General features: G+C 42.6%; 49 protein-coding genes and 4 pseudogenes (1 of these 53 running past the window's edge). 19 read left to right on the top strand and 34 right to left on the bottom strand.

From position 1 onward, the window contains the following. Together N5J47_RS13345 and N5J47_RS13340 are read right to left on the bottom strand one after the other, a co-directional pair. Positions 1-1,609, bottom strand: the 5' portion of a protein-coding gene (locus N5J47_RS13345; protein ID WP_279960742.1) for a multidrug efflux RND transporter permease subunit. It extends 1,478 nt beyond the left edge of the window; only the first 1,609 of its 3,087 coding nucleotides appear in the window; the start codon lies at positions 1,607-1,609; the stop codon falls past the left edge of the window. A gap of 4 nt (positions 1,610-1,613) precedes the next feature. Next, positions 1,614-2,825: an efflux RND transporter periplasmic adaptor subunit gene (locus N5J47_RS13340; RefSeq protein WP_279960701.1), complete on the bottom strand. Its 1,212-nt coding sequence runs from the start codon at positions 2,823-2,825 to the stop codon at positions 1,614-1,616. Positions 2,826-3,055: 230 nt separating this feature from the next. Between N5J47_RS13340 and N5J47_RS13335 the strand changes: the two genes are divergently transcribed. The 3 genes from N5J47_RS13335 to N5J47_RS13325 all read left to right on the top strand — a co-directional run bounded on the left by N5J47_RS13335 (position 3,056) and on the right by N5J47_RS13325 (position 7,143). Next, positions 3,056-3,571: a sigma-70 family RNA polymerase sigma factor gene (locus tag N5J47_RS13335; protein WP_279960702.1), complete on the top strand. Its 516-nt coding sequence runs from the start codon at positions 3,056-3,058 to the stop codon at positions 3,569-3,571. 20 nt (positions 3,572-3,591) lie between these two features. Next, entirely contained in the window at positions 3,592-4,548 is a 957-nt protein-coding gene (locus N5J47_RS13330; protein ID WP_279960703.1) for a FecR family protein, read from the top strand. Between the two features lie 66 nt (positions 4,549-4,614). After that, entirely contained in the window at positions 4,615-7,143 is a 2,529-nt protein-coding gene (locus tag N5J47_RS13325) for a TonB-dependent siderophore receptor (protein WP_279960704.1), read from the top strand. Between the two features lie 91 nt (positions 7,144-7,234). Here the strand turns inward: N5J47_RS13325 and N5J47_RS13320 are convergent, their stop codons facing one another. Continuing rightward, positions 7,235-8,245 carry an AraC family transcriptional regulator gene (locus tag N5J47_RS13320; RefSeq protein ID WP_279960705.1) on the bottom strand — a complete coding sequence of 337 codons (1,011 nt, stop codon included), beginning with the start codon at positions 8,243-8,245 and terminating at the stop codon, positions 7,235-7,237. A 256-nt stretch (positions 8,246-8,501) separates the two neighbouring features. Here N5J47_RS13320 and N5J47_RS13315 point away from each other — a divergent pair, with 256 nt between their 5' ends. The 3 genes from N5J47_RS13315 (at position 8,502) to N5J47_RS13305 (ending at position 10,640) form a co-directional block, all read left to right on the top strand. Next, positions 8,502-8,702, top strand: a complete 201-nt coding sequence (locus N5J47_RS13315; RefSeq protein ID WP_279960706.1) for a type II toxin-antitoxin system Phd/YefM family antitoxin — start codon at positions 8,502-8,504, stop codon at positions 8,700-8,702. A 129-nt stretch (positions 8,703-8,831) separates the two neighbouring features. Then, positions 8,832-9,719 carry an aromatic amino acid DMT transporter YddG gene (yddG, locus tag N5J47_RS13310; RefSeq protein WP_279960707.1) on the top strand — a complete coding sequence of 296 codons (888 nt, stop codon included), beginning with the start codon at positions 8,832-8,834 and terminating at the stop codon, positions 9,717-9,719. 3 nt (positions 9,720-9,722) lie between these two features. Continuing rightward, a complete protein-coding gene (locus N5J47_RS13305; RefSeq protein ID WP_279960708.1) occupies positions 9,723-10,640 on the top strand; it encodes a DMT family transporter in 918 nt (305 codons plus the stop codon). A gap of 61 nt (positions 10,641-10,701) precedes the next feature. On the opposite strand, the gene N5J47_RS13300 is transcribed toward N5J47_RS13305, so the two are convergent. The 7 genes and pseudogenes from N5J47_RS13300 to N5J47_RS13270 form a co-directional block, all read right to left on the bottom strand. Further along, positions 10,702-11,880: a hypothetical protein gene (locus tag N5J47_RS13300; protein WP_279960709.1), complete on the bottom strand. Its 1,179-nt coding sequence runs from the start codon at positions 11,878-11,880 to the stop codon at positions 10,702-10,704. A 198-nt stretch (positions 11,881-12,078) separates the two neighbouring features. Beyond that, complete coding sequence (locus tag N5J47_RS13295; RefSeq protein ID WP_279960710.1) at positions 12,079-12,432, bottom strand: ethanolamine utilization protein EutQ; 354 nt, start codon at positions 12,430-12,432, stop codon at positions 12,079-12,081. 12 nt (positions 12,433-12,444) lie between these two features. Then, positions 12,445-13,764 carry an FAD-dependent oxidoreductase gene (locus N5J47_RS13290; protein WP_279960711.1) on the bottom strand — a complete coding sequence of 440 codons (1,320 nt, stop codon included), beginning with the start codon at positions 13,762-13,764 and terminating at the stop codon, positions 12,445-12,447. An 11-nt stretch (positions 13,765-13,775) separates the two neighbouring features. Continuing rightward, positions 13,776-14,978: an FAD-dependent oxidoreductase gene (locus N5J47_RS13285; protein ID WP_279960743.1), complete on the bottom strand. Its 1,203-nt coding sequence runs from the start codon at positions 14,976-14,978 to the stop codon at positions 13,776-13,778. Beyond that, positions 14,967-15,128 (bottom strand): annotated as a pseudogene (locus N5J47_RS13280) (rubredoxin); the annotation flags it as partial. The gene N5J47_RS13285 and the pseudogene N5J47_RS13280, both read right to left, overlap by 12 nt. A gap of 25 nt (positions 15,129-15,153) precedes the next feature. Then, a complete protein-coding gene (locus tag N5J47_RS13275; protein ID WP_279960712.1) occupies positions 15,154-16,584 on the bottom strand; it encodes an aldehyde dehydrogenase family protein in 1,431 nt (476 codons plus the stop codon). A 1-nt stretch (position 16,585) separates the two neighbouring features. Next, positions 16,586-17,776, bottom strand: a complete 1,191-nt coding sequence (locus N5J47_RS13270) for an aromatic ring-hydroxylating dioxygenase subunit alpha (protein ID WP_279960713.1) — start codon at positions 17,774-17,776, stop codon at positions 16,586-16,588. Positions 17,777-18,107: 331 nt separating this feature from the next. Between N5J47_RS13270 and N5J47_RS13265 the strand changes: the two genes are divergently transcribed. Next, entirely contained in the window at positions 18,108-19,775 is a 1,668-nt protein-coding gene (locus N5J47_RS13265; protein ID WP_279960714.1) for a BCCT family transporter, read from the top strand. A 76-nt stretch (positions 19,776-19,851) separates the two neighbouring features. Here the strand turns inward: N5J47_RS13265 and N5J47_RS13260 are convergent, their stop codons facing one another. The 5 genes from N5J47_RS13260 to N5J47_RS13240 form a co-directional block, all read right to left on the bottom strand. Further along, positions 19,852-20,772 carry a LysR substrate-binding domain-containing protein gene (locus tag N5J47_RS13260; RefSeq protein ID WP_279960715.1) on the bottom strand — a complete coding sequence of 307 codons (921 nt, stop codon included), beginning with the start codon at positions 20,770-20,772 and terminating at the stop codon, positions 19,852-19,854. Between the two features lie 609 nt (positions 20,773-21,381). Further along, a complete protein-coding gene (locus tag N5J47_RS13255) occupies positions 21,382-22,236 on the bottom strand; it encodes a metal-dependent hydrolase (protein WP_279960716.1) in 855 nt (284 codons plus the stop codon). Between the two features lie 75 nt (positions 22,237-22,311). Continuing rightward, the gene (locus N5J47_RS13250; protein WP_279960717.1) at positions 22,312-23,493 is read right to left on the bottom strand and encodes a lipid-transfer protein; all 1,182 of its coding nucleotides are present in this window, start codon (positions 23,491-23,493) and stop codon (positions 22,312-22,314) included. A gap of 13 nt (positions 23,494-23,506) precedes the next feature. Further along, positions 23,507-26,524: a peroxisomal multifunctional enzyme type 2 gene (locus N5J47_RS13245; RefSeq protein WP_279960718.1), complete on the bottom strand. Its 3,018-nt coding sequence runs from the start codon at positions 26,522-26,524 to the stop codon at positions 23,507-23,509. Between the two features lie 39 nt (positions 26,525-26,563). Next, positions 26,564-27,742, bottom strand: coding sequence for an acyl-CoA dehydrogenase family protein (locus tag N5J47_RS13240; protein ID WP_279960744.1), 1,179 nt, complete (start codon positions 27,740-27,742; stop codon positions 26,564-26,566). Positions 27,743-27,925: 183 nt separating this feature from the next. Between N5J47_RS13240 and N5J47_RS13235 the strand changes: the two genes are divergently transcribed. From N5J47_RS13235 to N5J47_RS13225, 3 genes are all read left to right on the top strand, one after another. Next, positions 27,926-28,588 carry a TetR/AcrR family transcriptional regulator gene (locus N5J47_RS13235; RefSeq protein ID WP_267979164.1) on the top strand — a complete coding sequence of 221 codons (663 nt, stop codon included), beginning with the start codon at positions 27,926-27,928 and terminating at the stop codon, positions 28,586-28,588. Positions 28,589-28,703: 115 nt separating this feature from the next. Further along, complete coding sequence (locus tag N5J47_RS13230; protein WP_279960719.1) at positions 28,704-29,276, top strand: TetR/AcrR family transcriptional regulator; 573 nt, start codon at positions 28,704-28,706, stop codon at positions 29,274-29,276. A gap of 172 nt (positions 29,277-29,448) precedes the next feature. Continuing rightward, positions 29,449-30,468 (top strand): MBL fold metallo-hydrolase, encoded by a 1,020-nt coding sequence (locus N5J47_RS13225; RefSeq protein WP_279960745.1) that lies wholly within the window; start codon positions 29,449-29,451, stop codon positions 30,466-30,468. Positions 30,469-30,607: 139 nt separating this feature from the next. Here the strand turns inward: N5J47_RS13225 and N5J47_RS13220 are convergent, their stop codons facing one another. From N5J47_RS13220 to N5J47_RS13205, 4 genes are all read right to left on the bottom strand, one after another. Next, positions 30,608-31,408 (bottom strand): sulfite exporter TauE/SafE family protein, encoded by an 801-nt coding sequence (locus N5J47_RS13220; protein WP_279960720.1) that lies wholly within the window; start codon positions 31,406-31,408, stop codon positions 30,608-30,610. Between the two features lie 41 nt (positions 31,409-31,449). Continuing rightward, positions 31,450-31,956: a flavin reductase family protein gene (locus N5J47_RS13215; RefSeq protein WP_279960721.1), complete on the bottom strand. Its 507-nt coding sequence runs from the start codon at positions 31,954-31,956 to the stop codon at positions 31,450-31,452. Positions 31,957-32,040: 84 nt separating this feature from the next. Beyond that, positions 32,041-33,075 (bottom strand): methionine synthase, encoded by a 1,035-nt coding sequence (locus tag N5J47_RS13210; protein WP_279960722.1) that lies wholly within the window; start codon positions 33,073-33,075, stop codon positions 32,041-32,043. Positions 33,076-33,105: 30 nt separating this feature from the next. After that, positions 33,106-34,098, bottom strand: a complete 993-nt coding sequence (locus N5J47_RS13205) for a DUF1852 domain-containing protein (RefSeq protein ID WP_279960723.1) — start codon at positions 34,096-34,098, stop codon at positions 33,106-33,108. Positions 34,099-34,314: 216 nt separating this feature from the next. On the opposite strand from N5J47_RS13205, the pseudogene N5J47_RS13200 reads away from it, so the two are divergent. From N5J47_RS13200 to N5J47_RS13190, 3 genes and pseudogenes are all read left to right on the top strand, one after another. Next, positions 34,315-34,413 (top strand): annotated as a pseudogene (locus N5J47_RS13200) (hypothetical protein); the annotation flags it as partial. 110 nt (positions 34,414-34,523) lie between these two features. Continuing rightward, positions 34,524-34,955: an SRPBCC family protein gene (locus N5J47_RS13195; protein WP_279960724.1), complete on the top strand. Its 432-nt coding sequence runs from the start codon at positions 34,524-34,526 to the stop codon at positions 34,953-34,955. A 333-nt stretch (positions 34,956-35,288) separates the two neighbouring features. Next, positions 35,289-35,987: a DUF1826 domain-containing protein gene (locus tag N5J47_RS13190; RefSeq protein ID WP_279960725.1), complete on the top strand. Its 699-nt coding sequence runs from the start codon at positions 35,289-35,291 to the stop codon at positions 35,985-35,987. A gap of 233 nt (positions 35,988-36,220) precedes the next feature. Here N5J47_RS13190 and N5J47_RS13185 read toward each other — a convergent pair whose 3' ends face one another. Then, positions 36,221-36,805, bottom strand: a complete 585-nt coding sequence (locus tag N5J47_RS13185) for a TetR/AcrR family transcriptional regulator (protein ID WP_279960727.1) — start codon at positions 36,803-36,805, stop codon at positions 36,221-36,223. A gap of 416 nt (positions 36,806-37,221) precedes the next feature. Between N5J47_RS13185 and N5J47_RS13180 the strand changes: the two genes are divergently transcribed. The 4 genes and pseudogenes from N5J47_RS13180 to N5J47_RS13165 all read left to right on the top strand — a co-directional run bounded on the left by N5J47_RS13180 (position 37,222) and on the right by N5J47_RS13165 (position 40,774). After that, complete coding sequence (locus N5J47_RS13180) at positions 37,222-38,082, top strand: iron-containing redox enzyme family protein (RefSeq protein WP_279960728.1); 861 nt, start codon at positions 37,222-37,224, stop codon at positions 38,080-38,082. Between the two features lie 177 nt (positions 38,083-38,259). Continuing rightward, positions 38,260-39,006 carry an IS5 family transposase gene (locus N5J47_RS13175; protein WP_279960729.1) on the top strand — a complete coding sequence of 249 codons (747 nt, stop codon included), beginning with the start codon at positions 38,260-38,262 and terminating at the stop codon, positions 39,004-39,006. A gap of 36 nt (positions 39,007-39,042) precedes the next feature. Beyond that, positions 39,043-39,467: pseudogene (locus N5J47_RS13170) on the top strand (hypothetical protein). A 182-nt stretch (positions 39,468-39,649) separates the two neighbouring features. Next, a complete protein-coding gene (locus tag N5J47_RS13165; RefSeq protein ID WP_279960730.1) occupies positions 39,650-40,774 on the top strand; it encodes a linear amide C-N hydrolase in 1,125 nt (374 codons plus the stop codon). 68 nt (positions 40,775-40,842) lie between these two features. On the opposite strand, the gene N5J47_RS13160 is transcribed toward N5J47_RS13165, so the two are convergent. The 13 genes from N5J47_RS13160 to N5J47_RS13100 all read right to left on the bottom strand — a co-directional run bounded on the left by N5J47_RS13160 (position 40,843) and on the right by N5J47_RS13100 (position 55,027). Beyond that, positions 40,843-43,266, bottom strand: coding sequence for a glucose/quinate/shikimate family membrane-bound PQQ-dependent dehydrogenase (locus tag N5J47_RS13160; RefSeq protein ID WP_279960731.1), 2,424 nt, complete (start codon positions 43,264-43,266; stop codon positions 40,843-40,845). Between the two features lie 15 nt (positions 43,267-43,281). After that, positions 43,282-44,610 carry a carbohydrate porin gene (locus N5J47_RS13155; RefSeq protein ID WP_279960732.1) on the bottom strand — a complete coding sequence of 443 codons (1,329 nt, stop codon included), beginning with the start codon at positions 44,608-44,610 and terminating at the stop codon, positions 43,282-43,284. An 18-nt stretch (positions 44,611-44,628) separates the two neighbouring features. After that, positions 44,629-46,089, bottom strand: a complete 1,461-nt coding sequence (locus tag N5J47_RS13150) for a right-handed parallel beta-helix repeat-containing protein (protein ID WP_279960733.1) — start codon at positions 46,087-46,089, stop codon at positions 44,629-44,631. 17 nt (positions 46,090-46,106) lie between these two features. Beyond that, positions 46,107-46,952: a type I 3-dehydroquinate dehydratase gene (gene aroD, locus N5J47_RS13145; RefSeq protein ID WP_279960734.1), complete on the bottom strand. Its 846-nt coding sequence runs from the start codon at positions 46,950-46,952 to the stop codon at positions 46,107-46,109. Positions 46,953-47,082: 130 nt separating this feature from the next. Continuing rightward, positions 47,083-47,712, bottom strand: a complete 630-nt coding sequence (pcaG, locus tag N5J47_RS13140) for a protocatechuate 3,4-dioxygenase subunit alpha (RefSeq protein WP_279960735.1) — start codon at positions 47,710-47,712, stop codon at positions 47,083-47,085. 14 nt (positions 47,713-47,726) lie between these two features. Continuing rightward, a complete protein-coding gene (gene pcaH, locus N5J47_RS13135) occupies positions 47,727-48,452 on the bottom strand; it encodes a protocatechuate 3,4-dioxygenase subunit beta (RefSeq protein ID WP_279960736.1) in 726 nt (241 codons plus the stop codon). 10 nt (positions 48,453-48,462) lie between these two features. Further along, positions 48,463-48,876, bottom strand: a complete 414-nt coding sequence (gene pcaC, locus N5J47_RS13130) for a 4-carboxymuconolactone decarboxylase (RefSeq protein WP_279960737.1) — start codon at positions 48,874-48,876, stop codon at positions 48,463-48,465. A 15-nt stretch (positions 48,877-48,891) separates the two neighbouring features. Next, entirely contained in the window at positions 48,892-50,265 is a 1,374-nt protein-coding gene (locus N5J47_RS13125; protein WP_279960738.1) for an MFS transporter, read from the bottom strand. Positions 50,266-50,306: 41 nt separating this feature from the next. Next, positions 50,307-51,092, bottom strand: a complete 786-nt coding sequence (pcaD, locus tag N5J47_RS13120; protein ID WP_279960746.1) for a 3-oxoadipate enol-lactonase — start codon at positions 51,090-51,092, stop codon at positions 50,307-50,309. After that, positions 51,092-52,447, bottom strand: a complete 1,356-nt coding sequence (locus N5J47_RS13115; protein WP_279960739.1) for a 3-carboxy-cis,cis-muconate cycloisomerase — start codon at positions 52,445-52,447, stop codon at positions 51,092-51,094. Before N5J47_RS13115 ends, pcaD begins: the two co-directional genes overlap by 1 nt. Before the next feature lie 8 nt (positions 52,448-52,455). Next, positions 52,456-53,670, bottom strand: coding sequence for a 3-oxoadipyl-CoA thiolase (gene pcaF, locus N5J47_RS13110; RefSeq protein ID WP_279960747.1), 1,215 nt, complete (start codon positions 53,668-53,670; stop codon positions 52,456-52,458). A 17-nt stretch (positions 53,671-53,687) separates the two neighbouring features. Continuing rightward, positions 53,688-54,341 carry a 3-oxoacid CoA-transferase subunit B gene (locus tag N5J47_RS13105; protein WP_267979222.1) on the bottom strand — a complete coding sequence of 218 codons (654 nt, stop codon included), beginning with the start codon at positions 54,339-54,341 and terminating at the stop codon, positions 53,688-53,690. A gap of 2 nt (positions 54,342-54,343) precedes the next feature. Then, positions 54,344-55,027, bottom strand: a complete 684-nt coding sequence (locus tag N5J47_RS13100) for a 3-oxoacid CoA-transferase subunit A (RefSeq protein WP_279960740.1) — start codon at positions 55,025-55,027, stop codon at positions 54,344-54,346. Positions 55,028-55,275: 248 nt separating this feature from the next. Here N5J47_RS13100 and pcaU point away from each other — a divergent pair, with 248 nt between their 5' ends. Further along, entirely contained in the window at positions 55,276-56,100 is an 825-nt protein-coding gene (gene pcaU / locus N5J47_RS13095) for an IclR family transcriptional regulator PcaU (RefSeq protein ID WP_279960748.1), read from the top strand. A gap of 196 nt (positions 56,101-56,296) precedes the next feature. Here the strand turns inward: pcaU and N5J47_RS13090 are convergent, their stop codons facing one another. Then, a complete protein-coding gene (locus N5J47_RS13090; protein WP_279960741.1) occupies positions 56,297-57,364 on the bottom strand; it encodes an amidohydrolase family protein in 1,068 nt (355 codons plus the stop codon). Positions 57,365-57,381: 17 nt separating this feature from the next. On the opposite strand from N5J47_RS13090, the pseudogene N5J47_RS13085 reads away from it, so the two are divergent. Then, positions 57,382-57,671: pseudogene (locus N5J47_RS13085) on the top strand (IS1595 family transposase); the annotation flags it as partial.

The following is a 57,671-nucleotide window of genomic DNA, read 5'->3' as shown; positions in this document are numbered from 1 at the left end:
CCAAAACCACCGTTGCAAACATCACCATTAGGGTCAAGGTTTGATGTCGCAGCACCCATTGTAGTAATTTGGCATAGTGCCCAATCACACAATCAAGATTCCATCGACTCGTTTTCTCTGTATGCTTTGCCGAGTCTTTGAGTAGATAGGCACACATCATTGGAGTTAGTGTCAGCGATACTAGCAGTGAAATTGCAATCGCAGCAGCCAATGTCACCGCAAATTCATGGAATAAACGTCCAACCACATCCCCCATAAACAGCAAAGGAATCAAAACTGCGATCAGGGAAACCGTGAGTGAAATCAGGGTAAAACCAATTTCCTTGGAGCCTTTTAAAGCCGCCTGTAACATACTTTCCCCAGACTCCCGATGCCGTGCAATGTTCTCTAGCATCACAATGGCATCATCCACCACAAAACCCGTGGCAATGGTCAGCGCCATTAAAGTCAAATTATTGACCGAGAAACCAAGGAAATACATCAATACAAAGGTACCAATAATCGACAGTGGCACAGCAACACTTGGAATCAGGGTTGCGGCAAAATTGCGCAAGAATAAGAATGTAACCAGCACTACCAAACAAACGGCGAAAACCAATTCTTTTTGTACATCTTTAATTGAGCTACGAATGCTTTCAGTGCGATCAGTCAACACACGGATATGCACGTTATCTGGGAGATTTTGTTGCAGCTCGGGTAGTATTTTTTTGATTTGATCAGCCACTTCGATCACATTGGCATTCGGCTGGCGCTGTATATTGACTAAAATCGCAGATTGGCTATCTGCCCATGCCGCCATATAACGATCTTCACTGCCCTCAATGACTTGCGCAACATCTTTTAAACGAATCGGTGCGCCATTATTCCAACGTAAAATTAAATTCTCATAGTCTGCAACGGAACGCATCTGATCATTGGCATCGAGCATGGTAGAACGGTACGGCCCATCAAAACTGCCTTTGGGTTGATTAGCATTGGCTGCCGAAATCGCAGCGCGGACATCTTCTGTACTCAACTTAAACGCGGCCAATGCACTCGGATTCATCTGTACCCGAATCGCTGGACGCTGCCCGCCAGCCAAACTGACCATGCCCACACCCGAAAGTTGGGATAGCTTTTGTGCCACTCGGGTATCAACCATGTCGTAGACTGTGGTTAATGGCAAGGTATCTGAACTAATCGCCAATGTAATGACCGGCACATCGGCAGGATTGACCTTGCGATAAATCGGCGGTGTCGGTAAATCATTTGGCAATTTGCTGCTGGCGGTACTTAAAGCCGACTGCACTTCTTGCTCAACGATCCCCAGTTCAGCACTCAGTTCAAATTGTAGGGTAATCACAGATGCACCGACTGAACTACTGGATGACATTTGTTTTAAGCCAGCAATCTTGCCCATTTCCCGTTCTAAAGGTGAAGTGATGGTGCGCTGGACAGTGTCTGGGTTTGCCCCAGGTTGAAAGGTATAAATCTGAATAATAGGATAATCGACCTGCGGCAAGGCAGACACAGGTAATAAACGCCAGACCAGTAAGCCACTGAAAAACAGTGCCAACATCAATAATGTGGTTGCTACGGGTCGCAGGATAAAGAATCTTGAGATATTCATTTGATTATCCAGCCACAGTTTTTGCTTGCGCTGGATGTGCATGATCATCCTGAACCACCTGAACTTTCTGCCCCTCTGAAAGGCGGTCAATGCCTTCTAAAACGACACGCTCATTGCCTTGTAAACCTTCAATAATTTCCGTTTTCCCTTGTGAAACCATACCCAGTTTAAGCATCCGAACCTCGGCTTTATTTTCTTTATTGATAATATAGACATAGGTTCCTTTTGCCCCATGCTGAATAGCATCACTTGGCAAATGCACAGCATTATGCAGTGTCTTGGCATTTAAACGAACATTGACGAATTGATTAGGAAATAAAGCATCATCAGTATTGGCAAAGGCAGCTTTAACTTTAAGCGTCCCTGTATTGAGATCAATTTGATTATCCAGTGCTTGTACCGAACCTGTAGCCAGTTGTTTTTGTTCGGTACGATCCCAAACACTCACACGGATACTTTGTTTATTTTTAGACGCTTCACGAACAATATCCAGATAGTTTTCAGCCACTGCGAACTGGACATAGATAGGATGAACCTGAGTAATACTCAACAGACCTGTTACTTCATTGGCCTGTATCAAATTGCCAGCATCTTTCAGGCGAAACCCGACCCGACCATCAATCGGCGCATAAATTTTGGTATAGGATAGTTGCAGTTTGGCTGCATCGACCTGTGCCTGATTGGCCTGTATTTGTCCCTTAAGCTGATTCACCAATGCTTGTTGTTGATCAACCTGTTGCTTGGCAATCGAGTCCTGTTTATATAGCAATTGATAACGTACCAATTCGCTCTGTGCATTGTGTAACTGAGCCAAGTTTTGTTGCTGTGTACCTTGAGCCTGAGCCAATGCGACCTGAAATGGCGTAGGGTCAATCTGTGCCAGTAACTGCCCTTTCTGAATGTATTGCCCCTCTTGAAAATAGATTTTTTGCAATACACCTGAAACCTGACTTTGTACATTGACCAAATTAGCAGGAACGACTGTACCAATCGCTTTAATCTCAAGTTGCAAGTCGCCTCGCTGCACCCCCACCACACGCACAGGAACGGGTTTGCTCCATTGGCTAAACGAGTCCTGTTTTTCAGCCTGAGATTTTTTCCAGAAATTCCAGCCCCCCAATATTAGGAACATTAAAAGGATAAGTCCTATCAGCCATTTGATTTTATTCTGCTGAGAATGTGGTTGTGTTGTTAAATCAAGAGGTTGCTTACTCATTACATTCTCTACTTGGTCAAACTAAAAAGCATTCATCAGGTGGAAGATCAGGGAAACAAAAAGTCCCTCTATTGGATTAGTCGAATAACACGCCAAACCAGATCATTTCTTTATGTAAAAGTTTGTATACAATTCTATTGATATTAAGAACAATTATCATTATTATTTAAAAACATTTTTAAATTCTCCTTTAATTGCACATCTTCCAGCCAATTTGTGGACTCCCTGCTATGAACCTGAATGTAGAAAAACAGTTATGGTTTAGTGAAATTTATCGGTCTCAACAAACCACCTTGCTGTTATGGTTTAAACATAAGCTCCAGCATCACCATCAATCAGAAGACCTGAGTCAGGAAGTTTTTTATCGTGCCTTAAAAAGTGAATATTGCTTTGAAAAAATTAAGGAACCTCAGGCATGGCTGATGGGAATCGCCAAGCATGTGATTATTGACCATTGGCGACGCCAGCATGTGGAATATCTTTATCTGGATGCCCTGGCACAACTGCCCGAAGAATACTCTCCATCGGCTGAACATGAGGTGTGTATCAGGGAAACCTTGTATCAGGTTCACTTAATGCTGGAAAAACTTCCGACTCGTACAGCCCAGGTATTTTTAATGTCGCAACTGGATGGCATGACCTATCGAGCCATTAGCGAAAAAATGAATATTTCCGAAGCAACTGTAAAAAGAGATATGAAACAGGCTTTTCTGGCCTGCATAAGCCTTTATAATCATGTAAGTTAAACGCATCAATTATTGCCGCTATGTCTCATTTCTCTAAAATTCCACCTCATGTCTTGGACGCAGCCGCAGACTGGCTGGTGCTATTACATTCTGGGGAAATGACAGAAATCCAGCAGCAACAATTTGAACAATGGAAAGCAGAAAAAAAACAACATGCTTTAGCGATTCAACAGATTGAAAAATTCACGCAAGGCTTAACAGGACTTGCAAATGACTTTCCCTCTGAATCTTTAGTTCAGTCAAATCAAAAATTTAACCAGACGACAAAACGGAATATGCTGTTCAGCCTTTCAGGACTATTTGTACTGGGTTTAGCGATGTATTTGATGCCTTGGGCAAAATGGCAATCTGACTATCATACTGAAATTGGTGAAATTAAAACCATTCCCTTAAAAGATGGTTCACAGTTAATTTTGGCAAGTGATAGTTATATTCAGGTGAATTTTTCCCAGCAGATTCGGCAGATTAAACTGATTGAAGGTGAAATTTATATTCAGACTGCGAAAGACCCTCAACATCGTCCATTTATGGTTGAAACCCAGAATGGCTCTGTCGAAGCACTGGGTACCCAGTTTACAGTTCGTCAGGAACATCGCGAACAAACAAAAGTGAAAGTATATCAACATGCCGTTGCCATCCAGCCGCAGGCCTCTTCCCAACGTCAGATTCTGCAACAGGGTCAGCGCGCTTTTTTCGATAGCAGTCATATTTCAAAACCAATTGCCCTTGAAAATGACAAACCCTATTGGACACAGCAGCTTTTGGTGGTAGAACAATGGCCATTGCAAAAAGTTCTTGATGAACTTTATCGTTATAAGAAAGGTACTTACTTCATTGATCCTGAGCTAAAAGATATCCATATTTCTGGGGTATTTTCACTGCAAAACACCCAGCAAAGCCTGGAAACACTGGCATATACCCATCAGCTTGAGCTGAGCTACTATAGCCCTTATCTATTAAAAATAAAAAAAAGATAAAAACTTGATCCTTTTTATGGGCTGATCCGACTTATAGAGAAATATACTCCCAGTCGAGAAAACCACATGAAAGATAATCAGGCAAAAAGTAGATTGGCTTTGGCAATACGTGCAGTATTATGGGGTATGCCCGTTATTGTCACCAGTATCAGCACCAGTTCTGTGTATGCCGCAAATGTTTATAGTATTTCCATTGCCCAAACCACACTGGATCAGGCACTCAAGAAGTTGGCCATTCAGACAGGTACGACGATTAGTTACGATAGTGCTCTCCTATCAAAAGTACAAAGTAGAGCGATCACGGGTAATTATTCCGTCGAAGAAGCATTAAACCAATTACTCAAAGCACATCCATTTGAGGCTGTTAAGGTGACCAATGCGGGATATAGCATTCAGGCAAAACCAGCTACGGCAGTTGCCGAACCTAAAGTGGTTCAACTGGCGCCTATTCATACAAAAGCAAATGGAACAGAAGCGAATTCCACCAATAACAAAACAGGTGCTGTGCAATTAGCAACCATTCATTTAAGTGCGAATAAAGCCAATAACCTAACCACAGAGGGTTCTGGATCATATACAGCGAAAGCATCAACAGCTTCAACTGGCTTAGCCTTAACCCTTAAGGAAACACCACAGTTGGTGAGTATTATTACCAACCAACAAATGAAAGACCAGAACTTAACCCAATTAACCGATGTCGTAAGTCAAGCGGCTGGGCTGTCAATTAAACAAGGGGGAAATATCGGTAGTGACAACTCCCCTATTTACGCGCGAGGTCAGCAGGTCGATAACTATCTACTGGATGGTGTCAAACTAATGAGTTCATATTCAAGTATTTTCCAAAGCCAAGATATGGCCTTATTTGACCGTGTTGAGGTTGTTCGTGGCGCCAATGGTTTAATGACAGGTTCGGGTACAGCAAGTGCCAGTATCAATATGGTTCGTAAAAAACCCCTACAAGATTTTAAGGCCTCAGTCAGTGCTGATCTGGGTTCCTGGAATTATTATCGTACCGACATTGATATTTCCAGTCCATTAAATGCATCAGGTACTGTCCGCGGACGTACTCTATTTGCCTATCAAAATTCAGATTCCTATATTGATCGCTACAATGAAGAGCGCAAAATTGCTTATGCTGTGGTAGAAGCAGACCTTAGTGAAAAAACCAAAGGGAGTCTGGGTGTCAGTTATCAACAGATGGACCTGTCTGGTGTTGCACGAGGTGGTTTACCAAGCTTTTATACTGATGGTTCCTTGATTGATTGGTCACGTTCAGATTCAGCGGCTGCGAGCTGGACAGGCTCAGACCGTACAACAACTGCTTTCTTTGCAGATCTTGAGCATCAACTCAATGATCGCTGGAAGTTAAAAGGCATTGTGTCACGAACCATTACAGATTCCGATGAGGTTGTTGGCTATACCTTTTCAAGCAAAGGGATTGATAAAGCCACAGGCAGCGGTGCAATGCTTTATGCAACCCGCTGGGATTATCGCCCAACTCAGGATTTATTTAACTTAACCTTGAACGGTTCATTTGATTTATTGAATCAAACCCATGATGTGGTTTTGGGCACCACTTATACTCAAAGTAAAAACAAACGCCCAACCTATTCTGGATGGAACAACGGTATGTCATGGGATGGCAATCTGGATAATATTTTTACATGGAATGGCGATACTCCAAGCAGACCTGCAACTCAAATCGATGGTTGGTATAGTGGTGATGATCGTAGCAAATCTATTTTTGGTGCTATTCGTTTAAAGGCAACGGATGATCTGGCTGTTATTCTGGGAACTCGTGTTGAAGATTGGCAAAGAATCACAGGTGACCATTCAAATGCTGACAACAGCACAAGCTATCTTAAGCGGGAAGAAAATGGTGAGGTCATTCCTTATATTGGGGTAACTTATGATTTCACTGAACATTGGACAGGCTATGCCAGCTATACCAATATTTTTTCACCACAAGATAGAAAAACCGTTACAGGAAGTTATATAGAACCATTGGTAGGCAAAAGTACAGAATTGGGAATTAAGGGTGAATTCTTTGATAATCAATTAAATATCGGTGCCGCAATTTATCAGACTAAAGAAGACAACAAAGCCGTGGCAATTACTGGAGTATTAGCTCCAGATGGTTCTCAAGCATATCGGGCTGAGTCTGGAACAGAAAGTCGTGGTTTTGAAATTGAGGCAACAGGTAAAATTACGGATGTATGGCAAATTTCAACCAGCTTTACACGTAATCTGTCTACAGATAATCAGGATAAAAGGTTAAACACCAACGTACCAGACAACACAGCTAAACTGTTTACCACCTATACCTTACCTTATCTCGATGAAGCGATCACTGTAGGTGGTGGTGTTCGTTGGCAAAGTGAAATTTATGAAAAAAATACCGTGTCTAATACAGGTCGATTTACTCAGGACAGCTATGCTTTGGTCGATTTAATGGCACGTTATAAAATCAATGATCAGTTGATATTGAATTTCAATCTTAATAACCTATTCAATGAAAAATATCATTTAGCTACCACCAATAGTTATTATGGTGCACCAACCAACTTTAGAGTGGGTTTAAAATATGATTGGTAATTATGGTTGATGAATGAGAGGATTTACGTCATTGTCTAATCCTAAGGTAAGGGGTATATCTCCCCTTGCTTTTCTCATTGTTTGTTTAAAATTAACTCGTAAGTTTTTCCCGTTCCTGTTGCGGTGTTTTACCTGACCATTCCTTATAGGCTCGGGTAAAGGCGCTATGTTCTGAATACCCTAGTAACAATGCAATTTCCACAATCTGTAACCTGTGGTCTTTCAAGTAAGATTTTGCCAGTTCATAACGCACAAAATTCAATTCCTTACGGAAGCTGGTGCCCGCTTCTGTCAAACGTCGCTGCAAAGTACGGCGGGAATAATGCAAGCGTTCCACAAGTTGATCAATATCAGGTTCACCCTGATGCAGCAAATGGGCAATATGTTTGCGCACCTGCTCAATCATCTCATCCACATAAGGCAAGCTTGCAATCAACTGGTCAGCATGTTTATCCAATATGGCCACCAGTGTTGCATCAGGTGTTTTTAATGGAAGACTTAGCATTTCCAGACCAAAACGAATCAGTGGAACGGGTTGCTCAAAAAGCACGGGACAACCAAAATAATCTTCATAAGGTTTGATATCTTCTGGCTGTTCATGGATAAAATGCACCGCTCGTAAGCTATCTTTACCCCGAATCAGACTACGGCCAAACTGGACCATCACAGTACGCCCCGTTTCATCAACCAAACCACCCGCCTGATACTCTTCAATATCCCAAGTGAGTTCCACATAGTCATCAAGAATCTTGATATTGGCTGGCACCACATCAAAGACCAGCCGCTGATAACGTTCAAAACGCTGCATTGCTGTGAAAAAATTATCACATGCTGAAAGTACTGCTCCCAAAACCCCAAGATGACGGGCCGTAATGGTTTGGCCCACATGCAGACCAATCAGGGGATCATTTAAATAGCTTCTGGCTGTTTCCAAAAGACTTTGCCAATGCTCAACCGCTACTCCACCAAGGCCATTCGGATTTGGGATGGGCCAAACTTCACCCAGTACGCTTTCGGGGTCATGCCCCTGTTTTTCCAGATATTCAAACAGAAGCTGTACGTAGGTTTCTGGAATTATTCTCTGATGTAGAGGCTTGACCAATCCATTTGTCTCTTTTGATTTTCTAATGGCGGAAAGTATCAAATAGAAAATTTAAAACTGTCAAGTGAATAAAAGGTATCAACTAAAAGTTTAGTGCCTTTAAATTAATAAAGTTTCTACTGCCAGATTAAGATTATATCTATTGATTCCATTCATGACAAAAAATCATTAGAGATTGAGAATAAATCGATTGAGCCACCTTGCACTCTTTCTTATCTTTTAGCCCTATCTATAAAATAATGAATGGAATTTAAAAATGATCAGTTGGAATTATTCTAATGCCAGAGCTCAGCTTTCCATGCTGATGGATCAAGCATCAGCAGGTCATCCTGTGGAAATCACACGTAAAGGTAAAGAACCTGCAGTGATTATCAGTAAAGCATCTTATGAAGCCTACAAAAAAGCTGAATATGATGCCTCATATTTAAAAAAATATTTACATCCAGACAATTATTAAATTTTTTAATATAGCCATCAATTTTTGCATGATAAAAAATCATGAACCCATGCTAATTCATCGTATGAACCTCTCTTCTAAATAAGTCTATTAAAAATTAATATCATGTTATTAGACAGGGAAGTCACCATGAATAGTAATATTTCCACATTGATTGGTATTTTAGCTTTAGTTCTTTGGGCAACTTTGGTTGGATTATTACGTCTTTCAAAAGAGAATTTTGGACCAATCTATACTGTTACTTATGTTTATACGTTGAGTGCCATTATTTTATTTTCACTTTATGGCCTCCCTGACTTTAAAAAAGTCTCCAGAAAATTTCTGATTATTTCCAGCCTGCTTTTTGTAATTTTCGAATTATGTTTTGCTTTTTCCATTACATTTGCAAGTTCCTCAGAAAAATCGATTGAAATGTATATCCTATTCAATACTTGGCCAACATTATCAATCATAATGCTTGCTTTTTTAAAAGAGGAAAAAGTTAATTTTTTTAGTATTATTGGAATTTTGATTAGTTTCTTCGGGGTTATACTTATTAACTATCACCCAGAAATTAATTTCATTGATAGCCTTGTCAAAGATCCATTAAGTTATTCTCTTATTTTTCTATCCGCCATACTTTGGGCTGGATATTCCATCTATGTGAAAAAACAGAGTAATGGGGTCAATGCTGTTTCCCTGTACTTTATTCTTACAGCGATTGCCTTGTGGATACTCACCTTTATAACCCAAGGTTTTGTATTACCCAATATCAGTAGCTTCAGTGCTTATCTTATTATTGCAATTAATGCATTTTTCTTTTCAATGGGTTATTTGGCCTGGAATGTGGGCATTATTAAGGGTAATTTATCTATTCTAATTATGCTGGCCTATTTCACACCCATTCTTTCCTCTATATTTTCAGCTCTAATGCTCAGCTCACATCTTTCCATAAACTTTTGGTATGGCACAGTTACTGTCACGCTGGGTTCATTATTATGCTGGCTATCCATCCGCAAGAAATCTATAAAAGAGTAGATAATGAAAAAAACAGGGTTATCTCTTCAACTCGGTGCATTGTTTGCCCTCATCTCTGCACTACTCTTCAGCAGTAAAGCCATTTTTATTAAACAAGCCTATGCGATCACTCCCAATCTGGAGGCCATTACCTTAATGGCCATTCGGATGCTGAGCGCCTTACCATTTTTCTTATTGATCTGCTGGTTCTTTCGTAAAAAAACTCCAAAAGTAGGTTTAAGAACATGGTTATATTTAATCTTTGTCGGTATGCTCGGTTATTATATCTCCAGTTGGTTTGATTTTTTTGGCCTAATGTTTATTAGTGCCACTTTAGAACGAATTATTTTATTTCTTTATCCTACTTTAACCGTGGTTTTATCCAGCTTTATATTTAAACAAAAACTACATCCGAAAGTCATTTTTGCCTTGATACTCAGCTATGGTGGAACCTTATTGGTGATGTTGCAGGAACAACAAGCCATGCCAGAACAGGGGAATTTTTGGTTGGGGGCAAGTCTGGTCTTTGCCAGTGCCATCACCTTTGCCTGTTATCTATTACTCACTCCACCCTTAATCCAGAAGTTTGGTTCATGGAATTTGACTGGATTATCCCTCTCTGCCGCATGTATCTGTACTTTAATTCATTTTTTTATGACCACACCTCAACCATTCATCCTATTGAGTGAGTTACCCCTCAGTATTTATGGTTATGGCATTATACTTGGCTTATTTGTGACTGTACTACCAACCATCTTACTGGTTCTGAGTATCGAATACTTGGGATCATCACAGTCAGCCATGATTTCTGCAATCAGTCCAATCCTGACTATTTTATTAGCTGTACTATTTTTAAATGAACATTTAAATATGATTCAATGGCTAGGCTGCATATTTAATATTATTGGGGTGATGATAATCACTTTATCTAAGAAAGTTTAATGGATTAAATAAAATCAAAAAAATATGGGCGCTAGGAGCGCCCATATTTTTCAACCTATCTTTAAAAACTATACATAAACATGAGATTCACCAACTTTTTCCATTTACCGTCATCGCCTGCTGCAAATGAATCAGTATTTCCACCAATGAATACATCATTTTTACTCATGACATATTCTGTATAAAGGGAAATATTTTTATGGTTCCAGGCTGCACCAATGATATTGCGTTGTGAATCTTGAAAGCCATTTTTATCCTTATTGAATCCACTCAGGACGATATAAGGCGTAACATTCAGATTATCCTTTACATTCTTAAATGTATAATTCATGTCAACTGAATAAAAAGTTCCCTTATTTGCAATATTGTATTCGGCGTCAAATGAACCAAAAGTTGAATAACTGGAAATTGGATCCTTGTTATCTATTTCAATCTGTCCACCCGTAAGCGTTAGGCTGACACTCTGGTAATGAATGGTATTAAATAAAGACCATGCCTTACGATTACCCTCTTCACCATTACGCTTGTTATCAAGCTGCGAATACCAATAGCTTCCACCAACCGCCATTTTTAAGTCATCATGATTTAAAAAGTTGAGGTTCTGGCTCACACGTGCCACCACCATATTCTTTTCTTTGAGGCTGGCCATGGTTGGATTGTCTGTTTTGACTGTATTGGCCGAGTAACGGGCAGTATCATTATCCGCTCTTCCTGTATAGTTGCCTCCATCTCTCACAAAATAAGCCAAATCAACCTTGGTCGCTGATGGCAACTCTGCATGATAATTCAAGCCTAGATTGAGCACATCCTGAAGCCCCATTGTATAGTTGAGACCCGCATAAAAGCTGCTGTCCCAATAACGACCTGGACCAAAAGGAACGGGCTGTAAACCAAGGGTAACGTTATCCGTCTCATTTAGGCGATAGCCAGCGTATGCGGAAACCAAGGTTGAGAAATCACATAGATCATTCCACTGATAACAACGCCATTGCGCATTGGCAAATACGTTTGGTGACTCATATCCAAAGTTGATAATTGCAGCATCAAACTGAACACTGTTATCTGGGTCAACATCATGACCATAGTCTTTGTAGTTGTATTTGGCACGTAGCGTACCTGAAACCGTAAAGGCACCCGTATCAGCTTTTGGATCACCTATTGTAATGCCAGCAAAGGTCGGCAATGCCATCCCAAATACAAATAAGCCCATTCCAAAATTACGATAAATTATTGTATTCATTTACAAATCCTTGTTTAGATGTGTGTACCAAGAAACTTGATCCTGTTTCCTATTTCACTTTTTTGACAATAAAAACCCCTTTCAGGTAAACCATTCCCTAAAATTGAGCTTTAAAAGTTTTTAAATTCAGATGGAATCTATAAGAACAACCTCTTTTCAAATCACTTTAAAAAGAATGTCAAAAATAGATTTAAAGCTTTAGGCTAAGCCATGTAGCTCTTTCCAGTTGCCTGGATGTACCACATAGCCAAAGGTCGCATGACCGCCATAAACCAGATCAGTACCCTCTGGTATCCAGAGCATTTGTCCAGGGTGAACCTCATATTTCTGACCATTGGCAGTCAGTTCAAAGCAGCCTTCAATTACAAAAATCACTTCGTCATAGAGTAGTTTCCAGGAGACTTCCGCTCCCTCCCAGCGAGCAAAACCAATGCCTATATTAGGAGATACATCTGTGCCCAATGCACGTGCCACATAGGCTGTGCCTGTTGGCGTCTCCCCACGCAGATTAAAATCAAGCTCTTTACTATCGACTAAACGAACTTCTTTCATGCTGATATCCTTTTATAGCTCACTCTTGCTTTGCCACTTCGCTAGGGCAATACGGAATTTCACTCCCATGCCCAAAAATGGTTCTGGTGGATTTAAACTTGGCATTCCTGTGACATAGCGAATATCGTTCAAGGCTTGGGAATCGGCCCCAACCACTAGATCGGCAAGTAATGTGCCTGAGATTGTTCCCCATGCTGCACCAACACCATTGTCACAGGCACTGGCATAAACCCCCTCATCCAGCTCACCAAAGAAATTGGTAAAGTTACGTGAAATGGCATAAACGCCACCCCATGTATGGGTAAACGGTACATCTGCCAAATCATGATATCGGTTTAGGAATGCTTTACGATGTTCGTTATAAATTTGTTGTCGGGCATAATCACTGACGTTCGCACCATACTTCGGTACATGCTTATAGGTATTGCGGATCAGGATACGGCGGTCTGCCGTCATGCGTAAGGTTGTACCTGCGTGATGGGCAGGAGTCAGCCCCCAATCCAGTTCACCGTTATAGACTTTCATTTCCTGATCAGTCAGTGGACGTGTCCAGCTGGCGAAAGTCATCACAGGCAATAAACGATTTTTCAGATAACCAAACTCTTTGGTGAAGATACTGGTTCCCAGCAATAGTTTAGGGCTAATGATTGAACCATTGTCGCCTTGTAATAGCCATTGCCCATTTTGCTTTTGTAAGTTGCGAATTGGAGACTGCTCCAGCAATTCGACATTTTCTGGCAGATTTTCACCCATGCCACGAACCAAGGCGGCTGGTTGCATCAAATATGAATTTGGTGTAAAAATCGCTCGACTATAGTAGTCTGTCCCTATTACCTTTTTCAGTTCAGCCTTTTCCACCCAACGATATTCTTCACCCAAGTCTTTCATCAAGTGTTCAAAATGGGCGAGATGCGTTTCTCCAAGCTCTCCAACAGCTCCCTGATATTTGCCTGCCGCCGACCACTGGCAGTCTATGTGAAACTTATCCACCAAACCCTGTAGCTGAGCAATCGCTGAACGATTCAGGCTCAATAACTTTTGCTTTAATGCTGGGTCGGGATGTTCTAAAGAAAATTTATGGGGTAAATCAATCACAAAACCCGAATTACGGCCAGATGCCCCCTCGGCAACACACTGTGCATCAACCAAAATAATACGGGCATTGGGTTTTAGTTCAGAGAGCCTGCGGGCTGCCGCCAAGCCCGCAAAACCCGCACCAATAATGGCATAGTCCGCTTGTTGTGTACCTGTAAGCTTTTGAACAGGCTTAGTCCTTATTGGTAAAACATCATACCAACCACAACTTTTATCATCATTTGGTAAAGCGATCATTTCGTTCGTCCTTAAACTGTAGCTGGATGGGTATTGAGTTTGGCAAGCCATTGGCTACGGTGTTGCTGCAATTGGCGGCCAAGTAACGCAAAGCCTGTCAACTTGCCCGTTGCATCATAAAAACCTGCTGCCCATTCATCATTCTGTTGTTCAATACGCCACTCCCCCTCACTCATCGCAGGGAGAAGCGATAGCGGTAAAACTGGGGTTTTGACAATGACAGGGCTGTCCTGTAATTGCGTGGTTTGGTTCTTGCCAAGCAAATTATCAGTCAGGGCTGGAATCGCCTGGTTAATTGGCGCGATATAGGGTGTCCACTGCCCATTCACCTCGGCACAGTCACCCAGCGCAAAAATAGATGCATCACTGGTACAGTGATCCAAGCCTGTCAAAATACCCCGTGCGGTATCCAGACCCGCTGTCTGGGCTAAAGCAATATTTGGACGTAAGCCCACAGCACTGACAATAAGGTCGGTTTCAAACTGTTGTCCACCCTGCAATGTCACCTGATAACGATTATTGACCGCCAGAATTGAATGGATACTATTTTGCAGTTTCCACTCCACCCCCAGCTGGCTCAGTGCCTGTTGCAAGGCATTGCCTAAAGGTTGTGGAATCAAACGCTGCATTGCCCACTGACCCAATCCAACCACGGAAACCTGAATACCATGAACGGCCAGATCATTGGCAAATTCACATCCAATCAGGCCATCACCCAAAACGGTGACATGCTGTTTACCTGTCAGTTGCTGACGGAAATGACGATAATCAGCCAAATCATTGACACTCAGAACGGCTGAGGTATCGCCCTGAATTGGCACCACAATTGGGGTTGCACCCGTTGCCAATACCAGACGACCATATGGATATTCACCAATTGAGGTCTGGATTTTTTTATTGGCACGGTCAATCTGGGTAACTTTGGTATGGGGATAGACACGTACATTGAGATGTTTTTCCCAGCTCAAAGCTGTTTCACGAACCAGACTGTCCCCATCCTTACCCAAAGCCAAGGCATTGGATAAGGCAGGCTTGCTATAAATCGCCCCATCATCTGCGGTAAATACGGTAATAGACACATCCTGAGATTGCTTGCGTAATGCCAAAGCCAGTTGATAACCTGCATGTCCACTGCCAATGATCACGATAGGCTCAACCACACTGATCACCTGTGGTTCTTCTATCTCAATATCAGTATCAGTAATATCCAGCATTTCAAAATCAGCTTTGCCGACCTGACAATCAGGACACAGCCAGTCTTCTGGGACATCTTCCCATTTTGTGCCTGGAGCAATCCCATCTTCTGGCCAGCCTTTTGCTTCGTCATAGATCCAGCCACAGACAATACATAACCACTTTCTCATCGTGTCTATTCCCTTATATCCCAATTTATGCGTTATGTTTCAGACGAATCCCAATATTGCGGGTCTGCACATAACTGTAGATGGCTTCCTGCCCTTTCTCACGACCAAAACCCGATAGGCCAACACCCCCAAATGGGGTTTCAATCCCACCTGCAAACCATTCATTGATAAATACCTGACCTGCAATCAAACGGTTTGCAACACGTAATGTCTGGTTAAGATTTTCACCAAAAACGCCTGCCACCAAACCAAAGTCCGTGCCATTGGCTATCGCAACGGCTTCATCTTCATCATCAAATGGCATGATCACCATGACAGGCCCAAACACTTCCTGCTGTGCAATTGATAGATTTGGTGTTGCCTCAACAATTGTTGGTAAAACAAAATAGCCTGCCAACTCAGGAGCTGTACCACCTGTTAAAATATTGGCTCCCTCTAGGCGTGCTTTCTCGATCATTGCCAGTATTTGCTGCTGCTGATCTTTAGACACCACTGGAGTCAGCTCAGCATTGTCTTCACCAATCCCAATACTCAGGCTTTCCGCCAGTGCCACCACAGCATTTTTCACCTCGTCATAACGGCTGCGATGTACCAACAAACGCGACATGGCTGAACAGACCTGTCCAGAGTTATAGAAAATACCCACTTTGACACTGCGTAATAACTGCTCTAAATCAACATCAGCAAAGGCGATTGCGGCTGATTTTCCACCCAGTTCCATCACGGATGGCGTAGCACGTTCTGCTGCATCTTTTAAAATACGCTGGCCTGTGGGGACTGAACCTGTAAATACAATTTGATTGGTATACTGATGTTTAACCAGATGGGTACCGACTTCTGAACCTTTACCGCACAACAGGTTAATCGCACCTTGTGGAAAGCCAGCTTTTTCAAGTGCCCTAAACAACAGCACCATACCCAACGGTGAGACTTCTGGCGATTTCACCACAACGGCGTTTCCTGCCGCCAAAGCGGGCGCAAGTGAACGGGCACAAATTGAAACGGGGAAATTCCACGGTACGATCTGAACCGAAACACCCATTGGAATATAGGAGGTAAAATCAACGTAATCCTTACCCAAAGGAACAGAAATACCTTCGACCTTATCTGCCATACCTGCGTAATATTCAAAATAACGTGCCGCCTCATCAAACTCTTCACGGGCAGTATCCAGATTTTTGCCATTCTCACGACAAAGGATTAAAGCGCCCTCTTCGGTAAATTCACGGATTGCGGCGGCAGCTTTAAGCATCCAGGCAGTGCGTTGTGCAGGACGGACATCGGTTAATGCACCACTATTGGTACAACGGCATGCGGCTGCCATAGCGGCATCGGCATCGTCAATACCTGCCTGGGCAACTGTTGCAAACACTTCTGCTGTCGCAGGGTTGATGACTTGCAATTGGCGGGAACTATCCAGCCATTGGCCACCAACATAATTGAGGTAATGCTGCATATTATGCCTCCAATGCCTTTTTAGCTTGGGTTGCCAACCACTGTTGGAAGAAATGTGTGGGCAAGTCCATTTCAGGTGAGAACACACCACCACCAAAACCAGGAGAATGACGGCCTTTTTGCATGGTCTCAACTGCAAAAACATCTTCAGCAAATACCACTTTCCATGATTCCAGCGTTGCTGCACGGCATGCATCATATTTAGGGTCTAGTGATTCATCGCCAACATAGTACAAACGCAGTTTTTCAATGGTTTTTTCGGGTGCAATCGGGTCAATCATCATGGCAAAGGCATGATCTGCCTGAATACCTAACAGTACATTTGGAAATACCGCCACATATTCAGCATGGCGTAACTGGTCTTCTGGCCAGCTTGGGAATTTTGGCAAATGCGTTCCTGCGGTTGCAGACAGGTTGTATTTATAACTGCCCTGTCCTGCAAAACGATCTTCGAACATGATGTTGTAGTGGTCTTCAAGTTTTGAATAGCTGTTTAATGCAGGATGTACCCACGGCAAGTGATAGGCCTCACAATAGTTTTCGACCGTGAGTTTCCAGTTACTTTTTACTGGAAGTTCAAAATGTGAACCAATTTTACTGCTATGAATCAGGTCTAAACCATTTTCTCCGAGGAAAGGTTTCCAGCGCTGCACCAATGGCGCAATATGTTCTTCAAATGATGCTGCATCACCTGAAATATTGACAAAAACCATGTCCATCCAGATTGCCGAACGGAGTGCCTTTAGGCCATGTTTTTCACATTTAAAGCGTTCATCTTTATGCTGACCAATTCCGCCAACATGCGGTGTGCCTTTCAGGTTACCATTTAGGTCATAACTCCAAGAGTGATATGGACAACGAATCACCCCCTCAATGGCTCCCTCATCATGCACAAGCTGCATGCCACGATGGCTACAGACATTGTGGAAAACCTGAACCAAACCATCACGGTTGCGCATCATCACCAATGGCATGCCCATGAAATCCACAGGTTTCACATAATTATTTTTAGGTAAATCAGAAGCAAAACCGACACATACCCAGGTTTTGCTTAAGATATTGTCACGCTCAAAATTAAAGTATGCATCGCTGGTATACGCCATATTTGGCATACCATTGGATTCAGTAATAGGGTTTAATACATTGTCGATTTGCTGAACCGTAATCAGTTGCTGGCTAACTTGACTATTCATCTGATAATCTCCATTTATTTTGAATAACGCAGAACTCCCTGCGTTGCTATTAACTATGCGTTGGCATCATGTGCTGCTTGATAAAGATTGTGTTAAACACGATTCAAAGTGACAAACGACTTTTTGGCTAGGTATCTATGAGTTTTTATCATGTAGCCTGAAAATGCTTTATTGGATGAGTTAAATGCCTAAAAACAATATGTGCATGATTAAAACTCACTGGTGAATGAGAATAAATCAGTTGAGGGATCTTCGTACTCATTACTACTCTGTATTATCGCATCCAACAGCTAAAGGTTTTAGCTGTTTGTAACGCATCCAAGGAGGAGTTATGCGTACAACAACAAAAGTTCTATCTGGACTAAATCCAACGGTTACGATTGTTTCAAAGGTATTACTTTTTCTATTCATTGCATTTTGTATTTTTTATGAAAAACAGGCAGGTGAATATTTTGGAATGATTTCCAATGCCTTATTAACCAATGCAAAATGGTATTTACTTTTTTTAGCAACATTTCTAGTCGGTTTCCTTATTTATTTATGTATGAGTCGTTTTGGGCATATTCGTTTAGGCAAGGATAATGAAAAGCCTGAATATAGTAATATCGCCTGGATCTGTATGTTATTTTCATGTGGTATGGGGATTGGACTAATGTTCTGGTCAGTGGCTGAACCGATTAGCCATTATGCCAACAACCCATTTACCAAGGACTTCTCTGATGAGTCCGCCCGAATGGCAATGCAACTGACCTTTTTCCACTGGGGTTTGCATCCTTGGGCACTATTCTCATTGTCTGCCGTGGCTTTAGGTTATTTTGCCTATCGTAAAGATTTACCTTTGGCTTGCCGTTCAGTTTTACATCCTTTCATTGGTGATAAAATTTATGGAACAATTGGTAATATTGTTGATATCACGACAATTGTCTTAACTGCTTTTGGAGTCTCCCAAGCCATTAGTATGGGTATTTTGGAACTCAATGTGGGTTTGAACCATAGTTTTGGCATTAATATTGACGTTAAAATCCAATTGGTCCTTGTGCTTATTTTAGGTGTTTTTGCAACTTTATCTTTACTCTCCGCAATTAGTAAGGGTTTTAAAATGATCGCTGAAGGAAATATGGTTCTCTCTTATTTTCTGGTGATTGCCGTCATTTTAATTGGCTCAACCCGTTATATTTTTAATGCTTTCTTTGAGGGTTTAGGCGACTATCTACAAAATATTGTGGGTATGAGTTTATGGAGTGATGCTCAGAAAGACACAGCATGGCAAAGTTGGTGGACAGCATATTATTGGCCTTGGTGGATGACATGGGCACCTTTTGTTGGATTATTCATTGCGCGCATTTCAAGGGGGCGTACCATTCGTGAGGTTATTCTCGGCTCACTTGCCGCCCCAACCTTACTGACCTTTATCTGGATTGCCGCATTTGGTGGCGCTGCCCTTAAAATTGAAAAAGCCAACCATCAGCAACCTGCTACTCAAGAGGTGGTTGTTAAAAAAACTCAATCCTCCACTCCATCAGCAGGGAAAACCACACATGAAGTTACCATTGCTGAAGCAACGAAAGAAGACCCTGCCCGTGCCGTATTTGTGTTCTTTGACCATCTTTCATCGAACCACACCACAACACTTTTTTTAAGTGCCTTACTATGCCTGTTACTGTCGATCCACATTATTACCATCGCCAACTCAGGGGCACTGGTATTGTGTTTTCTGGATACCAATGGTTCAACCAATCCGTCTGTAGGCATACGTTTGACTTGGGCTGTCATTATCCCACTCATTAGCGGTGGCTTATTATTGGCAGGTGGACTGTCTGCCATTAAAACCGCATGCGTGATTGCAGGCTTCCCCATCTCAATTTTGTTGATGGTGATGTGCGCCTCACTTATTAAAAGTTTACGCCAAGATCCTCAAGCATGGGTAATGATGCCTGAACATTTACGCCCTGATGAGTTCAAGAGCGTAAAGGAATCAGTGGATAGCACCAAGAATTGAATAAAAAATAACTGTTAACCAAAAACAGGAATCTTAAAGATTCCTGTTTTTTATTTCCATTGATGAATGTTTTAAATTATCCCAAACCTTTTTGCCCCACCTGTCCTGGCAACTGATCCATTAACCAGCTACGGAATTGTTTTACGCTTGAAGGAATCACCCCTCTGTCAGATGGTTCCAACATACAAAAGTTTGCCTGAGTACGTAATATCGTTTCTACAGGACGGACTAAGGCTCCACTCTGTAAATAATCATCAACCAAAGAGCTCCATGCCAAAGCCACGCCCTGACCGTTAATGGCGGCCTGTATTAACAAAGGGTAATTATTAATATTGACCCTGTTCTTCGGTTTAAACATTGGATAATCCACCAGTGCAAACCACTCTGCCCAGTTAATCCAATCCTTTTGAGACTCATCCAGAGACAGCAAACTTTTTCCAAAAATATTATCAATCGTTTTTTCCTGAAATTGGGCAAGATAAGCTGGACTGCATACTGGAAAAACTTCTTCAGGAAATAAAGGAGTGACTTTCATACCGACAGGAGGAACCTTGCAGTAAAATAAGGCCAAGTCACAGTCCATTTTTTGCAAATCAAGAATATTCTCTGTCGTTAATATTCTTAAATCAATTCCTTCATTTTGCTGAAAGGTAGCCACCTTAGGTAACAGCCAAAGTGCAGCCATGGCATTGGTTGTCACAACAGTAACCTGATGTTCACCTTGCCATTTCTTTATTTCAGCAGTCGCTTGAGCCACGTCCAGCAAGGCACTATAGATCGTGTGATAATACTGCAAGCCAGCAGGCGTTAAAGAAATGTTGCGATTTGCCCTAACAAACAGCTCTTTGCCCAAATATTCTTCCAACTGTCGAATCTGGCGACTAATCGCGCCTTGGGTAACATTGAGTTCATTTGCAGCCTGGGTAAAGCTGAGGTGGCGTGCGGCTGCCTCAAATACAATCAGGCTATTCATGGGTGGCAGTGGTTTGATTCTCATGGACACTCCTAATTTGTCCCATACTTCCATATCTAAGAATTACTCAAAATCTCATAAAAAATAATGATGAAATAAGATCATATATTGAGTTTCACTATGCTCCTCAGCAGTGTTCATGTTATCCAAGTAAACTGGTTGGTATTCCTAGTCTGAATAAAATGTCATAAACAGGAAATAATAAAAAGTGAGAAAAAGTATATCACCCATGAGTTTTTTTCATGTGAATTTTATAGAAACCTCCACTTCGACCTGTCCTTAAAATTTATCGGGCAGTTGCTGTACCCAAAAAATCCAGTAATAGTCTTATTTTAGGCACCAATAATTTACTATGGCTAATATGGTCTTTTGAACAAAAGTGGCACTGCGGGATAAATATTAAATGTTGCATGAACCTGAAAACTGGTAATCGGTGCTATCTTGGTTGCCATGTTGTTATTTTAGGCTGAACGAATTCTGTTTTAGTGAGGCCTTTGCTGTATCGTTATTGCAGCTTTCCTGAGTGTGGAGATGTCCACGTTCATATAAGTGGATTGCCCAATAATTTGATAGCCCAAGCATTCATAAAAATGTTTAGGCATTATCCTCATTTAATGACTTGTTGAAAATTCATTATTTATATAGGTTATTGATCTGTTCAAGACACCTGCGATTGTCATGATCCCAAGGATGAAAATTAGGGCGAAAATAATCAATATAATTTATGAGCTGAATCCGTAACGCACCAATATCACCAAAGGTATAGCGGTAAAATTTACGCCAGCCTTTTAAATCAGTGAGTTTTCTTTCATCCTTGAGCATGATCAAAAAAGTGGGAATCACCAATCCCCAAAATAACACTGTTGCAATCACCAAGCCTAGACTACGCTCACCATACGCCACTAAACCCCGTCCTTTCACTGTATCCCAGACATCAAATGCAACTGCCTTGTGTTCGGTTTCCTCCAGGGCATGCCAACGCCAGATTGCCTCAAAATCAGGATCAGCCCCTTCAAAAAGACGTGGTTCTGTTAATAAACTATCCGCCAGTAAGGCAGTAAAATGCTCAAGGGCTATCGTGCCACTCAGCCACATATGGGGTGGCAGGTATTTTTTTAGCAGCACAAAAATATCACTGACCAGTTGTTCAAACTTGGGCGCAATCGGACTACAGGCAAACAATGCCGCATTGTAGGCTTCATGTTCGCGTCCATGCATCGCCTCCTGACCAATAAATGCGGTCACGGCCTTTTTTAGGTCAGGGTCGGTAATCATGTCGCGATGGGCCCGTACTGCATCAATAAAGAAACGTTCGCCAACGGGCAGTACAATCGAAAAGGTATTGAGCAAGGCCGTGAAGATATCTCCAGCATCCGTATGCCAATTCATGATTTTATCGGCTGGCAAGTTAAATTGAATGTCCCGCCGTGTCGGCAACAACACGGGATAGGCGTTTTTTTTCAACCATTTTTTATACAATATTCCCATGACAATATCCTTATCTACAATGCGCAGCGTTTTATATCCCTTTCGATCCGAGATATAAAACGCCCTTACAACCTGTTAATCCCGACGATACATCGTCACCACACATGCTCCGCCCAAGCCCAGATTGTGCTGCAAGGCAATTCGGGCATTCTCAACCTGACGTTTTTCGGCTGTACCGCGTAGTTGCCACACCAGTTCGGTACACTGTGCCAAGCCTGTTGCACCAAGCGGATGTCCCTTGGACAGCAAACCACCTGATGGGTTGGTGACATATTTGCCACCATAGGTATTGTCACCATCCCAGATAAACTGTTCTGCCGTACCCTCGGCACATAGGCCCAAGCCCTCATAAGTCAGCAATTCATTGGCAGTGAAACAGTCATGCAACTCAATCACATCGACATCTTCTGCCCCAATCCCTGCCATTTCATAGACCTGCTGAGCAGCTTTTTTGGTCATGTCATAACCGACCATTTTAATCATGCTCTTTTCATCAAAACTGCTGGCATAATCGGTAGTCATGGCTTGGGCAGCAATATATACAGGATTACTAATCCCATGTTTTCTGGCAAATTCATCTGAACAGAGAATCACAGCCCCTGCGCCACAGGTCGGTGGACAGCACTGGAAACGGGTCAATGGATCAAACACCTCATCGGAGGCCATGATTTGTTCCAGTGACAATACCTGACCAAACAAGGCATACGGATTGTTGCTGGCATGTTTACGGGCTTTTTCAGCGATTTTGCCAAAGGTTTCCTTTTTGGTGCCGTGCAACCAGCGATATTCACGCCCAGCACCACCAAACATTTGTGCGGCTGGCGGGGCAGAATTAAAGCCCTGCACATCGAGCATTACCTGAGCATGTTGCCCCATCGGAGTTTCACGGTCATTGAATTTTGCACCCAATGCCCCTTTTTCCATTTTTTCAAAGCCAATGGCAATCACGCACTCTGCCAAACCACCCTCAATCGCCTGACGTGCCAAGAACAAAGCACTTGAACCAGTTGAACAGTTGTTATTGACATTAACCACAGGAATCCCTGTCAACCCCAATTCATACACGGCACGTTGCCCACAGGTTGAGTCACCATAGACATAGCCCGCAAAAGCCTGCTCAATTTCGTTATAGCTGATGCCTGCATCCTTTAGGGCAAGCTGTCCCGCTTCACGCGCCATTTCATAATATTCTGGACTTGAACCTGGCTTGGCGAATTTGGTCATCCCGACCCCGATTACGTTTACACGACGTTTCATGTTGTTATCCTTATTAAATTAAGCCAATCAGGTTTTGTAGTTGCTGGGTCAACTTAATGTCACCATCGATACGTAACTCACCATGCTGATACAGGTCACGGCTATCTCGTTTACCTTGTACAATCTCAAGTAAATGGCTATCACTTAGGCTAAAGGTTACATCGGCTTGGTCAGCTTCACCTTGCATGACAGTTGCCTGTTTAAAATCGACCATCCATTGTGCTGCGGGTTCAGTGATATTAAATTGAATGCATCCTGTCTTGACTGGAATCTGTTCAATTTGCTTTTGTAATGCTGCAAAAATCAGTACAGCATTTGCATCCATCGGTTTTTTAGGTTCTGGGCTATTCGCTGTTATTGCCTGAGAAACTGTGCCTGAAGCAATACGCTTATCCCGTGCTGCCTCAACACGCTGCTGTCCCATGTCCTGTAGCACGGTCAATTTATTTGATGCCATGACATTGCCCGCAATCTTGAGCTGACCGCCAAAGAACAGTTTTTGCACATCAGCCAGTGAGCCACCAAACACGGTTGGAATATGTTGCTCATCCATATCCAAAGTCACGTCAGGTTTATCAATATCGCCTGCCCCTGCACCACCTTTGCCATTTTTCAGGTCAATAAACCAGTTTGAATCTGGGTTATGGATACGAAACTGGAAAGTGGTTTTGGTTTTTTCTGCCAAATCACCTTTTTCATTGAGATAGTCATTCACAGCGTTAAAGACATCAGCCAATGTAATTTCAGTATTTTGGGCAGTTTCAGCTTGTTCATTCGATGTTGTAGTAGCACCTGCACTGGCAAGACGTTGCTGTTTCACTTCCTGATAACGTGCTGCATTGATGTCCTGTAGCACAGTCAGTTTATTGGAAGCCATGACATTACCGCCAATTTTTAACTGACCACCAAAAAACAGTTTTTGCACATCAGCCAATGAACTGGTGACCACGGTTTCCAGATGCTCCTCGTTCATTTCCAGTGTCACGTCAGCTTTTTCAGTTTCACCTTTTTGGCATCCACCCTTTCCATTTTTCAGGTCCAGCGTCCACACGGATTCAGGATTTTTCAGCTTAAACAGAAATACTGTTTTGGTTTTATCCACCAGTTCAGGATGTTGCGCCACATAATCTGCAACCACTTTAAACACATCACTGGCAATTAAACGGTCTGGTTCAGTGCTTTGGCTAACCACTTCGGTCTGTTGATTCACCACTTTTGGCTTCGCTGCCGCTTTTGGAATCTCGGAATACAGTTCAACCACAGCATTCTTAATCACAACCTCATTGCGTTCTTTGACACTGGTTTCAAAGATAATGCAGTTATCCGACTCTTTCCACATTTTGGTGATCAGCGTATCGCCAGGAAATACACTCTTGGCAAAACGTACCTTGATGCTCTTGAAATAACGCTCATCATTATTACAAAACGCCTTGATCACATGACGGCCACAATAGCCGAAAGTACACATGCCATGCAGGATTGGTTTTTCAAAACCAAAAGCCTTGGCAAAGTCAGGATCGGCATGCAACGGATTCCAGTCCCCTGATAGGCGATACAACAAAGTCTGGTTGGCATCAGTTTTTTCTTCAATAATCGCATCTGGTTCACGGTCTGGTGGCGTATTCACCTCACCTGATGGACCACGGTCACCGCCCCAGCCACCTGCACCTCGTACAAAGGATGTCATTTCGTTATAGGCAATTTCCTCACCTGACTCATCCTGAGTGGAAATCGCAAAGGTCACCACGGCATTTGGTGCTTTATCAAATGCTTCCTTAAACCTAAATACATGGCGCAACTTGGCATGTGGAGGTAATGGACGCTTGATCTCCATATACTGCTCACCATGCAGCAGGCGATCAAAACCAAAGTTCATGCCAGGTAAACTAAAGGTTCCTGTTTTGGCAGCAGACAGCATGGCATTCAGTTGCGGCATCGCACCATAGGTTGGAATGGCCGCAAACTCACCCAGTTCATACACATATTTCAACTCGGACTTGTCCAGTGGATCACGTGCTGCACCAATTCCCAGTGCATACAGGGACAGGTCCCGTTCATCGTAAGATGACTCCAGCACCAGTTCTGCCTTAGCTGCTTCATCCAGATCAATAAATTCATTACCGCCCAAACTTGGATGGTTGATCCCATCTAAAATTGGGGTAAAGGATTCGGTGGTGCTGTCTGGATGGGTTGATTCATTAAAGTCAGTGATTTTATTCCAGCGTGCCGCCACGTCATCCACATTAAATTCACGATTATTGGGAAATGAATGACCAACCGTACGCTCCCAGCGTAATTTGGCGATAAAGCCTGCACCGACTTCAAACAATCCTTTAGTTTCTTTACAGTTTTCATGGCATAACCATGCCACCAGAGGACTGACCGCCTCTGGTTTCAGCAATGCCAGTAACTCAGGAGGCATCACCGTTTCAGTCAAACGTGATGCTGCCAAAGGCGCAATGGTATTGACGAAAATATTTTTACTGCGACCCTCTTCTGCCAGACAATTGGCTAGACCTAAAATTCCCAGTTTAGCGGCACAATAATTGGCCTGACCAAAATTGCCGTAGATACCTGCCGCAGACGTGGTCATGATAATTCGACCATAACCCTTTTCACGCATAATGGGCCAAGCAGCATGGGAAACACTTTTACTGCCGTTGAGATGTACCCGCATGACTAAATCCCAGTCCTGCTCAGTCATTTTGGCAAAACTGACATCACGCAGAATCCCCGCATTATTGATGACAATATCCACTGTACCAAAATGGTCGAGAGCGGTTTGTACGATTGCCTCACCATTTTCCACTGAATCGTAATTGGCAACCGCTTCACCGCCCATCGCACGGATTTCCTCCACCACCTTATCCGCAGCCGATGAGGAATGACCAGCACCATGAGCGCTACCGCCCAAATCATTAACCACCACCTTACAGCCTCGTGCTGCCAGTGTCAGCGCATGTTGTCGCCCTAAACCACCACCCGCACCTGTGACAATTGCCACTCGTCCATCAAAACGTAATTCCGACATTGTTATTTTTCTTCCTATCTTTTTAAATTAATTCATGTTTTAAATGGTGCGTGAAATCAGCTCTTTCATGATTTCATTGGTGCCACCATAAATTCGGTTCGGACGAATATCCAGATAGGCACGGGCAATTGGATATTCCAGCATATAGCCGTAACCGCCATGCAACTGCACGCACTCATCCACAACCTTGCTGGCTAAATCGGATACCCAGTATTTGGCGGCACAGGCAGCTTCTACCGATAGTTCATTTTTTAAAATCTGTTCCATACAGCGATCTACAAATACACGGGCAATCTGTGTTTCTGAACGGAGTTCCGCCAATTTAAAACGGGTGTTCTGGAAAGTCGCAACAGGTTTACCAAAGGCTTTACGAGATTTCACATATTCAACAGTCGTTGCCAACGCACTCTCTGCACTTGCCGCACAGATAATGCCAATCATCATGCGTTCCCAAGCTAACTCTTTCATCAGCATAAAGAATCCCATGCCCTCCGCACCTAGCAGATTGGACTTTGGTACACGCACATCATTAAAGAACAGTTCACAGGTATCCTGACCGTGCATACCCACCTTTTTAAGTGGCTTACCTTTACTAAATCCCTCACGGTTTGCCTCAATAATCATGAGAGAGACATTTTGTGCGCCACTTTCGCTGGTTCCCGTTTTAACCGCAACCACAGCCATATCACACAGATAGCCATTGGTAATAAAGATTTTGGAACCATTGACAATATAATCATCACCATCTTCAATTGCAGTCGTACGAATGGCCTGTAAATCTGATCCAGTTCCTGGTTCAGTCATGGCAATTGCTGTAACCACTTCACCAGTTGCCATCTTCGGCAGCCAAGCCTGTTTTTGTTCTTCATTGCCAAAATTATTGATGTAGTTCGCCACAATATCAGAATGTAGTGCAAAACCTGATGCAGAATCACCCACCCGTGCCTGTTCCTCAATCAAGATCATCGAATAAAGACGGTCAACGCCTGAACCACCATATTGTTCTGGCATGGTGCAGCACAATAAGCCAAGTTCACCCGCCCGATTCCAGAGTTGTCGATCAATATGTTGCTGCTCTGCCCATTTTTCATGGAATGGCGCAATTTCGGTTTCAAAGAAACGGCGGGCCGTAGTGCGGAAAGCCTCATGCTCCGCACTAAATAAGGTACGGGGAATCATTGGGCTAAGCGGTTCAGGTACATGCACGGCATTCAACATGGTATTCATTTTTGTTCAGTTCCATAGATCATTTAAAAGAATAATGGTACGCCTTTCTTTTTATTTACAATACGGACGTACGGTATGTTTTTATCATGCTATATTAAAGTCGTCAAGCCAATATTGTCAGGCCATTTATTCATTTGTTATAGTCGAAAAAACCAATTGAAAATGTGTAACCCAGTGAAATCAGCCGCTCCCAGACTTACCCAGCATGAACGTAGTGAAGCCATGCGAGAACGCTTAATTGAGGCAACGCTAGAATGTTTGGTCAATGATGGCTATGCGGGCACCACAATTAGTAAAATCATTAGTACCGCTCAAGTTTCAAGAGGCGCACCTATTCACCATTTTCCCTCCAAAGCGGCATTGATGGAGGCAACTGCGGAACAGTTGATCAAAAAAATCTATATTTCTTTGGGTAAAATCATCAAAAAAATGGAGAACTCGGAAGACCGCCTTGAAAGTCTGATTATGGCGGGAGCAAGTTTGTTAAAAACTCCTGAAGCTTCTGCATTACTGGAATTATTGGTTGCCAGCAGACATGAACCTGAACTTGCTGCAAAACTACAGAATTTATGGATTATTTCCTACAAAACCACCAGAGATGCGGCAGAACATTACCTGGCCTCAAAATCTGACATAGATAATGTCGGAGACCTGATTATTTTAACGCAATGGGTTTTACGCGGCATGGTTGAAGATATGCACATTACCGCCCATACAGCCAAAACAACTGAGTTCTTTAACCGCTATATTAAGTTATGGAGTTCATTGTTATCCCATCATCTTTATACCAAATCTGATGTGACCACACCTCCGCCAAAACCTAAATACTGGGATTGAATAGGAAATATAAATATTATATTACCCCCTCAACCCAAATATCCTTACAAAATACTCTTGATCTTTATCTAATTTTAGCTATGATTGAGCAATCACTCATTTATGTTTTTATATTATGGCTCGCCCTCGCAGTAATGATAAACGTGATGCTATCTTAAATGCGGCTGTCGAAGTACTCGCTGAGATGGGCGAACGCGCTCCCACATCAAAGATCGCCAAGCTTGCAGGTGTTGCAGAGGGAACCTTATTTACCTATTTTAACAGTAAGGAAGAACTGCTGAATCAGCTCTATCTTTCTTTAAAAGCTGAGCTACGCCATGTCATGATGTTGGGTTACCCTACAGATACCAATCTTAAAGCACAAATGCACCATGTCTGGCAAAGCTATTTGAACTGGGGAATCAGTGCTCCCCAGAAACGTAAGGTTATGGCACAACTGTCAACATCTGAACAAATTACTGAACAAAGCAAACAAATTGGGATGCAATCGTTTTGTGACTTAACCCAATCAATCCAGAATCAAGTTGATAAGGGATGTTTACGTGACTATCCCCCGCTTTTTATCGGTTCAATATTCGGCGCAATGGCTGAAGTAAGTATAAATTTTATGGTACAAGACCCGATGTCTGCTGAAAGCTATCGTGAGTCAGGTTTTGAAGCATTTTGGCATGCCGTAGCAATAATGTAGTTATCTTTTTAAATAAAGACATATGTCTTTATTTTTAAAACCCAATTAATGAGTGATTAATTACTCATTTAATTAATACCTGATTTATCTCATCCTGTTTACTCTTTTGCCTACTGTGATGAGTTTTATAAATCAACTACCCCAATCCCGTTAAAGGTAAAATATGATGAATATGATCTATAAAAACATAGAGGGTATTAATAAACCTCCACTATCCTCTCAAAAACGTAATGGACGCTTCTGGAATCTAAGCCCCAACCTACATAAAACAACTTTGTGGAAAACCCTGCAACTTATGTGGCGCTTTGCATTTAATAAACCTGCTGGCACTGTACCCCATAAGCCCATTCCTGTAAAAACCCTCACACAGCAGCAATTACTTGCCGCACCTAATCGCTCCCTGTTTCGGCTTGGACATTCAACTGTGTTATTAAAGTTAGGTGGTGAATTTTGGCTGACAGATCCTGTATTTTCCAAACGTGCCTCCCCCTTTCAGTGGATCGGGCCGAAACGCTTTCACCTACCACCAATCAGCATTGCCGAGCTACCACCCATCAAAGGGGTAATCTTGTCGCATAACCATTATGATCATCTTGACCATGATGCAATCATGCAACTGATGGATAAGGTGGAACACTTCATCACCCCGCTTGGTGTTGGGGATACCTTGATCAAATGGGGCGTACCTGCGGACAAAGTCCAGCAACTGGACTGGTGGCAAGACACCCATATTCACGGTCTACATTTGGTGGCGACACCCGCACACCATTTCTCAGGTCGTGGCATATCTGATAGCAATGCCACCTTGTGGGCATCATGGGTCATTATTGATAATGACCTGCGTATATTCTTTAGTGGAGACACAGGCTACTTTAATGGCTTTAAAGAAATTGGGGAACACTATGGTCCTTTTGATATGACGTTGATCGAAACAGGGGCTTACGGTCAGGATTGGCCTGATGTCCACATGCACCCTGAACAAACTCTACAAGCCCATCTGGACTTAAAAGGCAAAAATCTTTTGCCTATACATAATGGAACTTTTGATCTGGCACTGCATGTCTGGGATGATCCATTTGAACGCATTGTGGCATTGGCTGAGCATCAAGATGTGGTCGTGTGTACACCACAAATGGGCGAAATGCTGAATCTTGAAGCCCCACAGGCAAACACACGCTGGTGGCGGGAATAAATACGACGGTGAGTTTATTCATCGAATGTATCAAAAGTTATGAGAATATTTAGCCATAGCAAAGCACCCTTTAAATTAGGTTTAAAGGGTGCAGATTACTGAGTGGACTTTTCATCAGCGGGAATCAAATAAATCTATCTCAATGTAATCCCTTAAAAATGAAGAAACACCCCACGATACATAACATGACTGCAAAACATTTTTTCAACACGGCTGGTGATAAGGCATGTGCCGCTTTTGCACCCAGTTTTGCGGTAAAAAAACTCATGACACTAATGCCTAGAAAGGCATAAATATGGACATAGCCAATACTATTCGGAACATGAATATGCTCTTTCATTCCAAAAAACATGAATCCCAAAGCGCCAGCGATGGCAATCGGTAAACCACATGCGGCTGATGTTCCAACAGCTTTCTGCATAACCACACCATAATGGTTGAGATAAGGTACAGTTAAACTTCCTCCTCCAATACCAAAAATTGCAGAAGCCACACCAATTCCTGTCCCAGCAATAACTTGTTTAGGAGTGGATGGAAGCTGTTTCGTCTGATCGATGACCTTTTTTGCACCCATAAACATGGTATAGGCAACCCAGATCACAAAAATGCCAATAATCAATTGTAAATGTGCGCCAGATAATAATCCTACAATCCCCGCCCCAAAAAAAGATCCAATCGCCATGCTAGGTGTCAGATTTTTAAACACTGACCAGATGACCGCACCATTTTTATTGTGTGCCATCAATGAACTGATCGAGGTGACGATAATGGTCGCCAACGAGGTTCCCAAAGCCATATGCATGATCACTTCAGGGTCATAACCCATTTGGGTAAACACGATATATAGAATCGGAACAATGATGGTTCCACCACCCACACCAAACAGCCCAGCGGCAAATCCAGCCAATGCGCCGATTGCAAAAAAAATGATTAATTCCACGATAGAGATACTTGCTTAAAAATTTGAGGTTAAATACAGCGTTAGATTGAACGAGTTTTGCCTGACACATGATGCCCGACATGATAATAAGCACGATTAAAATGAACCAAGCCTTGTTCTTGCTGACTTTGTTGAATTGCAACAATACGGCAGATAAAAATACTATGTGTGCCCACTTCCTGAATTTGCTCAATCTCACAATCAAAGCTAACTAAAGCATCTGTTAAAATCGGTGAACCTGTTTCCAGTTCTGTCCAAATGGCTTGTTTAAAGCGCTCTTCTGGACTGATTTTAGAGGAAAATGCATTAGAAAGATGTTGCTGATGTTCAGCCAACACATTGACACTTAGGATTTTATTTTCGATAAAATGAATATGCGAACTCGCAGCTCTATTCATACAGACCAATAAAGTCGCAGGACTATCCGACACACCACACACCGCAGATGCAGTAAAACCATAACGACCTGATGCCCCTGCTGTGGTCACGACATTGACCGCACTGCTTAACAACGACATTGCATTTCTAAAGTCTATTGCTTCAATCATCATTTTATTCCCAATAAAAATAACCTGTTTAATCCTAAACACCCATTAAACAGGTCACTTTTACATTATGCTTTCAATGCTAAATTATTTGCCCAAGATTTCTTTACGGACGATTTCCGCACCTGCGCTTAACGCATGTAACTTGCCTCTAGCAACATCACGAGATAATGGAGTCATACCACAGTTAGTGGATGGATAAAGCTTATCTGCATCAACAAATTGCAATGCCTTACGCAATGTATCCGCCACTTGCTCTGGCGTTTCAATGCTGTTGGTTGCTACATCAATTGCACCCACCATGACTTTTTTGCCACGAATCAGTTCAATCAAATCCATTGGTACACGTGAGTTATGACATTCCAGTGAGACAATGTCGATTTTAGACTGTTGCAGTTTTGGAAATGCCTCTTCATATTGACGCCATTCTGAACCCAGCGTCTTTTTCCAGTCGGTATTGGCTTTGATGCCATAGCCGTAGCAAATGTGCACAGCCGTTTCGCATTTCAGCCCTTCAATGGCTCGTTCCAAAGTGGCTACGCCCCAGTCATTCACCTCATCAAAAAACACATTAAAAGCAGGCTCATCAAACTGGATAATATCCACACCTGCCGCTTCCAACTCTTTGGCTTCTTCATTCAGAATTTTGGCAAATTCCCAAGCCAGTTTTTCACGGCTTTTATAATGTGCATCGTACAGCGTATCAATCATGGTCATTGGGCCAGGAAGTGCCCATTTAATCGGTTGTGTGGTGTGCTGACGTAAAAACTTGGCATCTTCCACAAAAACTGGCTTTTGACGAGAAACAGCCTCAAATACAGTCGGGACACTGGCATCATAACGATTACGAATTCTGACCGTTTCACGTTTTTCAAAATCAACGCCATGCAGATGTTCAATAAATGTGGTGACAAAGTGTTGGCGAGTCTGCTCACCATCACTGACAATATCAATGCCTGCATGTAGTTGTTCCTGCAAGGATACCAGCAACGCATCACGTTTGCCTTGAATCAGGTCATCACCCTCTAATTTCCAGGGTGACCAAAGTTTCTCAGGTTCTGCAATCCAAGATGGTTTCGGCAAGCTACCCGCAGTTGAAGTCGGTAATAATATTTTCGTCATGATCAATCATCTTTTCTATAATTGGTGAATTTAAGCGGCTTCGGTTTTATCGGTGTAGCTCGCAGCCCATTGCTCAAGGATATTTTGGTATGGCTTGATAAAATGTTGTTCAGTCCATTTACCTTGTTCAATCGCCAATCGGCTACGTTCTTCACGATCATAGACAATTTGAGTCAGTGAAAAATCCTGATAATTCAAACTTGGTTGATAGCTTTGTGCTGCCACCGAATTGGCATTGTAAATTTCAGGGCGATAAATCTTCTGGAAAGTTTCCATGGTGCTAATGGTGCCAATCAACTCAAGGTCAGTGTAATCACGCAGCAAGTCTCCACGAAAATAAAATGCCAATGGTGCAACACTATTTGGCGGCATGAAATAGCGAACTTTTAAGCCCATTTTTGCGAAATATTCATCAGTTAAGGAATAATCGTCCTGCTGATATTCCACACCAAGTACAGGATGTTGATTGGCAGTGCGATGATAAGTCTTGGTGGTTGAAACACTGAGACAGATCACAGGTGATTTAGCAAAATTGGCTTTATAAACGTCTGAATTTAAAAAAGACTTAAAGATTTTGCCATGCAACTCACCATAGTTTTCTGGCAAACTAAATTTAGCTTGATCTTTGTTATGGGCTGGCAGTAAGACACTAAAGTCATAATCGCGTACATAAGAGGAAAAATTGTTGCCAACAATGCCTTCAATACGTTTATTGGTTTTATGATCGACAATATTGGTTTTTAAGATTTCAATCGTAGGAAACGTCTCGCCTTTGCCTTCCACATCAATATCAACCGAGATGATATCAAGCTCAACGGAATAACGGTCTGCTTTAGGATTATCCCAATGTGCCAAGGCATTGAAACGATTGTCAATCATTTTCAGCGTATTGCGCAAGTTCTCCTCACGACGCTCGCCTCTGGCTAAATTCGCAAAGTTGGTTGTGATACGTGTATTGTCTGAGGGACGATAGTTTTCATCGAAACGAATACGCTTAATCGTAAATGTAAACGCTTTGCTCATTGTGATTCACCACTCTAAATTCTACGATAAAACTTGAATGATGGGATTTATACCGAAAGCATCACATGAATAAAAACGAGTTAATTTCACAAAAAAGTGAATAAAATTCATGATGACGTATTCTGTGGTGTTCAGCATTGGAAAATGAAAAGACTTCATCTTAGGCTGAGAAAATATCAGCTTATTCATCTTTTGGACTGATCCAAATTACTAAGATATTCACTCAGCGACACCAATCGATGGCGCATGAACAATGGTCGTGACCGCATTACGATTGATGTGAAGTTTTATAGCAATGCAATGGATGATGAATAAATCTAATTGAGAAAAACTCCGACAGACTACAATTCCCTAAAAAATTAAAGGATGCTAACATCATTAATCTGACAATCATCCATGTCAATTTTATTCAGAGGGAATGCTCAATGTTAAAAACACAACAAGTCAAAATCATACAAGAATTTAATGCACCTGTAGAAAAGGTCTTTGCCATCTTGAGTGAACACGAAAACCTAAGCAAAATCTTTGCGCCAGCTAAAGTTACCCGTATAGCGAATGGCGAGGATGCACGTAATGGTGTCGGCTCTGCCCGTAAAATGTCAATTCCACTGTCACCATCATTTGTTGAGACCAATCTGGTCTATCAAGAAAATGAACTGATTGAGTACGCCATTACCAAGGGTATTACACCGATAAAAGACCACCGAGGTGTGATGAAGTTTACTGATCTGGGAAATAACCGTACCCGTTTAGACTACACCATTACGTTCAAGGGTAGACTTCCTTTTATTGGGCCAATCGTTAAAGCAGCCCTGCAAAATGGTGTAAGTCGTGGGTTAAAAAAACTCAAGATTTAAATGATTTTAATTAAACAGGGGTTAATAAGCTTAGTCCCTGTTTCTTTTAAAGAATATTTTTTAATTCAATGCCTAGGCTGACTATTGCAACATTTACTGAATAGCTAAACCCCTTTCCTATCACACCTTAAAACTGGTACTGCATTGCTGTGCGGACTAATAATCCAAAGCCTCCTGAAAGCCCTATTGCCTTGTTCTTTGATTGATTTACTTGGCTAAAGCAATCAGATCTTATAATTTGAACTGTCATAATTAAAACCATTTTAGATCGAAACACAATATTTCTATAAAGCCAGGTATATAATGAGGTGCGATCTATAGTTTAGCCCTGATATGAAGAATAAATTTTCTAATAGCAATCAAATTGGCGTGGTTTCTACTTTTTCTGAACTTATAAACAGAAATTTTCAAGGAGATATGAATGCCATTTGCTGGTATAGAAATTTGGTTGGCGACTTTACAGAGATTGTGGCCAAACTTGAGTTAAAAGAAAGCATCACAGAAGTCTCCGTTAAAGATCTTTTAGCACTGCAACTTTCAGAAAAAGGCGATTTGGCAAGAAAAATTATCTTGGAGGATATACAGCTATTAGCTGATTTTGGAGCATCCCCATCTCTTAACTTAATTAAAAATTATGAACGCGACGAAGAGCTCGATTTCATTTCAACAGATGTCTATTCCTACCATGTTGATCGCTCACCTATCGAAACGGATACTTTTCTATGTACCTATCATGGCTCTGCAAGTGAAATCCTGCCCAATGATCAGGTTGAACAGAAAATTTTGATTCCAGAAATCAGGGAAAAACTCAAAAAATTACATGATGGTTCAGAGGCTGAATTTGAAAATTTTCTGGAAGACTATTTTTTTGATCTACATTATCAGCCTAAACCCAATGCAAAACCTGTGAATTTAGGCTCAGGGCATCTTTGGCGTTTAGCAGTAGATCATCCAACACAAAAAGTCTTGCCCTGTGTTCATAAAGCTCCTACTGAAAAGGAGGATGAACTAAGGCTATTATTAATTTGCTAAATATTTGTTCGATATATAGAAGTTAAACTGCTTGACTCAATGATTACAATTTTATTACCTATCCTATAAACTAAAATGGCAATATGAGCGGTCAGTATTTAATAGTTTAAACTACGAAATAACAATCAAGTTTCATATACATTACCCCTATTGAATTTTAAAATAGATACCATTATTTACATATAGTATCCTACCACCATCATTACCCCCTAGAATAAAACCGATATCCTATTCTAACTCGCTTCAGGTAAAATATTATTAGATTGATCCATTATTACCAGTCTTTCTATATAACTCCATGACTGTTCTATTTGTAGATAGTCCTGACTCATTTTAGCGTAAACCGTCATTCCATCTAAAATATTAATAAACATTGAAGCTAAAACATGGGGTTCAGCCACCTTAACCTTAGTAAATAAATCTTCTGAAAGCTGGCTCAGCCATTGGCGATATTCCTCTATAGGACGGGCCACAGAGGGATATTGCTTTAAGATTTCAACCGTTGCTTTTTGGAACATGCAGCCATTAAAGTCATCCGACTTAAACCAGTCTAGATACCATAAATAAATGGCCTTGATTCTACCTAAGTAGTCATCCTCTCTTTTTTTGTCTAAAGTCGCTAGGATCTCAGCTTGGATATTCTCATTTCTTCTTTCTAAACAAACCTCTATCAGTTTTTCCTTGGACGGAAAATATTTATAGAAAGTCATTTTTGCCACACCAGACTCAAGAATGATTCGATCCACCCCAACGGAACCATAACTATGAAGATTGAATAGATTTAAAGCCGTTTTAATAATATCTTCTTTTTTTGACATCTTTATTTTCCTTTAAAATTTCTAATATATTTTTATGGCAGAGCTGGAACGAGTCTGGCAGCCATATTTTTTATGTTTCCATATTCACTCCATGCTAATTCAACTCATGCAACAAAACAACTACTATAAAATATCTTGATACTTAAGTAGAAAACACAACTATTAAAATTAATTTAACAAAAATTTAAATTAAATTAATTATTAAATTAAACTACACATAAATATTAACCACATTTAAATTAAAATTAAATTTATTTAGTACTATTAAAAAATTGATTTAAGCAAAAAAAGATTTTATATTCTATCAATCCAAAAAAATTAGCTTCTGGTTATAGCAAGTAGCAAGATGCAAATAAAAGCCAATCTAGAAGCAATCAGGATATAGCAATAATATAAATTAAAAGGATATATATATCATGGCAATAAAATTCGAAAACTTTAATGACCCAAGAAAAAATGCTTTAGACGGAATGAAAAGAAGTATTTCGACTGAAGTCTGGGAAAAAAACATCGCCTTTTTAAATAAGCTAAGAGCTGATATTTCCAGTCATCCCGTGTCTAAGCATCCTGCAATTCAAATGCTCAATGATGGCGTGATTGATAAGGAATCATTACAGAAGATTCATTTGGAATATCGCCATGCCATTGTGCAGGTGTTTACTGATGCCCTACTCATGGCACAATTCCAGACCAGACAGCTTGAACCCCGTCTTGAATCTGGTTCCAAAATGTTTCCCCGTTTCCTGTTGACGTTAAACATTCTGGATGAGTTTGGTTTCCGCCCTGGTTTGGATCAGGATGGTTATTATTCAGGCAACCCTGAATACGCTCACTATCCTTTGTTTGAAGATGTGTTAAATGACTTTGGAATTAGTGAAACTGAGCGTAATACCTACCAGCCATCCTTAATTGCAGAGAAAGTACGAACATATCTAGAAAATTCATTTAATGACTACAAGGCTGTTGCAGCACTTCTAGCCGTGGCAGAGGAAGAGGTTATTTTGTTTAGTCCAGCTTTACGTCAGGCAACACATGCTGTTGGCTTTGATGTGGATAGTGGCTATTACTATGTTCATGGGGTTTCTCATGATGAAACTGCTGAAGCAGCAGATGATGATCATGAAGACGACTTGTGGTTTGTTCTGGCTCAGGCATGTACTGAAAATGACTATGAACTGATTGCTAAAATAAGTTTTGAATATTGTGATTTATGGCAACAATTCTGGGATAAGCAAATTGCGGATCTTCAATATGAACCATATCAAAAATTAGCCTAACTTAATACGTCCCACTGTGTTTAAGACATAATGGGACGTTTTTCAATTCAAAGCCTGAACTGACTGCTGCAAGCCTTTCTGAATATCTTTCAATATATTAGGGAGTGTTGACATTTGCTGTATAAAAAAATAGCGAGTAAGTAAAATTCAATCGCCAAACCAAATTTACTATTCGCTATGCCTCGCACAATGCTGAATGATCAACACTGGTCAAAGTTAGAAACTATTCTGCGTAATTTTGATATCTATCTCAAACGAAATCTTAGAAATTTTATTGAAGCCATTCTTTATCGAATTAGAACAGGTTGCCCATGGCGAGATTTACCACCAGATTTTGGTAATCCAAATTCAATATTCAAAAAATATAGTCGATGGTCTAAACGAAATAAGTTAATGAAAATATTTAAATTAATCAGTAAACATACAGATAAAGAGTGGATTTTTATCGATGGTTCCCATGTCAGGGCACATCAACACTCTGCTGGATTAAAAGATCAAGGCATATCAAAAAGCATTGGTGGGAATAGTTCAAAAATACATTTAGCCGTTGATTCTTATGGTAATCCAATTGAGATTATGATCACAAATGGAACAACACATGATGTTAAGGTTGCGCCTGAGCTAGTCGCAAAATTAGATTTAGAAGAAGCCGAGATTCTATGTGCTGATAAGGGTTATGACTCTGAACCATTACGAGAGCAAATAAGGGCGACAGATACACAAGCTAATATTCCACGAAAATCAAATACTCAGTCCAACAATCAACATATGGATTGGAATTTATATAAAATTAGGCACTTAGTGGAAAATGCCTTTGCTAGATTGAAGCACTTTAGAGGAATAGCGACTCGATATGACAAGCTAAAACGTAATTATGAAAATGCGGTTGCTTTAGCTTGCATATACATTTGGTTGCCATTATGAAATGTCAACAGACCCAAGTAAAAAAATCAAAGAAAATTGTTTGAGTTTTTTATAACAGAAGTAACCGCTAGAACAGCAGCAGATTTACTCGGTATTCAGCCCTAATTTTGCTGCTTTGTTTTATAGGAAAATACGCTAAGTCATCATGTACCATCTTAACCAAGATGCCATAGAAGTTTTTAAGGGGAAAATTGATTTAGATGAAAGTTATTTTGGTGGTGTTCGCAAGAGAAAATGTGGTCGTGGAGCTGCGGAAAAAATAGCCGTATTTGGTATGCTTAAACGTGATGGTAAAGTTTATGTCAAGATTGTGCAAGACACTAAGACAATATCACGATATTGACCGAAATGCCTTTATATTTTTTATTAAAGATGAGAAGTATTGCTTCACAAGATTTAGATTCAATTATACAAGTCCAAAAGAGCAGTTAAAAACACCACTCATTTGGATAGATATTTAGGCCTATCTACTACAGCCACTAAATCTATTTTGAATAAATTCTAAATTGACTTTACAAATATCATCTGCTAGTTTTCAGGCTCATCTCATCTTATTAATTTTTAGAAAATCTATATAATAAGATTAGATAATAAAGCCAACAAATAACAATGGCCCATTCCAATAATCAAAAGAGAAAATAATATGTGTACCGAGTTTATCCTACCCCAAACCACAGGTTACCGCATTTCTGGACGTACCATGGATTTTGCCGCCACCTTTACATGGCAATTGGCAGCTATTCCACTGGCGACCTCCTTAAAGGCGATTGATACCTTCAGCCCATCTGCCCCTGCCTATCAATGGCAGGCAAAATATGGATTTATGGGGATTGGTATAAAACTGCCACTGAATATACTGGATACCAAATTATGCGATGCCATGAATACCGAGGGGTTTTCTGCTGCCGCACTATGGTTACCACCCTCCCTTTATCCTAAAAAGGCTGATGCTCCGCAAAATGCCAAGCTGATTTCCGCACTGGATATTTGTGGCTGGGCAGCCTCCAACTATTCCTCGGTTGAAACTTTAAAAAATGATTTATATGCGATTCAGCAAGGTAAACCCACTTCATTAGGTGAGGTATTATATTTCTGGGATCCACTACAATTTTCTGAACAAAGTGAATTAAATAAAACTGATGAGCTTAAAAACCTCATTCCCATTCATTTCCAGTTCCATGATAAAACTGGGGCGAGTCTGGTACTTGAATTTAGGGATGGGCAATTATCCATTACCGATAACACCGATATTGGTGTCATGACCAATACCCCATTTATTGAATGGCATCGTACCAATCTGGAAAACTATCTCGGCGTAACCAATGTCGAAACAGCCAGTAAAACCATCATAGGCATGAATGTTAACCGAGCAGGCAATGGCGGTGGTTCAATTGGGCTGTCCTCATCAGCGTTACCCTCTGACCGTTTTCTACGCACAACCATGACCTTGAACTATTCAATTCCGTGGTTGAATCAGGCTAAACGTCCAAGTAATACCGCTGCAATTGCACATGCGATGAATGTGATTAAGGGCATTTATGTCACCCGTGAACAATGTATAGAGCAAGCTGACAATATCAAGGGTGACTATACCCAATGGGAAATTGTCCGTGATCATGATAATCAGGTGTTCTATATTGCCACAACTGCAAGTCTGGGTTTCTGGCAGGTGAATTTTTCAGATTATCAACTGGGGCAAAATGCCCAACCACAGTTTGCGGTGGTCTCTGACGCAACACAGATGCCTGTTCTGACTGCTACCACTTAATTTCCTGAAATAATAAAAAAAGGCAACCACTCATGATTGCCGTTTTATGTTGCTTAATAATTCAAGGTTTAGTTCAAGCTATAAGCAATCACATAATCGCCATGATCAGGGGATTGACGAGCACCGCCCGCAGTGATCATCACATACTGTTTACCGTTTTTAGGTGAAACATAGCTGATCGGTGTACCCTGGCTACCCACAGGTAAGCGTGCTTTCCAAAGCTCCTTGCCTGAAGATGAATCCAATGCGCGCAGGTAATAGTCTTGAGTTGCGGCAAAGAATACCAAACCACCCTGTGTTGCCATTGGACCACCAATGGTTGGCATGCCAATCGGCACAGGCAAGCCCATCTTAATTCCCATTGGACCCGTATCCTGCACTGTTCCCATTGGCACTTGCCATGCAACCTGACGGGTTTTCATATCAATTGCAGTCATGGTGCCATACGGCGGTTTTTGACATGGAATCATCAGCTTCGACCAGAAACGGTCTTTATTCACCTTGTATGGTGTGCCTTTCATTGGCACGGCACCCATACCTGTGTTGACTTTTTCACCACCATTGGCCTGAACAGCCAAGTCTTCTGGGGTTTGTTCAATCAACTGAATCCATAACCCTAAACGCATGTCATTGACAAACATATATTGATGACTTGGATCAAAGGCGATACTGCCCCAGTTCATGCCACCCAAAGAACCTGGGAAGCTGAGCGAAACATCTGTGCCTGGTGCGGTAAACAAGCCCTCATAGCGCATAGATTTAAAGTTGATACGGCACATCAGTTGATCAAATGGCGTTGCACCCCACATATCCGACTCAGTCAAGGTTTGGTTGCCAATTTGCGGCATTTCAACTGAACGAGGTTGTGTTGGGCTGTATTGTTCACCTTTGATATCGGCAGGTTTTACAGGCTGCTCAACCACTTTGGTTAATGGCTGGCCTGTGACTCGATCCAGTACAAAGAACTGCCCTGATTTAGTTCCAATCACCACAGCAGGTTTATTGCTGCCATCTTTCATTGGAAAATCGACCAGACTTGGCTGCATTGGCAAGTCAAAGTCCCAAAGATCATTATGAACAGTTTGATAAACCCATTTCTCTTTACCTGTGGTTGCATCCAGGGCAAGGACAGATGAGTTGTATTTATGGTCTAAAGGTTGACGGTTTCCGCCCCATACATCCACAGATGAGCTACCCATTGGCAGGAATACGGTATTCATTTGCGGATCATAAGACATTGCTGCCCATGAGTTTGCCGAACTGCGTTTATAGGTTTCACCCTCTTTTAACACGTAATTTGGATCAGGGTTACGTGGATCGAAAGCCCAACGCAATTCACCTGTAATGACATCGTAGGCACGAATAACACCACCAGGCATATCTGCGGCAAAGTTATCGGCAATACGGCTACCCACCACAATCACACTACCTGCAATGGTTGGCGCAGAAGTGACTTCAAAACGTGGTGCAGTTGTTCCCTCACCCAAGCCCTTGAGCAAGTCCACTGTTCCATCGACACCAAAGTCTTTACAGCGTTCACCTGTATCAGCATTCACCGCAATTAAGCGACCATCTGGCGTATTGGTATATACACGACGTAAACATGAAGTATTGTTTGCCACTGCGTTTACAGGGGTTGCGCCTGCCAATGTTGGCTGTAGCAACGGCTGAGTTGAGTCAAAATAGGCAACACCACGACAACGCTCCCATGCATCCGACTTGGAGTTGACCTCAGCTTTCCAAAGCTGCTTACCTGAATCGGCTTCCAGAGCAAAAATATTGTTATGTGGCGTACACAAAAACAGCTTGTTGCCGACCTGTAACGGGGTCATCTGGTCTTCCGCCCCATTACCTGTACCCGTAGTGAAATCACCCGTACGGAAACGCCAGGCTTCTTTTAACTGATGTACATTGTCACGGGTAATTTGGTCCAATGCGGCAAAGCGGCTACCACCTGAATCCTGCCCATAATGTTCCCAGTTGGTTTGCTTCATGTCTGTCTTGACAGGAACCAAGGGTAATTTCTCACCCGATGCCGCAACAGTTGGATGTGGCTGGAACATTTGATAAAGTCCAATCACCATTCCCAAAACAGTCAACACACCTAAGCCATAGGCGGGTAAATCCGCACTTGGTTGAAACTGATAACGGCGAATGGCAGGCAAGCTAAACATCAGTGCCGCAAAAACGCCTGCGGGGAACATCAATCTTGAGAATAAAGGCCAGAACTCCCAGCCTGCATCAAACAAGGACCAAACAATTGTTCCGACAAAAACCAGACTGAATAACCATACCCCAAGTGCATTTTTCTTAAAAATGAAAAATGCCGAGGCAAGGGTTAATAAACCAGAGATCACGAAATACCATGATCCTCCGAGTGTCGCCAGCTTAAAGCCACCCACTGTAAAAAACAGTCCAGTCAGCAACAAAGCCAGTCCTAGAATAAAACACCATATTTTCAGTATGGTATGTGAGCCTGTAGATTCAGACATAGCTCATACTCCTTTTTAGAAATTCACGCGCATACTTAAACCCGCAACCCACGCGTCATCCACCTCTTTAACACCAGCAGGTTGATGAATGTATTGCAGGTTTGGTCTGAGCATCACCGCAGGCGACCATTGATAGGTATAGTTCAACTCAACATTGAGTTCATCACGCTGAACAGGTACATAGTCGGCTGCAAGCGCATCATATTGGTCATAACCACGACTGGTATTGGTTGCAATTTGACGGTCTTTATAACGATCATTGACCAGATAATTGGCAACACCAAAACCGATGGAATCATTGGGACGGCTATCAAATGCACCTCTGTACCAGAACGCAAGCTGTTGGGTGCTTTGCACAGCCGTGGTGGCCTTATCATTGATCACAGCATTAAAACTGGCAAATAAGCCACGTTTTGGATCGCCATCTTTTTGTGTAAGCTGTTGCTGGGTATTCAGCCAAAAGCTGTGTTTACCATCATGGATTTTGCCTGCTGTGGCAATGTCGTTGGCTTCAGCAGTGGAATATAGCGCACCGACCTTATATTCACCTGCCAACCCATGAAAGGCTGCCAACTTTGGTCGCCATGCCAGTTCAACTGGAATGGTTGCGCCTTTGACATGATCCATATCCAAGTTAAAACCATCACTGTCTTTGTCAGTTTTGGTATTGTCAGGATTGACCTCATAAACACCAACACCGAGTGTCCATTCAGGTGCAAATTGATATTTAACATTGGTTCCCCATAGTCCTACAGGGAGGTTGTACCAAATCGAACCAATGGATTTTCCAAGTTGCCCACCACATAACAGCAGGTTCTGGAATTCACACTGCGAACCATTGAAGTCGTCAGACATGCCCATGCGTCCAATCTTGAATTGAACGGTATTATCAGCGAATCCTGTTTTTACCCATGCCTGGGTTAAACGCCAAATTTTGCCACGCCCGTAGATTTCCTGTGAATTGCCTAATGCACTGGAACGCGGATCTTTAATTCGATCAAGGGTCAAAGCATTGCCATCACGCTTGGTAATTAAAATATTGGCTGTGGTATTTTTCCAGCCCGCAATTTTTTCCAGATCAAAATTCGCGCCCAAGGCCAGTTGAGCCGCATTTTTAAAGGCATTGTCATCGTTATAGCCACCATCCAGATGGGTTGCCGATTGACTCATTATCGCTGCGGTAAATTTATAACCGTCTTTTTCGAGTTGTTGGCGTTGTCCATTCCAATCACCCAACAGCCACTGACGCTCTTGAGACCACGGCTGATCGGCAAAACTACTTTGCACCGCACAGATGGCAATCGCTAGACAGCTCATTTTCAGGAGTAAAGAATGTGTATTCATGTCAAAATCTCCCTAGCCTTATTTCAATTTTACTGCTGAACTCAGTTCAGAAGTTGCACCGAATTGATCTGTAACATTTGCAGTCAGAGAGGCAGCTTTCGTGGTTGGTTTCCACGCCACAGTGGCAATACCCTGTGCATTGGTCACCGCAACGCTTGAACCTAAATAAAACTCAGCCTCGCCTGAATTGGCTGATGAATTACCAAAGAACTCAACTTGATAACGCTGGTTTGGTTGTCCTTTAACTTCAACCACAACCTGACCTTTGGATAGGCTAAGTTTAGGTGCCTGAATACCCTGGTTTGGTTGTTGGTTACAGCCCTGTTCGTTTGGCTGCTGACAGGTTTTTTGCAGGTTTGCAGGGTCAATTTTTACGCCATGACCACGAGAACCGACAAAGTGGGCATGTTCCAAGCCTGGAATGTCAAAAATAATCGCACCTAAACGCTGGTTCGGTACACAGCTTCCGCCTGCCTCACAGCGCTTGATGTCTTTGCCGTTATTCCAGATTTGGTTTTTGGTCAGTGTAATTCGTGCATTGGCATCTTTTTCAGAGCGAATGGCAATCCCGACTCGATTACCATGTACCTTATTGCTGTCAAAGATATTGCCATCGCCTGTCAGGTTAAAGCCATTGGAGTTGTTGGTCAGCTCGTTATAGGCAATGTAATTGCGCTTACCCCAATTGATCTGTAAACCATCTGAGTAGTTTTCAAACTTGTTACCCACCACGGCATTGTCATTGCCCCAAAGAATTTCGATCCCTTGCGATGGTTCAGGATTGGCAGAGGTTGAAATAAACTGGTTATTGGCAACCAAGTTAAATGCTGCACCACGGGTCAGTTCCAACCCATCGCCATTGTCCTGAAAATAGTTGTCGATCACCTTGTTGTTATTGGTGGTGGTTGCAGTTGGGTTACCCTTACCATCATCACCTGTCAACATCACACCTGCACCACCATAATTGTGCATAATACGGTTATGCTGAATCAGGTTATTGCTGGCACGATTCATTAAGATACCAATACAGAAATGGCGAATTTCCAGACCCTGAATGGTCACACCATGAATGTCACGCAATACAATGCCAGGTAAAGTGGTAGTACGCACATTGGTTCCAAACTGTCCCTCAACCGCACCTGGACAGGCTTCCACACCTGTGCCCTTGATATAGCTTGATCCATCAATGGCAATAAACTCGCCTGTTTTTGCCCACTGTGTCCCAATAATTTTGACAGGTGCCTTGATTTCAGGAAGTGGACTTTTGACTTGAATGACATAAGGTGCCTTACCCACCGCCTGAACCTGAATTTCACTGGCTTCTGTTGGTTTGCTGTTGGCCTGTTCAATCGCCCAACGGAATGAACCTTTTTCAGAATCATCCTGATAACGGTCAACAATATAGGTTTCCGCTGCTGCCATGCCTGAAATTGCCAAACCGACTGCCAATGTGCTGAGACGTAATGAGATTAGTTTCATTTTGATATTCCTTTCAATTATTGTGTCGGTTGAACCGTTTTTAAGAACTGCTTGAGTTGAGTCACATCAATCTGACCTGGCGCAGATGCCTCGCCAATCATGCCGAAGCTAAAGCTACCGCCCATATTGGCAGTGGCAATCCGTGAAATGGTGCCAAGTTTGCCCATCGACATGGTGAGTAATGGCTTTTTAGATTGCTGGCTGACTTTTAAAGTCGCATTCATTAAGGTGAAAACATCCTGTTTGCTTTGTGGCATCACCGCAATTTTTAAAATATCCGCACCCAGTTCATCCTGCTTGAGTAGGCGTTTAACAATTTCGTCTTCGCTCGGTGTCTTTTGGAAATCATGGTTTGACATCACGATCAGCACTTTTTTGTCATGCGCCAGTTTGACCGTATTTTTCACCACCTGCTGATCACGGAACATTTCCACATCCAGCATATCCATAAATGGTTGTGGTTGACTTAAGTAGGCTTGATAGATCTTGCCATAGTCAGCATCACTAATGGTCAACTTTCCACCCTCGTTATGGGTACGAATGGTTGCAATGATTGGCTTTGTAGCTAAAATCTGGCGAAGCTCCTGACCAAGTGCAATCACCTGTTTCGTGTCATTGGCAAAATCCAGTAAATCAATGCGAAATTCAGCAAGATCAGCATCGGAATTGGCAGCGATTACTTTTGCCTGTTCAAGTGCCTGCTCTCTGGTTTTAGCGGTAATCGGCACAATGGTTTTTACAGGAAGTTTGGCAAGTTCAGCCAACTCCACCTGTTTTTGCGCATTGTCTTGTGCCTGTGCCATTTGAACCGTAAATAAAGGACTCATTGCCAATATAATTGCTGCTAATTTTTGTAATTTCATTTCCATCTTCCTTAATCAGTTGTGTCAATTCAGATCTATTGCCAAATGGGCATATAGTGGTCGAACACAGTTCGACCCTACAAAATGACCTAAATGTAGTGGCGAACTGTGTTCGCCTATCCTTCAATATCTAAATATCAAAAAACACTGTTTCATCTTCGCCCTGAATCCGAATATCAAAGCGATAGACAATTTCCCCATTCACTTCACTGCGTTTTGCAATCAGGGTTTGGCGACGGGTTGCCCATTCAATGCTGTTTAAAACAGGATCATTGGCATTGGCTTCGGTTTCATCCTCAAAGTAGATACGGGTATTCAAACCAATATTGATGCCACGGGCAAAGACAGCGACAGCAATATGTGGTGCCTGCGTTGACCCTTTGCGCCCTGCCACGGCAGCAGGCTTAATGGTGTTAAAGTGCCAAAAGCCTGTTTCAAAGTCCGCACCTGTACGACCCCAACCTAAAAAGTTTGGATCGGCAGTTTTGCCCTGAGTATCGGCCTGACTTGGATAGGCGCCATTGGCATCGGCCTGCCAGATTTCCAGTAATACATCCCTTAATGGCAAACCCAGTCCATCAAAGACTTGCCCCTCGATTCGGATACGTTCGCCCTGAGTTTTGTCATTCACTAACTGGTTATCAAAATTATGTGCAAACACCTCAATATTGGCCTGTTGCGGTAATAAGCCAATATGTACATACGGCCCACCTGTCTGTGATGGGGTTTCTTTCAATTCCTGAAAATTCCATGTGTTCATTGTCTTACTCCCAATCAGGTCAAATCATTTTCAAAGTAGGTTGCACGGCGACCACGCAGGGTGATGTCAAAGCGGTAGCAGCGGCTATCTGACTCGATAAAGTTGTTTTTATCTTCCAGGGCAATTAAGGCGCGGCGTTGCTGTTCTGACGGAATGGTTTTAATGATCGGGCATGAATCAATCAGCGTATCGCCCTCAAAATAAAACTGTGAAATCAGGCGTTGCGCCCAACCATCAGCGATTAAGGAGAAATGGATATGGGCAGGTCGCCATTCATTGATACGGTTACGCCACGGATAAGGACCTGGTTTAATGGTACGGAAAATATAGAAGCCATTTTCATCGGTCAGGGTACGGCCACAACCGCCAAAGTTAGGGTCCATTGCACCAATAAACTTGTCATTTGGATGACGGTAACGACCTGAAGCATTGGCTTGCCACACTTCCAGCAAGGCATTTTTAACAGGACGGCCAAACTGGTCACGCACATAACCATGCACAATGATACGTTCGCCCACAGGTAAACCCTCTGTGGCGTAGTTCAGGATGAGGTCATTGTCTTTTTCACCAAAAATACTCGGTGCAAAATGCGGTGCTGTGACTTCTGTCAGTGTTTCAGCAATTGAAATCAGTGCATTTTTTGGTGAACGCAACACACTGGTCTTATAACCTGGTGCATACGCAGGTGGATGATCGTCTGTATTCCGTTGTGCATAGGCACCTAAAGTATGTTTTAACATGGTTATCTCCTTAATCCTGTTCTTTCGCTGAAACAGGCTGTACCTCAATTCCGAGTTCCTTAAATACGTCTTCCGCCATGTGCATGGCCGCATTGGCAGCAGGCAAGCCTGCATAGAGTGAGCTATGTAAAATCAGCTCTTTTAATTCGTCTTTGGTCACGCCGTTGTTAAAGCAGGCTTTTAAATGCATCCGCAGCTCGTCCTCACGTCCCAATGCCAATAGAATCGCAATGGTGACCAGACTACGGGTATGGCGTGGCAGCCCCTCACGGGACCACACCTCACCCCACGCATAACGGCTAATAAAATTCTGGAAATCCTGATTAAAATCATTGAGGTTTTGCAGTGAACGTCCCACATGCGCTTCGCCTAATACTGCGGTACGAACCTCAAGTCCTTGCTGATAACGTTGTTCATCATTCATTGACTTTTTCCTCAATTAAGTTGCATCGGTATGTGCAACAATAGATTTCACAAAAATGGCGACGGCGGCGGCTGTTGCAGGAATAAACAACATGCTCAGAATCATGGTGAATGACCAGTGATTCCCCAGTAACACCGCACCGATCCATGCACCAAACACCGCACCGAAACGACCAATCCCTGTCATCCATGCAATACCTGTGGCACGGCATTGGGTTGGGTAGAAACGGGCACTTAAGGCTGGCATGGAAGACTGTGCACCGTTAATGGCAATCCCTGCACACAACACTAAAACAGCAAGTAAGGTTGAATTTCCGAGACTCTGCCCCACTGCGATTGCGAACAATCCAGCGGCAAAGTAGAATCCTGCAATAATGCGGTTTGGGTTAAAACGGTCCATCGCCCAGCCAATGAATAAGGCACTCAGCACGCCGCCGAACTGGAACAATCCACCGATAAATGCGGCACGTTCCAGGGTTGCGCCTGTTTCACGCATTAGGGTTGGCAACCAACTGGTCAACAGGTAGATCACCACCAGACCCATAAAGTAGGTTGACCAAAGTAAAACCGTACCTTTGGCATATTGTTTTGAGAACAAGATGCTGAATACGTTTTTCTTTTCTGCCGCTTTGGACTGTTCTTCGGGAATATGAAATGCTGTTGCACCCTGAATTTGAGTTGGTGCAATATGCGTTAAGATTTTGCGGACTTTCTCAGGATTTCTGCCCTTAACAATCAGGAAGCGATAAGACTCAGGTAAGCAGAAAATCACTAAAAGCATTAAGATCAACGGCGACCAGCCACCCAGTAAGAACAGGCTGTGCCAACCAAAGGCAGGAATCAACCAGCTACTGATAAAGCCACCTGTTGCCATGCCTAGGTTGTAACCGCAGAACATACAGGTCACCATCAACGAGCGTACCCGTGTTGGGCAATATTCAGAAAACAAGGTGGTTGCGTTTGGCATGGCTGCGCCTAAACCAATACCTGTCAGGAAGCGCAACACCACCAATTGATCTAAATTCTGTGCATAGGCAGACGCAAGCGTAAAGCCACCAAAGATCAGCATGGAAAACGCAAGTACAATCTTACGTCCGAAGCGGTCCGCGGTTGGGCCTGACACCAGTGCCCCAATGATCATGCCACCCAGTGCAGCACTCATCACAGGGCCAAGCTGGGAACGGTCAATGCCCCAGTCCTGTGTCAGGGCTGGTGCGATAAAACCCATTGCGGCGGTATCAATACCGTCAACAAAAACAATGAAAAAACAAACAATTGCAATCATCCATTGATATTTACTGACTGGTGCATTGTCAATCAGTGCCTGTGCATCCATGCTGTTATTTTTTGCAGCACTATTGTTTTGAGCGGCATAGTCCTGAGACGCCATATCTGCCTCCTTAAGGCGAAATCCTTTTTAAAACGAACCGTTTATATTTTTTTGATAAACTTTGTAAGTTCCTGAGTAAATGCCTGCGCTTGCTCAATATTGGATAGATGTGAAGCAGGCAAAACCTCAAGCTGGCTATGAGGAATAGACTGATGCATCAATTCTGCATCCTGAACTGTCGTCACAGGGTCATACTGACCTGCAATAATTAAAGTTGGGATTTGAATCTGTTTAAGCTGATCCCGCAGATCGGCATCTGCCAAAGCCCGACAACTGTTGGCATAACCTTGAGCTGAGCTAATTGCCAGACTTTGAATGGTTTTCTGTGCCAACACATCGTGGGCATAGTCAAAATGTTCGCTAAACCAGCGTGTATGGGTGGTTTTCACAAGTTCAGCCAAACCATGTTGTTCCACACTTTCAGCCCTGCTATTCCAACCCTCTGTTGTCCAGATTTTTGCAGCAGAGTTTGCAACCGTAATACTGTGAAAACGGTCTGCATGATGAATTGCCAAATACAATGCGGTGATGCCACCCATGGAAATCCCACAAAAATGTGCTTTCTCAATCGCTAAGGCATCGAGAATATCCACCACATCCTCTGCAAGATTCTGCAAAGTGGTATGGGCAATCACTGCACTGTCACCATGACCACGCGTGTCATAAGTAACCACCTGATAATTTTCTGCCAATGTGGCAACCTGTGCCTGCCACATGCCATGATCTGTTCCAAGTGAATTGGAAAACATCATCACAGGCGCATCTTTTAAACCATGTACCTGCACTGCAAGTTGATGCCTCTGACGATTATTTACCACCTTGATCATCATTTCGACGCTCCTTGTGCTGCCTGCAATACCGCATCAATTTGTTGCTGAATATTGCCCAAATAAGATGCTGGCTGAAAAATCTCATCCAACTGCTGAGCTGAGAACTGGGCAGTGATCTCGTCCATTCCTGCCAAAATATCTTTTAAATGTGTACGCTGTGCCACGGCTTGCTGACACGCCTGCTCAACTAGGTGATGTGCATTTAAACGCCCAATTTTTGGCGCAAGCGCCATCATCACCGCTTCCGCCATGATCAGGCCATGAGTACAGTCAAGATTGCGTTGCATGGCATCAGCATTGACCTCAATACCCTGCAATACTTCATTGCTGCGCTCCAGTACACCTGCACATAACTGAAAAATTTCAGGAATTGCCAGCCATTCGGCATGCCATGCACCTAAGGCACGTTCATGATCCTGCACCATGCTTTGATAAACACTGGACATCAATGCAGGAACACGATTGGCTGCTGCAAGAATTGAGGCTGCCGCAACGGGATTGCGTTTATGCGGCATGGTGGATGAACCACCACGACCTTTTGCCGTTGGTTCGAATACCTCAGCAATTTCGGTTTGCATGAGCAGCGACCAATCTTTTGCCATCTTGCCGACATTTCCGACAATCATGGCAAGTATACTGGCAATCTCAACCATACGGTCACGTTCCCCGTGCCAGGTACATTCAGGTGCGGTGAGTTTCAATTCCGCCGCAAAGGCTTTAACCACAGCAAAACCTTGATCTTTTAAAGATGCCAATGAGCCAACTGCTCCACCCAGTTGTGCGGTCAATACACGCTCTTTCATCGCTTGCAGACGCTCAAGATCACGCTGCAATGCCGCTGCATAACGTGCAAACTTATGTCCCAACGTAATCGGCAAGGCCTGCTGTAACCACGTCCGTCCAATCATGACCTGATCACGGTAACGCTCAGCTTGTTTTAATAAAATGTCATAAGCAGATTGCAATTGCTTTTCAACCAAGGCCAACGCATCACGACATTGCAGAATCGTTGCTGTATCAATGATGTCCTGACTGGTTGCACCCCAGTGAACATAACGGGATGCATCTTCATCCTGTTGCTTCACGATGGCTGTGAATTGCTTGACAAATGGAATCGCTATATTGCCAGCCAAACCAGTCGCCACTGCCAACCCACCGAAATCAATTTTTTCTAAAGCCGATTGCCCAACCTGTTCAATGATCGTTGCAGCAGATGCAGGAATGACATTGACCTGAGCCTGTGCTTTAGCCAAAGCCACTTCAGCTTTGATCATATATCCCAATAAGGCATGATCACTAAATATGGCAGTGACATCAGGCTGATAAAATAGGCTGGCGTATAGCTGGCTCATGGTACACCTCACTCAACTCGCTGGATAATCAGGGCAATCCCCTGACCCACACCAATACACATTGAACATAAGGCATACGTTCCGCCTGTCTGCTCAAGCTGGTTTAATGCTGTTGTCACCAAACGTGCGCCTGATGCACCCAATGGATGACCTAGGGCAATCGCACCACCATTCGGATTAATACGAGCATCATCATCGGCTAGCCCTAGATCACGCGTCACTGCTAAAGCCTGAGCAGCGAAAGCCTCATTCAACTCAATCACATCCATCTGATCCAAAGTCATGTTGGCTTGTTTGAGCAGTTTTTTAATTGCAGGCGCAGGTGCAAAACCCATGATGCGTGGTTCAACACCCACTGTGGTAGCGGCAATGATCTTGGCACGTGGTTTCAGTTGATACTGTGCAACCGCTTCATCTGATGCGATCAGCACTGCTGCCGCACCATCATTAATGCCCGATGCATTACCTGCGGTGACTGTACCCTCAGCTTTCACAACACCTTTGAGTTTAGTCAGTGCTTCTAATGTGGTTGATGCACGTGGATGTTCATCGGTATCAATGACAATGGCATCACCCTTACGCTGTGGAATGGTTACTGACACAATTTCATGGGTAAAAAAGCCGTTGGCTTGCGCTGCTGCTGTACGTTGTTGGCTCACCAAGGCAAACTGGTCCTGATCGGCACGGTTGATATTGAACTGCTCCGCCACGTTTTCTGCGGTTTGCGGCATGGTATCCACACCATACATTTGTTTTAGTTTTGGATTGATAAAACGCCAGCCCATAGTGGTGTCTTCAATCTTCTGGCTACGGCCAAATGCACTATCAGACTTGCCCATCACATACGGCGCACGGCTCATGCTTTCCACACCGCCTGCAATCACCAAATTGGCCTCACCTGATTTAATCGCACGAGCTGCCATCGCAATGGCATCCAATGATGAACCACATAAACGGTTGACTGTAGTTGCAGGCACTTCAACTGGAAGACCTGCCAACAATGCTGACATACGTCCTACATTACGGTTGTCTTCACCAGCCTGATTGGCACAGCCATAGATCACATCATCAATCTGCTCCCAGTCAACATTTGAATTACGTTGCATCAAGGCTTGAATTGGAACTGCTCCCAAGTCATCAGCACGTACTGGCGCTAGACCACCTGCATAACGACCGAATGGAGTACGGATCGCATCAATGATGTAGGCATTTTTTAAAGTCATATTCATGTTACTCATCCTTAAGCCTGTGTTGCATCAGTTAGTTTTGCACCTGTTAAGGACTGCAATTCCTCAAAGCTCAGGCCATCCACTTTTTCAATGACTTTTAAACCATCCTTGGTCACATCAATCACACACAGGTCGGTATAGATACGATCCACACACTTCAAACCTGTTGCTGGATAAGTCAGTTCTTCTACAATCTTGGGTTCACCCTGCTTGGTGGTATGGTCGGTGGTGATAAAGACTTTCTTGGCACCCACCGCTAGGTCCATCGCACCACCCACCGCAGGAATCGCATCTTGAGCACCTGTATGCCAGTTGGCGAGATCACCATTGGCTGCAACCTGAAATGCACCAAGTACCGCAATATCCAGATGCCCGCCACGCATCATGGCAAAGGAATCACCGTGATGGAAAAAACAGCCGCCTGTAAGCATGGTCACGTATTCCTTGCCCGCATTAATCAGCTCAGGGTCTTCTTCACCCTTGGCTGGCGGCGGGCCAAAAGCCAACAAGCCATTTTCAGAATGTAGAAACACATCTTTATCGGCAGGGAGATATTTCGAAATTTTGGTTGGTAAACCTATGCCCAGATTGACATAGGCACCATCTGGAATGTCCTGTGCAACACGTTCAGCAATCTGGTCACGACTTAATTTTTGATAGCTCATGATTATTCTCCTGCACCATTTTTCGTATCAACAGCAACCACATGCTGAACAAAAATTCCTGGGGTAATGATATGTTCAGGATCAAGCTCACCCAGTTCCACTACTTCAGCAACCTGCGCAATGGTGACATCCGCAGCCATCGCCATGATTGGTCCAAAGTTACGGGCAGATTTATTAAAAACCAGATTGCCCCAACGATCGCCCTTATAAGCCTTGATCAGTGCAAAGTCGGCCTTGATGGGATATTCAAGGACGTAGTCCTTACCCTCAATATGACGAGTTTCTTTACCCTCAGCGAGTAAGGTTCCAAAACCAGTTGGGGTAAATACTGCGCCCAAGCCCATTCCTGCCGCCTGAATACGGCAAGCGAGATTACCCTGCGGAACGAGTTCAAGCTCAATCTTGCCTGCATGGTAGAGTTCATCGAATACCCATGAGTCGGACTGGCGTGGAAAAGAACAGATGATTTTACGAACCGCGCCTGTTTTTAATAATTTGGCAAGGCCATAATCACCGTTACCTGCATTATTATTGACAATCACCAAGTCCTTGATGCCAAGTTCAATCAGTCCATCAATGAGTTCTGCGGGTTGTCCTGCGGTACCGAAACCACCAATCATGATGGTCGAACCATCCTTGATCTGGGATAGCGCTTCGGTTAATGAGGTGGCACTCTTATCAATCATCTGACTACTTCCTGTACGATTTATCACTCATTGCTTCATCCTGTAAAACTGATGAAACGAAGTTGAGTGTTTTGTTCGGATTTGTTCTATTCATTCTTGATAAATTTTTTGCTGACTTCTAGGCTTGAATATGTATTTTGTTCGATGATTATTTTTTATGTTCGATCATCGAACATTATCCAAGTAAAATAGTCATGTTTCCATTAGAATAATAAATAGGCATTGATTTGGGATAGAGCATTAAAATGATGGAACAAGATCAGGACAAGAATCCACGGTTGATTCAGCATATTGAAAATAAAAAAACCATTCGACATGAGGACTTTATTGCAGGAATCTCCAAAGGTCTGGCCATTCTGGAATGTTTTGGACCTGAACGGCATCGCCTGAATATGAGTACGGCTGCGGAAAAAACAGGCATGACCCGTGCCGCTGCCCGACGCCATTTACTGACTTTGGAATACTTAGGCTATTTGGAGTTTGATGGACACTATTATTATCTGACTCCCAAAATTCTTAAGTTCTCAGGTGCCTATCTGGATGGTTCTCCGCTCCCTAAAATTTGCCAGCCATTGTTAAACCTGCTCACCAACCAAACTTCACTGATTTATTCCGTGATGGTTTTAGATGGCTATGAAGCGATTACCATTGCTCGTAGTGCCGCACATCAGCAAACTGACCGTGTGAATCCATATGGTTTGCATTTGGGGAATCGTCTCCCCGCCCATGCCACTTCTGCTGGAAAAATTCTACTTGCACACTTGAGTAAAGAAGAACAAAAGCAATGGTTGGAGAAATATCCCTTAAAACGCTTGACCAAATATACGCATACAGACAGTAATGAATTTTTAACATTGCTACATGACATTAAGGAACAGGACTGGTGTTATTCAAGTGAGGAACATGAGCTGGGAGTCCATGCCGTGGCTGTTCCAATCTATGATTCCAATGCCAGTGTGGTTGCCGCATTGAATATTGTGTCCCCCACCATGCGCACCACAAAGGATTATTTAATCACCCATATTTTACCATTGTTACAGGAAACCGCGCGTGATTTACGTCACGTGATTTAATTCAAGGCAATTGCTTAAAACACTTTAAGCTAGTCTAAAATTGTCGAGGCATAAAAAAAGCCACATCTGGAGAATGTGGCGAAAGGTGTACTGCATATACGGTGATGCCGTATCCTTAAGTTAATCAAGCTAGCTTAAATGAACATTAAACTTTTAAAGCCAAGTAAAATAATTCTAAAGACTGTGGATTAGACTTCTAATCCAGACGATAGAAATTGGCTGCATTTTGTCTAAACACTGAATACAGTGCCTGCTCACCATAAGGTGCAATGATTTGAAGATAGGCCTGAATCATGTCACTCAAGGCAGCATTGGCTTTGTCCATAGGAAAATTAGAAGCATACATAACCCGATCCACCCCAAATACAGTAATCGCATGTTGTATCAATGGCGTTAATAAATTCACCATTTCATCAACTGTCGCTGTTCTGTTCTGCTTATAGAAATGATGCCCCAATACAGGCATCATCAGGCCAGAAATTTTGGTATAGACATTTTTCTGTTCTGCCAAAAGACCCAAATCATGTTGCCATTGGTTAAAAATGTCTGCCCGTTGTGAAGCAGTCTTGCCTGTTCTTTTACCGACCGCGCCAAACAGGCCAGCAGGTGTTGCAAGATGATCCACAACAATACGCGTATTTGGAAAAGCTTTTGCCAAAGCGGTTATTTCATTTAGCTGGGTTGAATAGCCCCAGGCATCAAAAGTCAAATCTATTTTTGCCAGTTGCTCAAAACCTTTTAAGAATTTTTTAGTGTCATATAAATGTGGCTTGTCACACCAGCGATAAATGCCCTCATCCTCATGCCAGGCAGCCATTTTACGAATACCGCAAAACAAGGGACTGGCCTGTTGATGTGCCTTAAGTATCTTTTTAAACTTTCGGTCTCGTGGGTCAGCAGTTCCCACAATCGCCCCCAGTTTGATTCCCTGTTCGCTAAATTTTAACTGGCTGATCCACTGGGTTTCCTCAACCACGCCAAGACCTTTATGGTGATGCCAATTGGCTTCAACATGCACCACACTTTCCACAGAAAAATGGCCTACATCAGCCTTGTAATGTTCTGGCAAATAGGGACTGAGTGCATACTGTGTGACTCCCAAGCTATCTAACAGCGCCCTTGGTTTGACTAAACGTATGACTTTATCCATCACTGCGGGATATTGCCCTAAAGCCTTGACCAGTAATGCCGCTGAGTGTGGTGTATGGTATGGATCCCATTGGTGAAGATGGGGATCAATAATCGCAAAATCGAGTTGTTTCATTACTTAGATCTATTTTTATGAAGATGACCAGATGTAAATTAAGTAAAAAAACTCAAAGAAAGCTGCTTGAGTTTTTTATAGCAGAAGTCACTGTTAGAACAGCAGCTAATTTGGTGGGTATTCAACCTAACTCAGTTGCCCTGTTTCACAGAAAATTTCGTCAGGTCATTATGTATCATCTTGACCAAGATCATAAAGATCTTTGAGGAAAAAATTAAGCTGGACAAGAGCTACTTGGGTGGTATACGCAAAGGAAAACGGGAACTTGGTGGCAAGGTATATGTGAAAATTGTGCCAGATACCAGAA

The organism is Acinetobacter sp. GD03645 (assembly GCF_029845285.1).
GTDB lineage: Bacteria > Pseudomonadota > Gammaproteobacteria > Pseudomonadales > Moraxellaceae > Acinetobacter > Acinetobacter corruptisaponis.
This window is presented reverse-complemented; position numbering and strand designations above follow the sequence as displayed.

Excerpts from the sequence above, each read along its gene's own strand:
- N5J47_RS13340 (WP_279960701.1), bottom strand. The coding sequence starts at position 2,825 with ATGAGTAAGCAACCTCTTGATTTAACAACACAACCACATTCTCAGCAG.
- N5J47_RS13335 (WP_279960702.1), top strand. The coding sequence starts at position 3,056 with ATGAACCTGAATGTAGAAAAACAGTTATGGTTTAGTGAAATTTATCGG.
- N5J47_RS13330 (WP_279960703.1), top strand. The coding sequence starts at position 3,592 with ATGTCTCATTTCTCTAAAATTCCACCTCATGTCTTGGACGCAGCCGCA.
- N5J47_RS13325 (WP_279960704.1), top strand. The coding sequence starts at position 4,615 with ATGAAAGATAATCAGGCAAAAAGTAGATTGGCTTTGGCAATACGTGCA.
- N5J47_RS13315 (WP_279960706.1), top strand. The coding sequence starts at position 8,502 with ATGATCAGTTGGAATTATTCTAATGCCAGAGCTCAGCTTTCCATGCTG.
- yddG (WP_279960707.1), top strand. The coding sequence starts at position 8,832 with ATGAATAGTAATATTTCCACATTGATTGGTATTTTAGCTTTAGTTCTT.
- N5J47_RS13305 (WP_279960708.1), top strand. The coding sequence starts at position 9,723 with ATGAAAAAAACAGGGTTATCTCTTCAACTCGGTGCATTGTTTGCCCTC.
- N5J47_RS13300 (WP_279960709.1), bottom strand. The coding sequence starts at position 11,880 with ATGAATACAATAATTTATCGTAATTTTGGAATGGGCTTATTTGTATTT.
- N5J47_RS13295 (WP_279960710.1), bottom strand. The coding sequence starts at position 12,432 with ATGAAAGAAGTTCGTTTAGTCGATAGTAAAGAGCTTGATTTTAATCTG.
- N5J47_RS13290 (WP_279960711.1), bottom strand. The coding sequence starts at position 13,764 with ATGATCGCTTTACCAAATGATGATAAAAGTTGTGGTTGGTATGATGTT.
- N5J47_RS13285 (WP_279960743.1), bottom strand. The coding sequence starts at position 14,978 with ATGCTGGATATTACTGATACTGATATTGAGATAGAAGAACCACAGGTG.
- N5J47_RS13275 (WP_279960712.1), bottom strand. The coding sequence starts at position 16,584 with ATGCAGCATTACCTCAATTATGTTGGTGGCCAATGGCTGGATAGTTCC.
- N5J47_RS13270 (WP_279960713.1), bottom strand. The coding sequence starts at position 17,776 with ATGAATAGTCAAGTTAGCCAGCAACTGATTACGGTTCAGCAAATCGAC.
- N5J47_RS13265 (WP_279960714.1), top strand. The coding sequence starts at position 18,108 with ATGCGTACAACAACAAAAGTTCTATCTGGACTAAATCCAACGGTTACG.
- N5J47_RS13260 (WP_279960715.1), bottom strand. The coding sequence starts at position 20,772 with ATGAGAATCAAACCACTGCCACCCATGAATAGCCTGATTGTATTTGAG.
- N5J47_RS13255 (WP_279960716.1), bottom strand. The coding sequence starts at position 22,236 with ATGGGAATATTGTATAAAAAATGGTTGAAAAAAAACGCCTATCCCGTG.
- N5J47_RS13250 (WP_279960717.1), bottom strand. The coding sequence starts at position 23,493 with ATGAAACGTCGTGTAAACGTAATCGGGGTCGGGATGACCAAATTCGCC.
- N5J47_RS13245 (WP_279960718.1), bottom strand. The coding sequence starts at position 26,524 with ATGTCGGAATTACGTTTTGATGGACGAGTGGCAATTGTCACAGGTGCG.
- N5J47_RS13240 (WP_279960744.1), bottom strand. The coding sequence starts at position 27,742 with ATGTTGAATGCCGTGCATGTACCTGAACCGCTTAGCCCAATGATTCCC.
- N5J47_RS13230 (WP_279960719.1), top strand. The coding sequence starts at position 28,704 with ATGGCTCGCCCTCGCAGTAATGATAAACGTGATGCTATCTTAAATGCG.
- N5J47_RS13225 (WP_279960745.1), top strand. The coding sequence starts at position 29,449 with ATGATCTATAAAAACATAGAGGGTATTAATAAACCTCCACTATCCTCT.
- N5J47_RS13215 (WP_279960721.1), bottom strand. The coding sequence starts at position 31,956 with ATGATTGAAGCAATAGACTTTAGAAATGCAATGTCGTTGTTAAGCAGT.
- N5J47_RS13210 (WP_279960722.1), bottom strand. The coding sequence starts at position 33,075 with ATGACGAAAATATTATTACCGACTTCAACTGCGGGTAGCTTGCCGAAA.
- N5J47_RS13205 (WP_279960723.1), bottom strand. The coding sequence starts at position 34,098 with ATGAGCAAAGCGTTTACATTTACGATTAAGCGTATTCGTTTCGATGAA.
- N5J47_RS13195 (WP_279960724.1), top strand. The coding sequence starts at position 34,524 with ATGTTAAAAACACAACAAGTCAAAATCATACAAGAATTTAATGCACCT.
- N5J47_RS13190 (WP_279960725.1), top strand. The coding sequence starts at position 35,289 with ATGAAGAATAAATTTTCTAATAGCAATCAAATTGGCGTGGTTTCTACT.
- N5J47_RS13185 (WP_279960727.1), bottom strand. The coding sequence starts at position 36,805 with ATGTCAAAAAAAGAAGATATTATTAAAACGGCTTTAAATCTATTCAAT.
- N5J47_RS13180 (WP_279960728.1), top strand. The coding sequence starts at position 37,222 with ATGGCAATAAAATTCGAAAACTTTAATGACCCAAGAAAAAATGCTTTA.
- N5J47_RS13175 (WP_279960729.1), top strand. The coding sequence starts at position 38,260 with ATGCCTCGCACAATGCTGAATGATCAACACTGGTCAAAGTTAGAAACT.
- N5J47_RS13165 (WP_279960730.1), top strand. The coding sequence starts at position 39,650 with ATGTGTACCGAGTTTATCCTACCCCAAACCACAGGTTACCGCATTTCT.
- N5J47_RS13160 (WP_279960731.1), bottom strand. The coding sequence starts at position 43,266 with ATGTCTGAATCTACAGGCTCACATACCATACTGAAAATATGGTGTTTT.
- N5J47_RS13155 (WP_279960732.1), bottom strand. The coding sequence starts at position 44,610 with ATGAATACACATTCTTTACTCCTGAAAATGAGCTGTCTAGCGATTGCC.
- N5J47_RS13150 (WP_279960733.1), bottom strand. The coding sequence starts at position 46,089 with ATGAAACTAATCTCATTACGTCTCAGCACATTGGCAGTCGGTTTGGCA.
- aroD (WP_279960734.1), bottom strand. The coding sequence starts at position 46,952 with ATGAAATTACAAAAATTAGCAGCAATTATATTGGCAATGAGTCCTTTA.
- pcaG (WP_279960735.1), bottom strand. The coding sequence starts at position 47,712 with ATGAACACATGGAATTTTCAGGAATTGAAAGAAACCCCATCACAGACA.
- pcaH (WP_279960736.1), bottom strand. The coding sequence starts at position 48,452 with ATGTTAAAACATACTTTAGGTGCCTATGCACAACGGAATACAGACGAT.
- pcaC (WP_279960737.1), bottom strand. The coding sequence starts at position 48,876 with ATGAATGATGAACAACGTTATCAGCAAGGACTTGAGGTTCGTACCGCA.
- N5J47_RS13125 (WP_279960738.1), bottom strand. The coding sequence starts at position 50,265 with ATGGCGTCTCAGGACTATGCCGCTCAAAACAATAGTGCTGCAAAAAAT.
- pcaD (WP_279960746.1), bottom strand. The coding sequence starts at position 51,092 with ATGATCAAGGTGGTAAATAATCGTCAGAGGCATCAACTTGCAGTGCAG.
- N5J47_RS13115 (WP_279960739.1), bottom strand. The coding sequence starts at position 52,447 with ATGAGCCAGCTATACGCCAGCCTATTTTATCAGCCTGATGTCACTGCC.
- pcaF (WP_279960747.1), bottom strand. The coding sequence starts at position 53,670 with ATGACTTTAAAAAATGCCTACATCATTGATGCGATCCGTACTCCATTC.
- N5J47_RS13105 (WP_267979222.1), bottom strand. The coding sequence starts at position 54,341 with ATGAGCTATCAAAAATTAAGTCGTGACCAGATTGCTGAACGTGTTGCA.
- N5J47_RS13100 (WP_279960740.1), bottom strand. The coding sequence starts at position 55,027 with ATGATTGATAAGAGTGCCACCTCATTAACCGAAGCGCTATCCCAGATC.
- pcaU (WP_279960748.1), top strand. The coding sequence starts at position 55,276 with ATGGAACAAGATCAGGACAAGAATCCACGGTTGATTCAGCATATTGAA.
- N5J47_RS13090 (WP_279960741.1), bottom strand. The coding sequence starts at position 57,364 with ATGAAACAACTCGATTTTGCGATTATTGATCCCCATCTTCACCAATGG.